Genomic DNA, 55773 nt, shown 5'->3' with positions numbered 1-55773 from the left:
GGCCGGCGCCTGGGCACCGGCACTGCGCTGACCTGCACCGCCGCAATCGAGGGCCTCGCCATTCTGGGGCTCGCCTCCGCCCCGAACCCGTACGTGGCCGGGCTCGCGCTCGCCGTCTGCGGGGCGGGCATGGGCGCCACGATGGTGCTCGGCCCCTCTCTCCGACAGGCCATCGTCCCGGCCCACCTGATGGGCCGCGTCGCCTCCACCTCCCGCATGCTCGCCATGTGCGCCGCCCCGTTCGGCGCCTTCCTCGGCGGCTGGCTGGCCACCACCTACGACCTGCGCACCCCGCTCTACGCCGCCGCCGGCCTCCTCCTCACCATGACCGCCGTCACCGCGACCATGACCAGCAATCGCCGCGTCGAGACCGCACTGCGCAGCGCGCGCCCGCAAGCCGACCCGGCCGACCAGGACCCCGCCAAGGAGATCGCTGTGCAAACCACATCCTTGTGACGGTCATCGCTTGCGGGTCACAACACCTCCACCCGCATCGGAACGGTGAAGGCCGTTGCCCCGCCGGGCAACGGCCTTCACGCACTCATCTCCCCTCCCCCGAGAGACAAGATCGAAAATCACGACGGAAAGCTTTCAAAGAATCACGCCGTCAAGAAATCCAAGTCACAGCCAGCGGCTGCTCCTCCGCGGCGCCGGCCAGCAGACCGAGCATGGCCAGGCCTACGAGGAACCGATTCAGCGCGTCGCCCTCCCGTAGTCCGAACGCGACGGACAAGCGCCCGACGTCCCGGCTGGCCGCGTTGTCCAGCACTCGTCAGCGACCCCGCCTCGCCGGCCATCCACGATTGCGCAGGACGGCGACGCCCCCGAGGCATCGCGGTCGCGTGGGCGGAGCGGGCGTACCCGAACCTGATCCACTACAACAAGCTCGACAAGGGCGGACACTTCCCCGCGTGGGAGCAGCCGGACCTCTTCGTACAGGAGGTTCGCGCGGGCCTCCGGTCGCTTCGCTAGATGGCTGCAAGGGCGCATGTGCGGAGCGGGGGCTCGGGTCCTGGCGAGGCCGGCTTACTTGCTCTGCAGCTTCCCCAGTGGGCTGGGGTCCTCTTCCAGTGCGGTGGCCGCCGTCTTCCAGCCGGCGTCTTCGGAGTAGAGGGCGCTGCGCAGGAAGGCGGAGGTGAGCCGCTGGATCAGCGCGACGCGTGCGGGGTCCTCGTCCGTGGTTTCGGCGGCCTCGTACCCGGGGATGCCGCCGAGCGAGTGCTCTGCCCCGAACAGCGTGAGCAGGCTCTTGCTCCCGGGACTGTAGACGTAGGGGTCCGTGAACCAGTCCGGCCCACGGGTCGACAGCGCGGACTGGTCGTGGTCCCCCGCGACGATGAGAGCCGGGGTGGTCATGTTGTCGAAGAACGGCTTCATGAAGGGGAAATGCCCGGCCGCGAAGGGGGTCAGATCGTCGCCCAGGCCGGTCAGGGCGAGCAGCACGCCCGCCTTGACGCGGGGGTCGGACATGTCCTCGCCGGGAACGCCGTCGGCGTCCAGGACGCGCGCGCCCAGCAGCGCGCTCGCGCTCTGGGCTCCCCAGGAGTGGCCGGCCACGGCGATGCGGCCGCGGTCGAGGCGCCCGCCGAGGCCCGGCGCGGAGGCTTCCAGAATGTCGAGCCTGTCCAGGACGCGCTTGAGGTCCTCGATGCGGATGCGCCAGATCTGCGGCGTACGAGGGTCCTCGGGCGGGAGGCCGAGCGTTCTGGAGTCGAGGTGGGTGGGCTGCAGGACCACGAAGCCTTGAGCGGCCCAGTGGTCCGCCAGCGGGGCGTAGCCGTTCATCGACGAGCCGAAGCCGTGCGAGAAGACGATGATGGGCAGGTCGCTGCCGGTCGCCGGGGCGGACACGCGGACCTGGAGATCGTCGCCGCGGCCCGGGGCGGGCAGGATGACCGGCTGCACCGAGACGACCGGAGTGGGCGCACTGACGGCCAGGTCCGTGATCGCCTTGTCTGTTTCGATCATGAATGGATTCTCCTTCAGCGATTTTCGGTGATGAGCTCGTCGGTGACCCACCGTGCGACGCCTGCGGGGTAGGGCGCCGACAGCCCGAGGACGATGTGCCGGAAGCCGGCGTCGATCGCTTCGCCGATCGCGTCCCGGGTGGTGCCGGGCTGGTCGTAGGAGACGGGCAGGTGGATCGAGCGGATGATCGAGGCGGGGTCCCGGCCGATCTCGGTGCAGTAGCGGTCCAGCAGCGCGCTGCGGCTGACGACGTCGTCGATGTCGCCGCCGGGAATGTTCCACAGGTCGGCGTGCTCGGCGACCACGCGCAGCGTCGCGGACGAGCATCCGCCGATGAGGATCGGCGGGTGGGGGCGCTGGACGGGCTTGGGGTTGCCGAAAATGGGCAGGAGGTGATCGAACAGCCACGCGTGTTCGATCTCCGGGATCATGTCTGCCTCGCGCCAGACCCGCAGGACGTCGTGGTAGTCGACCTGTGACGGGGCGGTCATGGTCCCGAAGCGGGGCCGGGTGGCGTGCGGCATTGGGGCGTTGGTCCTTTCGACACCGGCCGCGCCGACTGGGGCGCCGCCAAAGAGGTAAACGGAACGGGTTTCCGAATGTACGATTTCCGGCGCTCATCACGGCTGACCGCACGCCGGTGCGATGCGTGAACGTGGAGGCGACGTGCAGCTTGGCCGTCGACCGGCGCTCTGGCATCATGGGTAAACGGAATCTGGTTCCCATTACAATAGGGAACGTTGTTCCGTTTCGCAAGTCGGCATGGAAGGGAAGCGCGCAGTGAACGACGACGGAGGCGTGGGGCGTGCTGCCCCGCGTAAGCGGGCCGACGCCCGGCGCAACGAGAGGACGCTGCTCGACGCCGCCGCCGCCGTCTTCGTGACCTCGGGCGTCGAGGCGCCGGTGCGCGACATCGCGGCCAGGGCGGGAGTCGGGGTGGCCACGATCTACCGCCACTTCCCGACCCGAGCAGATCTGATCATCGCCGTCTACCGGCACCAGGTCGAGGCCTGCGCCGAGGCCGGTCCAGCCCTGCTGGCGAGCGTCGCGAGTCCTTACGCCGCACTGGGGCGATGGATCGACCTCTTCGTCGACTTCCTGGTCACCAAGCACGGACTCGCCGCCGTGCTGCAATCCGACAACGCCGGCTTCGACACCTTGCACGCCTACTTCATCGACCGCCTCCTGCCCGTGTGCACCCGACTCCTCGACGCTGCCGCCGCCTCCGGCGAGATCCGCTCGGACCTCAACGCGCTCGAACTCATGCGCGGCGTCGGGAACCTCTGCATCGGCGCGGACAACGATCCCCGCTACGACGCGCGGCGGCTGGTCGGCCTCCTCATCGCAGGACTACGCCAACCGCGCTGACCGCGGCACAGTGGACGACGGGGCCCAGTGTCCCCATCACGGGAGCCTGACCTCGGCGAACACCGGCCGATGATCGGTGTGCCGCAGGTCCAGCACGCGGAAGTCCCGCACGGCCATCCGCGAATCCGCCAGCACGTGGTCGATCGTCACGCCGGGCTCCCGCAACGTGCGGCCTAGCGCCTGCGGCCAGGTCGCCGTGAATCCGCGCCCCATGACGTCGGCCGCGTCCCGATAGCCGGACGCCAGCAGCTCACGCATCGGCAGGTGGTCGAGCGTGGCGTTGAAGTCCCCCGCCAGCAGGCGCAACTCCCCGCCGCCGCGCGGCAGCGCGTCGAGACCGCCCTGCCAGCACGGTTGCCGGCCGGTCCGGCTGGGCGCGCACGGGTGCACGGAGACGATCTCCACGCGGGCCCCGCCGGGATGCGCGAGCCACGCCCTGGCCTGCCCGAACGCGCCCACCTTGATCGTCTCGCCGGCCGTCAGCGGATGCCGCGCGTACACGGCGGACCCGCCGACCCCCGGCGACGGCCGCGTGACGGCATGCGGCAACGTTGCTCGCAGGCCCGCCTCCTCCAGCCGCCGCATCGAGTCCGGCGTGAGCTCCTGCAACGTCAGCACGTCCGGCCGCACCTCATCGACCAGGGCCATCAGCTGGGATGTGTCCGCCTGGCCCACCATCAGGTTGGCCGCCAGTACCCGCAACACCGGTCCTTCCGCGGCCGGATTGCCGTCGGCGAAGGCCCGGGGCACGACGGCGAGCCCCAGCGCCACCACGGCCGCGACCCCCACCATGCCCGCCGCCCGCCGTCTCAGCACCCACGCCAGCGCCCCGCTCACCACCGCCCCGGCCGCCGCGTAGGGCGTGTAGGCCACCACCGGTACCCATGGCCAGTCCGGCTCGAACCCGCTCAGCCGCACCAGCGCCCACCCGGCGAACGGTACGACGGCGATCCAGCTCATCCATGTACGCACGCTCCTGTATTGCCACAAAGCCCGATATGCGTTCATGAAGAGGTGCGCAGCATCTCGGGCCGGGAGGCGGCTTGTCGCTGTCGCCAGCGGCCGACGCTCTCGGCCCGCTTCGCAGTCATGCGGCCGGCGCAGGCCGCCGTGATCAGGGGAGCTCGGAGGGCAGGCCGAAGGCCGGGAAGTGGCCGGGGCCGAGGAACGAGGTGATCTCGGCGATGAGCTCCCCGCGCAGCCCGAACACCGTGATCGACCACGCCTCGTGCGGCCCTTCGGCGGATCCGCCCAGGTAGAAGGCCACGGCGGGCTGGCCGTTGGCGGTGGTGGACAAGTGACGCCAGCTGGGACACCGGGTCAGCGGAACCTCGACCGCGAACTCGGTGACCGCGGGCAGCCCGCCGTACCACTGCGCCAGAGGCGGCATCGACCAGGTCACGTCGGCGGTGAGCAGCGCCACCAGAGCGTCGGCGTCGCCGCGCTCGAGCGCGGTGGCGAAGCCCGTGACCAGCTCCCGGACGCGGGCGTCGCCGAGGGTCCGCAGGGTCCGCTGCTGGCTGGGGCCGGGGACCCGGTCGGCGACGCCCCTGCGAGCTCGGGCCAGGGCGGAGTTCACGGAGGTGGTGGAGGCGTCCATCATGGCGGCGATCTCGGCGGCCGAGAATCCCAGCACGTCGAACAGCAGCAGGGCGGCACGCTGGTTGCCCGGCAGGTGCTGCAGGGCCGCGACGAAGGCGAGCTCGACGGCCTCACGCTGCTCGTAGTCCAGCCCGACGTCGTGGTACGGGCCCAGCCAGGGCTGCTCGGTCACCGGAGCGGCGTCGAGCACCGCGTGGTCGCTCGACGGGCCGAGGTCGACGGGCAGGGCGCGCCTGTCGCGGGTCTTCACCAGGTCCAGGCACGTCCTGGTGGCCACCGTGTAGAGCCAGGAACGCAGGGTCGAGCGGCCCTCGAAGCGGGGCAGGCCGCGCCAGGCCCGGAGGAGCGCCTCCTGCAGGGCGTCGTCGGCGTCGTGTACGGAGCCGAGCATGCGGTAGCAGTGGGCGTGCAGCTCGCGCTGGAGCGGCTGGACGAGGCGGGTGAACGCCGCGTCGTTCCCGGCTCGGGCCTGCGCCAGATCGGTGTTTTCCGTCACAGGCGACGATTCTGCATCATGGCCGCAGTCCTACTGTCAACGACAGGAGGTGCTCTGACATGACAGATTCCGGGCTTTGGGCGCTGATCCACGCCGAGCGGGCGGCCCTGGCCGCCGATCTCGCGACGCTGACGGACGGGCAGTGGGCGACGCCGTCCCTCTGCCAGGGCCTGACCGTGCGCGAGGTGCTGGCCCACCTGACCGCGGCCGCCCGCCTCAACGCCGTGCGGTGGCTGGCGGGCGTGGTGCGCTGCCGGTTCGACTTCGACCGGCAGGTGGTGATGCGGCTGGCCGAGCAGCTGGGGGCGTCGCCGGCCGAGACGCTGGAGAGGTTCCGCGGGGCCGTGACGAGCAGGACCAAGCCGCCACTGCCCGTGGTGGCCATGCTGGGCGAGACGGTGGTCCACGGCGAGGACATCCGCCGTCCCCTGGGCATCCGCCGCGACTACCCGATCGCCACGCTCACCCGCCTGGCCGAGTACTACGTGGGCTCCGACCAGGTCGTCCTGGCCAAGGGGCGGGTGCGCGGCCTGCGGCTGGCCGCCGACGACGGGCCGTTCGCCCGCGGCTCCGGGCCTTCGGTGACCGGGTCGACGCTGGCACTGACCATGGCGATGACCGGGCGCGGCAGCTACCACGACGAGCTGTCGGGCGACGGCGTGGCGATCCTGCGCGGACGCTGAAGCAACGCCACGGAGCAATTCGAGGATGTAGGCACGGCGGCCGGTGGGCAGTGCTGCAAGCTCGGCCGACCACTCGTGGAGGTAGCGTCTCCGGGCCGACGCGGGCAGGATCAAGGACGCCGCGCGCACCGCGGTGAAGCCTGGTCCTGGGGCGAGCCGGGCGTGGGCGAGGGACTTCAGGCGCTGCTTGTCCGGTGCCAGGTGCTCGATCGTCCGCATGTTGTGCAGGCGGTGGAAGAGTTTGAGGAGCACGATCCGGTCGTCGGCCGGTACCGGACCTTCTTGGTCCAGAGCGGTGACGCCCGCCACGAGTCCCCTGATCTCGGGGCCGAACTCGGCGCCGAGAAGGCCGAGGTCGTAGCCCGGCCCGTCGTTGACGACGTCATGTAGTAGGGCTGCGCATATCGTCGCGGTGTCGTCGCTTGCCGCCGCGACCAGCGACGCGACTTCGACGGGATGGGTGATGTAGGGGTCGCCGCTGTACCGGCACCGCCCCTCATGCCGCTCCGCGGCGCGTTCGTAGGCGAGCTCGACGAGCCTCAGGTCGTCGCTGCTCAGGCGATCGGCGAGCTGATTCAGCAGGGGTGCGATCAGAGTGTCCACGATCACGCTCCCTGCGTTCCGGGGCTGGCGCGGATACCGTCCCTCCGGCGGGCACGGCCGGCCCGTTCGGCTTCCTCGCGGGCGCGCACGGCACCCTCCCTGGTGAGCCGGTAGTACCTGCGGGGCGGGCGTCCAGCCCGTTCGTCCGATTCGGCGTACTCCCACCGGCTTTCCAGCCACCCATATTGTTCGAGCTGCGCGAGTCGTGGATAGAGTGTCCCGTTCGCCAGTCCAGTCGCCGCCCGCAGCTCCAAGCCATAGAGCTCCCGCTCGGGTTCAGCGAGGAAGATCCTGATCACCTCCAGCGTGGGACGGGTCATACGTGGCTTATCCGACATATGTCGATCGTGCGACTCCTGACCACCGCCTACCAGTCCCGCGAGGGCAATACAGGCCTTACCTGTCGAGTTCAACCCGGTCGGCGGCGCGCAGGACATGCACAGCAGTTCATTCGGCGACATATCCAATGGATCACCTTGCCCGGAGGCTGGAGACTGAGGTCATGAAGCCGACTCAGACCGCTCTCATCGTTCCCGTACCCGAGGCCGAGGAGGCGGTCGCCCCTTTCGGGCGGCGCTCGACGCGGCGGCTGCTTGGGGAGTGCCGGCTCACGTAACGGTGCTCTACCCTTTCCTCCCACCTGAGCAGATCACCCCCCAGGTGCTCACCGCCCTCGCCGGCACGATCGCGGGCGTGCCCCGGTTCGACGTCACTTTCACCCACGTCGACTGGTTCGGTGAATCGGTCGCATGGCTTGCTCCGCGACCGAACCACGTATTTCGCAGCCTCACCGCCGCAGTGTGGCAACGCTTCCCAGAGACACCGCCCTACGAGGGTGCCTACGCCGACACCGTGCCGCATCTGACCATCGGACACGACGCCCCCAAGCACCTGCTTGATCAGGCCGCCGCCATCGTGTCCACTTACCTGCCGATCCAGGCGGCAGTCGAGGCGGTCCAGCTCATCAGCGGATCGCTGGAGCCCGGCTCCTGGCACACCGTCTCCGCCTTCCCGCTGGGGCAGCACATGGCCATGTGATCAATGGCAGCAGCGAGCCCGGTTCGAGTTGGACGTCTGACGTCTGTCTTGTACGGCCCGCGCCCTTGCCGGAAGCGCGGGCCGTACGTCACGCGAGCAGGGCCGGCGCCAGGCGTTCCAGGTGATCGACGACGTCGCCCAGCTCCTCCCCGACCGGATGAACGAGCACGTGATCGGCCCCCGCCTTGAGATGCGCGTTGACGTGAGTGGCGATGGCCGCCTCGTACGCCGAGTCCGACCACGAGCCGGTCCGGGTACGTCTCGGCGGCGGCGCGGGCGGTCACCGCCGGACGTGCCCAGACGTTCGCGATCCCGGTGCCGAAGACGAGTCGATCCGTGTCGGCCAGCAGGATGCCCAGCTACGCGAACACGTCCGTGCCGCCGGGCGTCTCGCCGATCCGGAGGGATCGATACCTGGCCGCCTCGATCCTCCGAACGAGCCGGGCGCGCTCCTCGATGGGGGCCGACCACAGAACTGCCACATGCAACCACACCCCGATCCGCCCGAGCCGCGACCGCACCGGTTCGACGAAACCCATGACATCCTCCGCGTAAAGACAAGTGGAGATCGTAAGATCGCCGCAGCACGGCCTGCCTCAGCCCGTCAAACCCCCCGATAGACTTCCGGGCTGGACCGTGCGATGGAAAAGGATCACTCTTCGGGGGCGCTCGCGGGACACCACAAGGCGGCCTTGCCGTGGCGCGTCCGGCCGGTCGGCGATGTCCTGGGGCTGCGGCGAACGCTGGGGCCGGGCCCGGCGATCAGTCTGTGACGGCCACCATGGCAATCGACACCAGAATCCCCGGCCGATCGACACCCAGCCTGCTCACGCAGCGCGGCGGCCGCACGTTCGGGAAGAACTCGTCGAAGACCTCGTTGACGCCGTCGGCGTCAGCGGGCCGCAGGAGCAAGGTATGGACCATGACGGCGTCGCTCAGCTCCGCGCCGCCGGCGCGCAGGATTGCCTGGCAGTTGAGCAACGACTGGCGGGTCTGCTCCTGGATGGTGGGCCCTGCCAGCTCACCGGTCGCCACATCGACTCCGACCGTTCCGGCGACGTAGATCGTGTCGCCCGCCTTCACCGCCTGGCTGTAGCTGGGGTACTCCGGCGCCTCGGGCGTGGAGATGACCTCTCGGGGCATCGAATTGCTCCTGTCTGGAAGTGCTCACGCTCCCTTTCACCAGCGAGTCTGCGTCCGGCGGACAGGTGCGGACGTCGGTAGCGGATGCCTAGATGCACTGCGGAGGCTGCCCATCTCTTCCCATGGGCGGCGTCCCGCCTGGTCCGGACGCCGAGCTTGGCCAGGACCGCTGACACGTGTGGCCCGCGCAGCCACGCCACGTCAGCTCGATCACTGGAGGATCCCCAGGTCGCGGGCCCGTGCCACTGCCTCCTTGCGGGTACGGGCGCCCAGCTTCTCCAGCGCCGCCGCGACGTGACTGTCCACGGTGCGCACCGAGAGGACGAGCTGACCGGCGATCTCGGCGTTGGTCATGCCCAGGGCGAGGAGCTGGACGACCTCGCTCTGGCGTTCGGTCAGCCCGGCCGGGTTGACCCGGGTCGCGGGTGCCGGACCGCGCGGGATCCGGGCCACACCGAGGCTCCTCAGGCGCGCCCGGACCAACCGGGCCAGCGGCTCGGCCCCGAGCCCGTCGAGCAGGGCGAGAGCGGCTAGTTGGTCGTCTGTCTCGGGGCTCTCGGCCAGGGCCGCCGCGTACTCGTACCGGCAGCCGGCCGCGCGCCACGCCTCGGCCGCCTCCCGCCACCGGCCGTCGGCGAGCAGCGCGTACGGATGGTCCAGTCGGTTCCCGCCGACGGGCCGGCCCGCCCGGCCCAGCCAGTACGCCAGCTCCGCCCGGTCGGCGACCGTGCCGAACCGGCGGGCCAGCTCGTACGCCTCGGTCAGCTCGGCGACGGCGGCACCGGCGTCGCCGCCGAGCATGGCCGCCTCGGCCAGCGCCGCGGCGGCCGGAGCGATCCACTGGCACTCGCGCATGGGCACCGCGATCCGCCACGCCTCACGCAGCGTCTCCACCGCGCCGGGCTCGCCGCGGCGCAGGCGGGTACGGCCGATCAGGGTCACCGCGGCGCATCGCACCGGCGGGGAGCTGTCGAGCGCGTACGCCGCGGCCGGCTCGACCTGGTCCCAGTCCGCGGTCGCGAAATGCAGCGCCCCCAAGGCCACCTGCAGGTACCGGGAGAACATCACGAAATCAGAGCGTTCGGCGAACTCGATGCCCTCGGTGAGGAGCCTCCTGGCGTCGCCGAGACGCAGCAGCTCCAGGTCGTACAGGACGAGATTCACATAGGCCCGGCAGGCGTGCTCCGGCTCGTCGGCGGCGAGCGCGATCCGCAGGCTCTCCTCCATGGTGGAGCGTGCGCGCGCGTCGCCGATCTGCCAGAGCGCCATGGCGAGATTGTTGAGCGCGTGTGACAGGGTCGCGGGCGTGTCCCTGCCGAGCGCGATGGCCCGCTCGGCCACGACGATGGCCTCGGCGTCGTGCCCCGCCAGCGCGTGCAGCTGCGCCTTGCCGCTGAGCGCCATCGCCAGCAGGTCGTCGTCGCCCGCGGCGGTGAGGACGGCGATCGCCTCGTCGGCTGCCGCGTTCGCCCCGTCCGGATCCCCGGCCCACCAGCAGATGCGCGAGAGCCAGCGCAAGGAAGCCCCGCAGGCACGCGGGTCGTCACCGCGCCGCAGCTCGACCGCCCGCCGCTGGGCCGCCAGCGCGTCGGCGGCCGGAGCGTCGATGGTGTAGCTCTCGATGGCGAAGCCCTCCCACAGCTCCGCCTCGGCTCGCGGCTCGAGGATCGGGTGCTGGTCGAGCACCAGACGCAGATGGGCCGCCGCTTCCCGGTGCGCCCCGGCCGCAGACGCCTCCCGGGCGGCAATCGGCCCGTATTGGAGGATGATGCCGGTGTCGCCCGCCTGCGCCGCGTGATGCACCACCCGGGACACGTCGGTCCCCGGCCTGGACAGGAGCGCGGCGAGCACGCTGCGGTTCGCCGCCATCCGGCGCGCCGCCGGCATCGAGTCCACCACCGCGCGGCGGGTGAGTTCGTGGCGGAAGGTCACCCGGCTCGGCGTGACAGCGAGCAGGCCGCGCTGCTCGGCCGGGGCGAGTGCGGCCGGGCCCGCCGGTACGAGCGCCTCGACGAGCCAGCGCCGCACGGCCGACGGTACGACGGCGAGCCGTTCGAGGATCTCCAGCGTGGCCGGGTCGAGATGCGCCACCCGGGCCTGGACGGCGTCCGCGATCGTCAACGGCACCGCCGTCGCGTCGCCGGCGGCCAGCACCTCGGTGACGAAGTACGGGTTGCCGGAGGTTATCGCGAAGACCTCGTCCGCATCGACGTCCCCGTCGACGTCCGCGGCGGCGCTCAGCCGACGTACCGCGGCCGCGGTGAGCCGGGCCAGGCGCAGCCGGCGCACCCGCCCCACCCGAGAGGCCAGTCCGAGCAGCTGCCGCAGCGGATGGCCGGTGCCCAGCTCGTCGTCGCGGTAGGTCAGCACCAGGACCAGCGGCAGTTGCGCCGCCCGGCGGACCAGGTACCGCAGCACGTCGAAGGTCGCCTCGTCGGCCCAGTGCACATCCTCGATGGCGAGCACCGTCGGGTGGTTAGCCCGGCCGAGCTCGTCGCGCAGGGCCTCCAGCACCTCGCCCCGGTCGCCGCTTTCCAGTGCCCGGGTCAGCGCCGTACCGACGCTGCCGATCAGATCCCGTAACGGTCCGAGTACGCGCGGCGTCGCCAGGTCGTCGCAGTAGCCGACGAGGAGCCGGCCCTCTGCCGGCAGCACCCGCCGGATGGCCTCGACCAGGCTCGACTTCCCGATCCCGGCTTCGCCGGAGATGAGGACCCCGGTGCCGGTTCCGTCGCCGGCATCGCGGGCGGCGCTGCCCAGCGCGGCCAGCTCATCTTCGCGCTCCAGGATCATCCTGCCCACTTCTCCCAGTCTGGCATGCGGTTCCGGCACGGGCGCGTGCTCGGGGGCGACGATGGCGGCCGGCAACATCGTGATCGGGGACCGCCTCGGGCTGTATCGGGCCCTCGCCGACGGACCGCTGCGACCACACGAGCTCGCCGAACGGACCGGCACGGCACCGCGGTACGTCGATGAGTGGCTGCGCGGCCAGGCGGCCGGGGGCTACGTGGAGTACGCGCCGGAGACGGGAAACTACTGGCTCACCGAGGAACAGGCCTTCGCACTGACCGATCCGGACGGGCCGGTCTTCGCCCCGGGAGCGTTCCAGCTCGCGGTGGGCGCGCTGCGCGCCGAGCCGGAGATCGCCGAGGCGTTCCGCTCAAGGCGCGCGTTTAGGCCGTTCTCGGCTGCCGGTCAAGAGCAGGGGCCGCGTTCGCGTGCTCGACAAGGCAGCTCAGAGACTGACGATCTCGTCGATCTTCAGCTCCCCTCGCGCGCCGACCACGCGGGCGCCGTCGGCGTCCCGGACGAGGGTCCCCCATCCCGTCGGGAGGAGCAGCGGCCATCGACCGTGCTCGCGAGGCGCCAGGGTGAGCCGCATGCCGGCGGCGTCATAGGAGGCTCCCGCCAGGGCGTCGAGCACCGACCAGCCGGCCATGGCGCGCACGTAGTGGTCGCCGCACTCGATCTGGTTGTAGGGGTTACGCCGCGTCCCGTCGTAGCGGCGCCACAGCCCGTCGAGGATCGCCCGCGCCTCGTCCTCCAGCCCCTCCCAGAGGCAGTGCGCCGCGACCTGGTACTCACTGCCGGTCCACACCTCGTCGCAGTAGCGGGTGGGCACGGCGGGCCGCCCGCCGAGCGGCCAGGTGCACATGAGCAGCCCGGTGTCGTCCTCGTCGGCGAAGACCCGGTAGGGGTGGTCGAAGTCGCGAAAGCCCTTGCGCAGGTTGTGCCCGACGATCGCGCGGAGAGCCGAGACGACGTGCTCGCGAGGCAACAGGTAACCGAGGCCGAGCTGGTGCGCCCACCATTGGCCGATGAGCTGGTCGGCCAGGCAGCCTTCGAGCCACTGGAACTCGGCCGAGTCGCCTTCCTCCAGAATCTGCACATAGTACGAACCGTTGAAGAGCGCCTGGTCGTAGCGGGCGCTGCCCCGGACGAACAGCTCGCGCAGCTCCGCGGCCAGACCCGGCTCCCCGGCCAGGATCGCCATCTCCTCGGCGGCCCGCAGCACCGCCAGCCAGAGCGTGCCCATGAACGGATTGAGCCCGCACAGGTCGATGTCGTGCGTGGAAGGCTGCACGCCGTGCAGCAGCCCGTCGCCCTCGGGGTCCCATGTCACCCGGATGTGCGCCAGCAGGCGCTTCACGCCGGGCCAGTACGGCTCCAGCGCGGCGCCGTGCCGTACCTCGCGGTAGGTCTTCAGCACCGCGCCGAGCATGCCGTCGAGCGCGGGCTCGGCCGGGCCTCCGATGGGCAGGTCCCAGAGCTGGCGCAGGTAGGTGGGCGCGATCACCCGGTGCGGCAGGTATCCCTCCGGCGCCTGCATGACCTCGAACTCGGTGGCGCGCATGCTCCGCTCCAGCGACGGGAAGAGCTTGGCCACCGCCTGCGCGTAGTTCCAGACGTGGGTGCAGTTGAGCGGGCAGGAGCCGCCGACGTCGCCCGACCACATCACGGTCGAGGCGCCGAGCACTCCTTCGAAGCCGAAGAACGCCCCGTCGGCCGCGCGGAAGCAGGAGGGGCTGCGCAGGATCGCCGCCTGCGCGGCCAGATGCTCGACCGCCGTCCGCGGCAGGCTGCTGTCGGCGAGGGTGTCCACCCAGCGCAGGGAGGTGTCACGGAGCTCGGTCCATCTGTCGCACACGTGGGCCGTCACGTCGAGGGCGTCGGCGAAGCGGGTGGCGTACGCGTTGCCGAGCCAGAACCTGGTCGGCCCCCACTGCGGATTCGGCGGGCCGAACGGCACGAAGTCCGCGTAGCGGTTCGGGAAGTACCACGCCAGGCAGAGCCGGATGTCGCGGGTTTCGCCGGGCTGCAGGACCATCGGAGCGACCACGCCGCCGTTCCACGTCTGGCCCGCCGGGCTCGGCCCGAACCCCCGCTGCGGCCCGCTGGCCTGGTAGTCCGCCTGCCAGGACGCGTGCCGTACCCGCTCCGCGTCCCCGTAGACCGCGCGCCCGGCCAGGAAGGCGAGGAACTCGTCGGGATGCGTCCACTGCGGCAGCACCGCCGCGTCGGCCGCGTCCACGGTCAGCACCGCCTGCCCGGCGCCGGGGGCCGCCGGGTCGATCACCGGGTTCTCCATGACCAGCGAGGTCCACCCGCTCGCGCGGCGCACCCGGTTGCTGTTGCCGCCGTAGCCGAGCGCGCGCACGCCGTCGATCGGGGTGGTCCCGTCGTGCCCGACCGGGTTCTGTACGGCTGCCGCCAGCCACACCTGCGCGGGCAGCGGTCCGGAGTTGGTGATCGTGAAGGTGAAGAGCGCGGCCGGGAGCGAGCTGTCGTCCACGTCGAGCGGGATCAGCGGGTTGAACGCCTCCAGCCCGACCTCGACGGGCAGCCCGTGATATTCCAGGTGGGCGAAGGGATAGATGCCGCGGAAGGTCGTGCCGCTCACTCCCTGATGCGCGCGCAGCAGTTCGAGCTGCCAGGCGGGCACGTGGTCGTCGTTCACCAGCGGCGTGGCCGGGGCCTCCGGAGCCCGCGCCTGCAGGACGAACAGCTCGTTCGCGGGCGGCTCCCATGTGCTGACGCGCAGCGCGAAGAAGGTGTGCGGCAGGACGCCGCGATGGTTGCCGGAGTTCTGCAGCTGCCACTGGCGCAACCCGCCGTCGGCGCAGATCGCGAGATTGCCGGTGCCGATCCCGCCCAGGGGCATGGCCACGTGCCTGCCCTCCTCGTGCGGGATGGGCCGGGCGTTGCTGAAGCCGGCGTTCACTTGAGCCCCGAAAGGCGCACGCCGCGGATGATGTGCCGCTGGAAGATCAGGAACAGGACGATGACGGGCAGGGCGGCCAGCGTGGAACCGGCCATGAGCAGACCGTGCTCGCTGGTCCGCTCGGAGCGGAAGGTCGCCAGGTACTGCTGGATCGGGTACAGCTCCGGGTCGGTGATGGTCAGCACCGGCCAGATGTAGGAGTTCCAGAACAGCAGGAACGAGGTGGCCCCGACCACCACGAACGCGCCCTTCGAGAGCGGGATGAAGATGTGGCGGAAGATCCGCCACGGCCCCGCCCCGTCGAGCTGGGCGGCCTCTTCCAGCGCCGTCGGGACGGACAGGAAGAACTGGCGCAGGAAGAAGACCTGCACGGCCGCGGCCGCGCCGGGGACCACCAGCACCGCCATGCTGTCCAGCATGCCCAGCTCGGTCACCACGATGAAGGAGGTCAACATGATCGCGATGCCCGGGATGAACATCGTGGTGAGCACGATGACCCAGATCGTGCGCTTGAAGGCGAACTCCAGCCGGGCGAAGGCGTAGGCGCCCAGCGCGTTGACCACCAGGCTCAGCGCCGCGAACAGGGTGGCGCCGACGAGCGTCACTCCCAGCGAGTGCAGGAACGCCTCGTCGGCCAGCAACTGGGCGTAGTTGTCCCAGCGCCACATCTCGGGGAAGAACTGGAACGGGGTGGCAACGACCTCGGTTTTGGCCTTGAATCCGGCCATCGCGAGCCAGGTCAGCGGGAACAGCGCGGCGACGATGAAGACCGCGGCCGTGCCGTACCGGAGGATCCAGCCGAGAGCGCGTCTCATGCGTCCATCGCCTTCTCTGATCTGACCAGCCGGAAGATGACCGCCGACACCGCGCCGAGCACGCCGAACAGCAGCAACGCGGCGGCGATCGAGTAGCCGACGTACAGGTCGGTGTTGAAGTGCTGCAGGATGAACAGGTTCGGCAGGTTGGTGGAGTTCACCGGGCCACCCTGGGTCATCAGCAACGGCAGGATGAGGAACTGCAGCGACGCCGCGAAGCCGGTGACCAGCAGGAACAGGATGACGTTCTTCATGAGCGGCAGCGTGATCCTGAACATCTTGGTCCACGGGCCGGCTCCGTCGAGCGAGGCGCACTCGTAGTAGGTCTCGGGGATGTCGAGCAGGCCGGCCAGCATGATCAGGGAGGCCACGCCCATGCCGATCCAGATCGCCGGAACCGCGATCGCCGGCAGCGCGGTGGCCGTGTCGCCGAGCCAGGGGATCGCCTCGATGCCGAAGAAGTCGAGGAACCAGTTGAGCAGCCCGCCGCGGTGGGTGTAGATGAGCGAGAAGACGATGGCCGCGATCACCTCGGAGATGACGGCCGGGACGTAGATCGTCACCTTCATGACGGAGGCCATCCGGCGACTGACCGTCTTGACCAGGTTGGCGAAGACGAACGCGACCGTGACCTGGACGGGCACGACGATGGCGGAGAAGAGCAGGCCGCGCGTCACCGAGTTGACGAACTCCTCGTCGGTGAGCACGTTGAGGTAGTTCTGGAGCCCGATGAAGAGGGCCGCGTCGTAGAAACTCCAGGTGAAGAAGCTGATGTAGACCGCGTGGAACAGCGGCCAGACCACGAAGACGCCGAGCAGGCCCAGCAGGGGAGCCAGCATGATGAGGGCCGCCCGGTTCTCCCGCCTCGGCCGGCGGCGGGCACCGGCGCGGGCCCCGACGCGCGTGGCCCGCAGTGACGTGACAGCCACGGGCACTCCTTTCTCCGCCGCCGGTCCGGCGCGGACCGGCGGCGGGCTGCGAGGGTCAGGAACCCTGTCCGGCCAGGTCGTTCTTGGCGATCAGAGTCTTGATCTCGGCGTCGGCCGCCTGCAGGGCCTGGTCGATGTCCTTGCCCTGCAGCGCCTTCTCGATGGCCTTGCCGAAGGCCAGGCTGACGGCCCAGTCATAGGCCGGTTCCGCCTTGGCGTACTTCACGACCTGATCTTCGATCGTCTTGGCCCACGGGTTCTCGGCCGCGGCCGGGTCCTTGGCGATCGCCTCGGCGACGGCCGCGCGCGGCGAGTACTTGGAGAACTTGGTGTTCCTGAAGAACTCGCCCAGCAGCGTGGTGTCCCCGGCCAGCAGCCAGGAGGCGAAGTCCGCGGCGGCCTGGGCGTTCTTGGACTTGGCGTCGACGACCAGCGTCCAGCCGCCGAGCGTGGCGGTGGGCTTGGTGGTGTCGCCGTCGAAGGAGGGCAGGGCCGCCACGCCGATGTTGCCGACCACCTTCGGGTAGTCCTGCAGCAGCACGCTCGCCGCCCAGGAGCCGCAGACCATCATCGCGGCCTTGCCCTGGCCCAGCGGATTGGCGTCGGCGTACGGCGCCAGCGGCTGCTTGGGCATGATCCCCTCCTGGTAGAGGGTCTGGTAGACCTGCAGCAGCTGCTTGTACTTGGGGTCGGTGGCCTGCGGCGCGGACCAGTCGTCGGTGATCGGCAGGTGTCCGGCCGCGTTCCACTGCAGGCCCCACGTCGACCACGCCATGTCGATCTGGTTCGCCGCGGTGACGACGCCCGCGACGTCCTTGGTGGTCAGCTTCTTGCCGTGGTCGATGAGCTCCTGCCAGGTGGCCGGCGGTCTGTTGGGGTCGAGCCCGGCCTGGGTGAACAGGTCCTTGCGGTAGAACAGCACGGCCGACGGCTCCACCAGCATCGGGTACGCGTACTTCTGGCCCTTGTACCGCACCGATTCGAGCACCGACTCCTGCAGGCCGGTCCACTTCTCGGCCGGGATGAGCGGGTCGAGCGCCTGGATCACGCCGGTGCGGGCGAAACCGGGCACCTTGCTGTAGTTCACCGTGTAGACGTCCGGCGCCTTGCCTGCCGCCTGGGCGGCCTTCATCTTCTGGTCCCAGGTGTCCGCCGGGACGATCACATGCTTGAGTACGACCTTGTCCTGGGCCTTGTTGAAGGCCGTGACCGCCTTCTTGTACCAGGCGTCCTCCTGGTCGGTGAACTTCTGCTGCCAGAGCGTGATCTCGGCCTTGCCGCCCTGTGCCGGTGTCTTCGCGCCCGACCCGCAGCCGGCGGCCAGCACCGTCGCGCCGGCCACGGCCGCGATCAGCCGGATGAGTTGTGTGCGCACGTCGTCTCCTTAGATGACACGTCGCCTGGGGAGTTGGAGGCTTAAGAGGAAAATCACAAGATGGGCAGCCGGGCGCCGACTGGCGGGAGGGTGAACGGCTGGTGCGGGAGCTCCTGGTACCAGTAGGCGACCGAGGACAGGTCGTCCTGGCGGCGGTTGGCGTGACCGTGCTCGATGGTCACCTTGATCGAGGTGGTGAAGGGCACCGGGTCCTCGACGTGGAAGCGGTACATCGAGATCTGCCCCGACCAGTTCTCCCCGCCCGGCAGCGTGAGGCCGTGGTAGGGGGCGTGGTACGACTGGCTCGGGCACCAGGCGGTGTTGAAGTAGTCCTCGGTCCCGGTGCCGTGCAGGCTCGGCGGGAAGGCCTCGCCGTCGATGAAGATCATGTCATCGCCCTCGCCGTACCAGTTCCAGTCGGAGGTGCGGCGCAGGTTGGTGACGTTCAGGACGCAGCCCACGTAGTGGCCGCGGCCCTCGGCCTCGAGGATGACATAGTTGCCCGCCCCGTCCAGGTTGCTCCCGCCGAACAGGTACTCGGCGTTCGACATCGCCCCCTGGTCCACCCCGTCGGCGGGAGTCTCGCGCCGCCACTGGGCGTGGAAGCGGCCCAGCCCCTCCCCCAGCTCGTCGAACTCGTCGTAGTCGATGTAGTAGTAGAACCAGAGCACCTCCTCCTCGCACTCGCTGGTCAGCTCGAACCTGGCACCGCTGCCGAAGGGCATGTGGAACCAGCAGTTGAAGGCCTTGCCGTCCTGCGGGCTCATCTGCAACGGCGCCGAGACGAAGTTGGCGGTGCGGGCGTGGCCCATGCCGAAGAAGTCCCCCAGCGGCACGAGCACGCTGGGGTGCTCGTTGTCGTCCCAGAAGACGCGCAGGACGAGCTTGCGGAGGAAGTCGCGGTCGCCGGACTCCGGCGTGCCGGGATCGCGGGGCGCCACGGTCATCCAGATGTGGTTGACCGAACCGGCGCCCCGGATGTCGGCGAGGGTGACGGTCTCCCCCGGCGCCACCGTGACGCGGTCGTCGTTGCCGCCCGAACGGTCCCAGCTCGACACCCTCCTGCGGCGGTGCGAGCGCAGACGCGGCAGGTCGCGCAGGCTGCTGCCGTACTGGCCGTACGTCACGGTTCCTCCTGATGTGCTGAGAAATCGATTGCTGCTTCCTATCGCCCCTCGGGTGACAGGTCAATGCGTGTTACTCAATCGATGTACGGACCCGTACATCGATCAGGACTTCACCAGGGCGAAGTCGTCGAGCTGGAGCCACATGTCGCCGTTGTCCGTCCAGATCCCGGCGAAGACCTCGACCGAGCCGCGGTTTCCGCTGTTGAAGGTGACGGTGTGCCTGGTCCAGTTGCCGAGCGCGCGGAAGTTTCGCTCGGCCAACGGCGCGCCGCCCGGGCTGCGGACGCCGAAGAAGCCGTTGTCGTTGTTGGGCGAGGTGCGCAGCCAGCCGGTCATGGTGTAGTTCGTGTGGGGCGTCACCGGGACGACCTGGTAGATGTCATGCCAGCCGCGGTTGTAGCGGACGAAGGCGTTGCGGTCGGCGGTGAAGGACCAGGTGCCCTGGTCGATGCCGCCGTTGCCGCGCAGCGACCAGGGCGCGGCGACCTCTCCCGTGGCCTGGCGTTCGAAGCTCGGGTCGCGGACGAGGTTCGGGTTCGTGATGGTCGCGTCCGGGTTCAGCCGCACGCGGATCAGGTAGACGTTGTAGGGAGTCCACTCCGACAGCGCCATATAGAGGTCGGGCCCCGACGACCAGGGGTGCATGAAGCCGCCGTAGAGGCCGGGGAAGTCGGCGAAACTGGCCACCACCGCAGGGCCGCTCCACGGGCCGGTGGGCGCGCTCGCGCTCCTCAGCACGACGTCGCCGCCCTTGAGGTAGGTCATCAGCCACTTGCCGGTGTAGGCGTTGAACTGCACCGACAGCTCCGACACCGGCGCCGCGACGATCGGGGCGGCCAGGGTGTCGGCGCCGGACTGCCAGGCGCTACCCGTCCAGTACCGGTAGGCGGACTTGGTGAGGATCGCCCCCTCGGGCACCCGGGCCACATAGGCGGCGCCGTTGCGGCCGTTGGGCGTGCCGAACATGTAGACGTAGCCGTCACGACGGACGAAGGCCGCCATCTGGAAGTGGTTGGCGCCGCCGGGGTTGTCCCAGCGAGGGCCGCCGGTCACCCAGTTCTGGCCGTTGTCGTCGGAGTAGGCGATGGCGGCGTGGTTGGTGTCCCAGTGCCCCGGCTCTCCCCAGTGCCGCACCGACATGTAGGCGAGGTACTGCCGGGTCCCGACCGACACCCCGGCCGTGGGGATGACGGTGATCTCGTCGCCGTCGACCTTCCTGCTCGGGATGAGCTCCTTGGCGTGGCCGGGCGCATCGGTGGCCGCGCTGCCGAAGGACATGCCGTCGGCCAGGTTCCGGTCGGTGCTGCGCAGGAGCACCTGGCTGCGCCAGTCGTCGCCGTTGGCGCCCGGCGGCTGCCAGGAGTCGCCGAACGTGTCGCCGAACGCGGCCAGGATCTCCCCGCTCCCGTTGTCCCACATGATGCCAAGGTCGGTCGCCTTGACCTTCCAGGCGGCGTCGGTGGCGCTGAGCGAGCCGGGACCGGTCATCTTGCTCACCACGACGGCCGGGGAGTGCACCGTCGAGGCTTGGGCGGGCCCGGTGAGCGCCAGGCCCAGGAGCGGGATCAGTGCGATGCGTAAGGGCTTCACGGGCCCCTCCTTCTAGGAGATTCCGCACAGGTGCACGTGCACGCCGAGTTCGGCGAAGGCCGCGGCCTTGGCGGCGAGCGCGCGGTCGGCGCCCTCCGCGTCGTCGGCGTAGGCGACGTTGAGGTGGTTGGCCCGGTGGCGGGCCATGAACTGGTTGCGGGTGACGCCGTGCAGCACGGCGTGCATGATCGGCCACTGCGGGGTGGTGGCGTCGAGCCGGCGCCTGGTCTCCTCCTCGGGCAGCTCGACGACGGTCGCGCGGCCGAGGTCGGCGTGGAGCTCGCCGTCCATGATGAACACGCGCGACCAGACGATCTCGCCGGGCCTGGAGACGCCGCTGAGCGTGCCGCCGCCGAGGGGGAAGTACATCGGAGGTTGCCGCATGCTCCACGAGTTGCGGTATCCGCCGTTGTGCGAGGCGGGAACGGATCCCGAGATCTCGAAGACCCAGACGAACCGCCCGTCGTACTCCTCGCCCCAGCGGATGTCGTGCAGCGTGGTCGCCGGATCGAGGCCCATCGCGGTCCAGATGCGGTTGGTGATCAGCGAGTCGACGGCGACGCCCTCGTCGACCTCGTTGAAGTGTGGCAGCGGCCGTCCCGCGTAGAGCTCGCGGGAACCGTCGCGGCTGGACACCGGCGGGCGGGAGACGTTGTTGAGCAGGCCCTCCACCAGGTCGCTGGCCGGAACGACGTCCTTCAGGCCCTGCTGGTACTGGATGCCCACCGCGTCGAGGCCGAAGTCGTCGGCGATGCGCAGCGCGGCGACGTACATCTTGAACTGGCTGGTCAGCTGCGCCTCGGTCAGCTCGGTGGCCTCGTCCGCGCCGAGGTGGAAGGTCAGACCCATGTCGTCGAGCCAGGCGCGGACCTGCCCGGCCTCCTCGTCGCCGACCCTGAGCATCTCGGCGACGAGCGCGCTCTGCGAGAGGCGTTCCTTGTAGATGCCCAGGGGGTTGAGCAGCTCGTCGTCGATGATGGCGTTGTACATGCCCATGCAGCCCTCGTCGAAGACCCCGATGATCGCCTTCTCGGTGGCGAGCTGCTGGGCGACGGCCTTGCCGAGAGCGACCTCCAGACTGTCCCCTTTCTGCTCATATTTCGTCACATGGCTGGTGTCGTGACTGAGCTCCCCGCTCTCCAGCCAGGTCTTCAGGCCGTGCCGGGACCACTCGTCGGTGAAGGTCTCGCTCCACAGCACCGAGTACGGCCGGCCCGCCTTGGTCAGGCTCCCGGCCAGGTTCAGCAGGCCGACCAGGCCGGGCCACTGGCCGCTCCAGTTCGCCACGATCAGGATCGGGCCGCGATGGCCGCGCAGCCCGGCCAGCACGTGGTGGCTGTATTGCCAGACCGCCTCGACCACGATGAGCGGCGCGTCGGGCGGCAGGGTCTTGAAGACTTCGATGCCGGCGCGCTGGCTGTCGATGAAGCCGTGGCCCTTGGCGGGGTCGACCTCGTGGCCCCGCCGTACCGACCAGCCGAGATCGCGAAGCGCCTTGGCGAGATCGGCTTCCAGTTTCTCCTGGACCGGCCAGCAGGTCTGGTTCGCGCTCTGGCGCAGGTCGCCGCTCGCGACGGTGTAGACGACGCCGGGCTCCGCCGCGGGCGGCTCGATGAGCTGGGGGAACTGGTACATGTCTGCCCTTCAACGATGCTGACGGTCGGCGAGCCCGTGGGCGAGGCTCGCAGTGCTGGGGTAGAGCTGCAGGTAGAGGCGGTAGAGCTCGGTGTACGCGGCCACTGCTTCCGGCCGTGGGGAGACCACGTGGCGCACGGGGTTCCAGGCGTCGACGTCGGTCTGGCCGATGAGCCCGCCGGCGAGCAGGGCGCCGCCGTACGATGCGCCGATGGAGGTGACACGGACCTCCTGGGGCAGGCCGGTGACGTCGGAGACGATCTGGGTCCACGAGCCGCCCTGGGTGCCGCCGCCGACGGCGACGATGCGACGGATGTCGCCTCCGGCTGCCCGCATGGTCTCGATGTTGTGGCGGACGGCGAAGCCGGTCGCCTCCAGCGCGGCCCGGTAGAGGTCGCCACGGGTGTGTGAGACGGTGAGGCCGGCGATCACGCCTCTGGCTCGCGGGTCCATGATGGGCGTGCGCTCACCGGCGAAGTAGGGCAGCATGAGCAGGCCGTTGGCCCCGACCCCGGACTCCTCGGCCTCCCGCAGGAGATCGCGGTAGCCGACGCCGAACAGGTCGCGCAGCCACGCGGTGATCGCGCCGGAGGTGGCCATGCCGCCGGCCAGGTTGTAGGTGCCGGGCGCCGCGCCGACCGTCCCCCAGAGGCCGGGCCAGGTCCGGTGCTCGGCGGTGGTGTGGATGAGGAACATGGTCGTGCCGTACATGAGCATGAGGTCGCCGGCGTTGTGGGCGCCGACGCTGAGCGCCTCGGCCCAGGCGTCGATCGTCCCGGTGATCACCGGGATGCCCTGCGGGAGATCGGTTTCCCGGGCGGCCTGCCGGGTGATCGTGCCCGCCTGCTCGCCCGGCCAGCGCAGCGGTGGCAGCTCGATGCCCGGTGCGACGGCATCGGCCCACGGGCGGTGCCAGCCGAGGCGGCCGACATCGTAGAGCGGGGTGCACTGGCTGGCCGAGTGATGGTCGAGCAGGTAGGCGCCGGTGAGCTTGCGCACCAGCCAGGAGCTCGGCATGTACAGCCGGCGTGCCTTCGCGTAGCGCTCGGGCTCCTCCTCGGCGACCCAGGCGATCTTCGCGCCGGCGGCCTGGCTCGACAGGTCGGAGCCGCCCCGCCGGCGGATCTCGGCCGCGCCGAGCTCGCGTTCGAGCCTTTCGATCTGCCTGGTGGAGCGGGTGTCGACGCCGTAGAGGATCGCGGGACGCACCGGCTCGTCATCGGCGTCGGCCAGCAGCACGCACGGGCCCATGCCGCTCACCCCGACCGCCCCGACCTCCACGTCGCGCCCCAGCTCGCGGGCCAGCTCGGCGAACTCCTGCCACCAGATCCGGCCGTCCATCTCGACCTGCCCGGGGCCCGGCCGGTCCACCGTGTGCTCGCGTACCGCCGACCGCTGCACCGTGCCGTCCGGGCTCACCAGCACGCCCTTGCTGCTGGAGGTCCCGATGTCGACGCCGAGCACGTACATGAGCAACCCCTGAGAAATCGATTGCTGACTTCCGCAGACGCTAGTGAACCGCGCCATCGGAGTCAACAACTCAGCGGCGCGAGCTCTCCCGGACGTGCAGCTGGGTGTGCAGGGTGACGCTGGTCGCCGGGCGGGTGGGCTCGGTGATCCGCTCGGCGAGCAGCAGGGCGGCGGTGCGGCCCAGTTCGTAGGTGGGCTGGTCCACGGTGGTCAGGCTGGGCCGGACCAGGTGTGCCCACGGGATGTTGTCGAAGCCGGCCACGCCGACCTCCTCGGGGATGCGCACGCCCTGGTCGACCAGGCATTCCACGGCGCCCACCGTCATCAGGTTGTTGGCGGCGAAGACGGCGTCGGGACGCGGGTCCTGCCGCAGCAGATCCGCCATCGCGGCGTAGCCGCCCTCCTCGCGGAAGTCGGCGAACCTGATCAGTTCCGTCCTGACCGGGCGGCCTCTGGCGCGCAGGGCCCGCTGGTAGCCGCGCAGGCGCTGGGCGGCGGTCGACAACCGGCGCGGGCCCGTGATGCAGGCGATGCGCTCGTAACCCGCCTCGACCAGGTGGTCCGTGGCCAGCTCCGCGCCGTGCTCGTTGTCCACCAGCACGATGTCGACAGCGACTCCGGGCGGCTGCCGGTCGATGACGACCACCGGGACCCCGGCCTCCACCAGCCGGTTGACGTGCGTGGCCCGGCCCGACGGCGAGATGATCACCCCGGCCATCTGGTCGTCCAGCGCGGCGGTGACGTACCTGCCCTCCTTGGCGGGGTCCTCGTCGCTGTTGCACAGGACGACCGAGAAGCCGGCCTTCTGCGCGACGTCCTCCACGCCGCGGACCATCGCGGTGAAGAACGGGTTGCCGATGTCGGAGATGATGACGGCCCACAGTGTGGTCTGGCTCTTGCGCAGGCTCCGTGCCACGGCGTTGGGCCGGTATTTGAGCTCGCCCATGGCCTGCCGTACCCGCTCGGCCAGTACCGGATCGACGCTCGACCGGCCGTTGACCACCCGCGAAACCGTCGCCGCGGACACACCCGCGTGGCGCGCCACGTCGTAGATCGTCGTCATCCCCGTCCTCGTTTCGGATCGTCTGGGGGAAGACTAACTGCAATCGATTCCTCGATAAGGGGCGGCTGCGGCTGCGGGTACCTGTTCGTCGTCGGGTCTCCCCCTCCGGGCGGGCGCTGGCGGGACGGCGAGCTGGTCCTCGCCAAGCCGTCCCTGGCCGCGACGATCCGCGCTGGGGGCCAGCGGGTGTTCGGCTGACCGACTGGAGCCGCAACGGCTCGCTGGCCGAGTACGTCGCGGCGGAGGCTCGCAACCTCGCGCCCCTGCCGGCCGGCGTCGACCACACCGTGGCCGCCGCGCTGCCGATCTCAGGGCTGACCGCATCGCAGGGCCTGTTCGACCACGGCCGCCTCGCCGCCGGCCAGACCGTCCTGATCCACGGCTTCGCGGGCGGTGTCGGTTCCATCGCGGTGCAGCTCGCGCGCGAGGCGGGAGCCCGGGTGATCGGCACCGGCCGGCCGCCGCCAGGGACATGGCACTCGAGCTCGGCGTGGACGTCTTCCTGGACCTGCAGGCCGACTCCCTGGAAGATGCCGGTCAGGTCGACGTGGTGTTCGACGTGATCGGCGGCGACATCATGGACCGCTCCGCCGCGCTGGTGCGCCCCGGCGGCACGCTCGTCGCCATCGCCTCGCCCCCGACGGTCCGCCCCCGGAAGGGCAGGCGATCTTCTTCATCGTCGAACCCGATCGCGTCCAGCTCGCGGACCTGGCCCGGCGGCTCCGGGACGGACGGCTCCGCCCGATGGTCGGGGCCGTGCGAACGCTCGCCGAGGCGCCCTCCGCGTTCGCCCAGCACGCCCCCGGCAAGACGATCATCCGGGTCACGGAAGGCGAATAGCCGGCTCAGTCGCCGGCGACCGTGTATCGGCTCGTGATCGCCACGCGGTTGAAGGCGTTCATCACGGTCGACAGCCAGGCGACCGCCGAGACCCCTGACGCCGATATTTATGTGGCGGGCATCGCAGGGCATCTTGTCAGCCTTGCCGAGATTTGACCACGCCGTCACCACCGGTCTGTCGGCGCGGGGTACGGCACTGGCATGACCGAGCGCACGCCGATGCCCGCGGCCCCCCGTGGCGCGTGAAGGACGGGAGTTGTCGTGACCCCGGGCATGCGCGAGCAGCTGCCCGAGGCGATGACCCGCATCTCTGAGACGAATCGCGGAGGAGGCCCGGTGATGGCCCGTGTGTTGCTTCCACTGAAGAGCGCTGTGAAGACACCCGTGGAACGGGGGAAGGCCCGCCCCAAGCCGGCGAGGCGACCGGCCAGGCCCCGCGTCGTGGTCGTGGGCGCGGGCTTCGCCGGCCTGAACGCGGCCCGTGAGCTCGCCCGCGGCGGCGCGCTCGTCGCCGTTGTCGACCCTCGCCCGTACACCACCTTCCAGCCTCTGCTCTACCAGGTCGCCTCGGCAGGCATCAACGCCGGGGACGTCGCCTACCCACTGCGCACCTTCGCCGGCAAGTACCCCAACGTCCGCGTCCGCATATCCAGGCTGAGCAGCCTGAACCTCGACGACAAATGGGTGGAGCTCGCCGACGGTACCGTCATCGACTACGACTACCTCGTGCTCGCCACCGGCGTCACCACCAACTGGCTCGGCATCGAAGGCGCCCAGGAGCATGCCATGCCGACGTACTCCGTCCGCGACGCCGTCACCCTGCGGGAGCGGATGCAGCGCTGCCTGGAGGAGACCGCCGAGGGCAAGCGCCCCAGCACCCACATCGTCATCATCGGCGGCGGCGCCACCGGCGTCGAGACGGCCGGGGTCATGGCGGAACTGCGCCGCCGTACCATCCCGCTCACCCACCCGGAGATCAAGCCTGAGCAGACCAGCGTCACCCTGGTCGAGCGGTTCGACTATGTGCTCGCACCGTACAAGCCGCGCCTGCGCGACGCCGCCGCCGACGCGCTGCGCAAGCGCGGCGTCAACCTCAGGCTCGGCAGCACCGTCGCCGCGGTCGAACCGGACGCGGTCGTCCTCGACGACGGCACCCGGCTGCCCAGCGACATCACCATCTGGGCGCCCGGCGTCATCGCGCCCAAGGAGGTCGCCGACTGCGGCCTGCCGCAGGGCAAGGGCGGCAGGGTCATCGTCACCGAGGCGCTCAACCTGGAGGCCCATCCGGAGGTGTTCGTCGCCGGTGACCTCGCGCTGCCCCCCGAGCCGCTGCCGCAGCTCGCCCAGCCGGCGATCCAGATGGGCAGGCATGTGGGCCGGCAGATCCTCGCCACCGCCCGGGGCCGCCCAGCCCAGCGGTTCTCCTACCGCGACCCCGGCATCATGGCGATCGTCGGCCGCGCTGAGGCCGTGATACAGCTGCGCAACGGCGCGACCATGCATGGCCTGTTGCCCTGGCTGGCGTGGATCTTCGTGCACATCGGGTACCTGCTGGGCGGGCGGAACCGGATCACCGTGCTCAACGACTTCTTCTGGCGTTACCTGGGCCCACGCCACAGCGCGGCCTCGGTCACCGAGTGACCCCGGAGGATGAACCAGGAGATCTCGCCGGGGGGCCGCGATCTCACGACGGGTCTCGGGGCCGGCCCCTGGTCAGCGCGACAAGGCGGGTGGCTCGCCGAGGAGGACGTGAGTCGGCGGCGCGGCGTCAGCGGTGCGGGAGGGGTCGTACCGCGCCCAGCCTTCCCGCAGTTCCTGGGTCACTTCCTCGCCGGTGCACACGTGGACGGCCTCGAGGTGGACCGGGCAGACGGCCGCGGCGTAGGCCAGTGCCCGCAGGGCGGGACTGCTCAGCCGGGACACCAGCACCATGGCATGACTGCGCGCCGGCCGGACCGGAGCCGCGGCGGGCGTGGTCGCGCTCAAGGAAGTCACCACCCACGGTCCGGGCCGGTGAGCCCGGAACCGGGGTGGTGGCCAGGCGGCTGTCCCGCAGAAGGAGTACCGAGATGCAAGTGACCTATGACTCCGTGGCCGATCTGGCCGAAGCCCTGCGCCGAGCGGAGACCGCGCATGGCCGGCACGAGCAGGAGACCGGGCAGCCCGACCCCGACTGGCCGACCTGGTACGCGCAGTACATGATGGACGAGCAGGCCGGGGACGCCGGTCCTGCGAGCCCGAGCGGATGAGTACCGCCCACGTCCCGTCGGGTCCGACCGGCCCCTGAGCGCCGTCGAACCTCCGGCCACCCTTCCTGCTCACGTTCTCGGAGCCGCCGCGGGTGCGCCGCGTGCGCACAGAAGGCGACCCGGCGACACCTCTGACGTCCGGCGCCGGATCAGAGGTAGCGCGGGAACAGGTCCGTCGTCGGCCAGGCCGTCACCTTGCTGATCTGGGCGTTCATGCGCGGGCTGAGCACGTCGAAGTCCAGCGACCCGCTCTCCTCGTTCCGGTTGAACAGGGCGGCGTAGGTGAAGCCGTTCTGCAGCCGGGCGGTGTAGGTGTAGGTCCCCGGCAACCCTCCGTTGTGCCAGGTGTTGAGATGCCCCGTCACCTGGCGGACCCACAGACCGGCCCCGTACCACGAGCCGCCCTCCGTGACGCCGATCTCCGGCTTGGCCACCACCCTGCCGATGGAGGTCGCGTTCAGCACCGTACCGGGGGCGTCGAGGATGCGCGCGAAGCGCACCAGGTCCACCGCCGAGGCCAGCCAGCCGCCGCCCGGCCCGCGGTTCTCCATGCTGAAGGCACCGTACGGCGCCGGCACGATCGTGCCGGACGTGTCCGTGACGGTCCGGCTCGTCTGCGCCGACTCGTAGACGATCTCGCCGGGCGCGGCCTGCGCCTTGAGGGTACGGCCGAGCCGCATGCGGCTGATGCCGACGGGCGCCAGGATCTTCTGCTTGACATACGACTCGTAGGCCATGCCCGACGCCTTCTCGACGATCATGCCGAGCAGCATGTAGCCGTAGTTGCTGTAGGCGTACCTGCTGCCGGGGGCGAAATCGAGCGGGCGGCCGCAGGCGTACTGGATGATGTGGTCGCGCGTGATCGGCAGGGAGGCGCCGAGCGATCTGGAGATGGTGTGGTCCATGTACAGGTAATCGCCCGAGATGTCGCGGTCCCACCCGCCCGTGTGCTGCAGGAGACGCCACACCGTCACGTTCGCCAGCCGGGCGTCGGCCGTGGTCGGCAGCCCGAGCAGCGTGGCGACGGACGCTCCCAAACTCAGTTTGCCGTCCTGCGCCAGCCTCATGATCGCGACGGCGGTGATGTGCTTGCTGAGGCTCGCGATGCGAAACAACGAGGTGGGCGTGAACTTCGGCACTGAGGGGTCGTCACTGTAGCGGTAGGCCCTGGCCAGCACGAGTTTGCCGTTCTTGGTGATGGCGAGCTGCGCGCAGGAGATCCCGCGCTCCACAAGGTAGGTCTTCAGCATGTTGTCGAACCCGAGGAGCGCGGCCGGCGCCACTCCCGCGGTCTGGACCGTCGCGGCGAAGGCCGGTCGTGGAGTTCCCAGCGCGAGGGCGGGCAAGGTGGCGGCGCCCGCCGCCAGGAATCGCCGCCTGCTCAGGCCGTTCGATACGGACAGGTTCGAATCGTTTATCGTCATGAACAGATATTTAGTGGATCACTGGCCTCGACGGACCGGTTTTACCGGTATTGCCCCTCCTGTCCGCGGTGACCGCCATCTCTGCCCCACGCCGAAACGCTCCTTCGACCGCTTGGCTGGGTCCACCTGGTGGCCGGAGTGTGGCCACGGCCGACCGCCGCGGCGTCGGCGAGCCGTTCGTCGGCCTCGGGTCTGCCGACACCGCCCACCCACAGAAGCCGACAAGGCCGCCGCCACGGACGCGCTCATCACAGACAGCCGATTTCTGCGCGCCCCCGTCACGGCAGGACGACAATGCGTCCCCTGACACGGTGGGGGCCGCGGCTCTCCTGAAGGCGATGCGCCTCGGCGGCATCGGACAGGGGCAGCGTCGCCCCGATGCGGGTGCGGAGCCCGTCCGCCGCCAGCAACCCGTTGATCGTCGTCGCGGCGGACCGGAGATCGCTGATCGACGCGTTGCTGATGGCGAATCCGCGAATGCTCATGTCCCGCAGGTAGAGTTCGCCCGCCGGCAGGGTCGGTCGCGAGCGGAGCCCCGCCACGACGATGACGCGCCCTCCCTGGGCCAGCAGCGGCAGCGTGGCCTCGATGTCGTTCTCGCCTGAGTTGTCCCAGAAGATGTCCACGCCGCCCGGGGTCGCGTCCTGGATGTGCTTCGTCGCGTGTGGATCGTGGTAGTCGACGACGGTGTGCGCGCCGAGAGCGAGGCACCAGTCGGCGTCCTGTTCGGACGCGGTGGCGACGGCTCTCGCGCCCGCGGCGACGGCGAGCTGGATGACCGCGCTGCCGACCCCACCGGCAGCGCCGTTGACGAGGACGGTTTCGCCGACGCGGATCCGTCCCTCGCGGAACAGCCCGATGTGGGCCGTCGCCGCGGTGTGCAGGACGCTCACGGCCGTGTCCGGGGAGACACCCGCCGGCAGTCGGTACAGCCGCTCGACAGGAACGATCGCGTACTGGGCGAACGAACCCTGACGGCCGCCGTGGCCGAGGCTGTTGCACCACACGCGATCTCCAGGCTGGAATCCCGGGACCCCGGCGCCGCATGCGGCCACGGTCCCGACCAGGTCACGGCCGATGACGAACGGGAAGGGGGTGTGGGTGCTATAGGCGCCGGAGCGGACGAACGTGTCGACGTGATTCACCGCCAGCGCTTCGGTGCGAACGAGCACGTCCGTGGGGCCGGGCACCGGGACCGGCAGGTCACCGACCCGGATGCGGTCCGCGGGGCCGTGGCCGGTGATGTACGCGGCCGTCATGACCGCCGGTGCGTCGTCCATCCGAACTCCTCCTGTCCGAGGGGCGACGGGGAGCCGCCCGCATCATGCGAGACCACGACCTGGTGACCAGCGCTGTGACCCGCACATCGGAGAGAGATTCGAATGGCATGGCCCAGGACGGTAGGCCTACCCATCAGGGCAGACACCTCCCGTCATCAACCGGCCACGTCCCGACCTACGACGAGCTCACCTTCGTCCAGCAACGCCACTGGGCCGCCCAGCGAATGCTCTGTCCTGGTCGAGGGGGGAATCTCATCGGTTGTAGAGCCTCCGTGCCCACAGGTATCCGGCCAGGGCGATGGCCGCGCTCCAGCCGGCCGCCTCCACGAAGCTGGAGCCGGCGGGACGGCCCGCCAGCAGCGCGCGCAGGGTCTCGATGACGGGGGTGAACGGCTGGTGCTCGGCGAACCAGCGCAATCCGGTCGGCATCGACTCGGTCGGGACGAAGCCGCTGCCGAGGAAGGGCAGCATCATCAGCGGCATCGGCAGGTTGCTGGCCGTGGCGACGCTTTTGGAGACCATGGCGAGCGCGACCGACAGCCAGGTGATGGCGAGGGTGAACATGGCCAGCACGCCGACCACGCCGAGCCAGTCCAGCGCCGAGGCGGACGGGCGGAAGCCGATCAGCAAAGCCACTCCGGTCGCCACCGCGATCGCGAGGAACGTCTGCACCATCGCCCCGAGCACGTGCCCGGTGAGCACCGAGACGCGGGCGATGGCCATGGTCTTGAACCTGGCGATGATGCCCTCGGCCATATCGGTGGCCACCGAGATCGCGGTCCCCTGCGCGGCTCCGGCGATCGTCGTGATCATGATGCCGGGGGCGAGGTAGCCGACGTAGGCGGCGCGGTCGCCGCCGATGCCCGCGCCCATGGTGCCGCCGAAGACGTAGACGAACAGCAGCAGGAACACCACGGGCACGGCGGCGAACGTGAGGATCAGCGACGGGTAGCGCCAGATGTGCTTGACCTGGCGGCGCAGCATCGTCGCCGAGTCGGTGATCGCTCTCATCGGGCGGGCTCCTTGGTCAGGGTGAGGAAGACGTCGTCCAGGTCGGGAGTGTGGACCGTCAGCTCGGCGACGTCGACGGCCTGGGCGTCCAGCCACTCCAGGAGCTTCTTCAACGTCTTGACGCTGCCGGAGTTGGGGATCTGGACGGTGAGCGCCGCGTCGTTGCGCGAGGTGGCGCCGACGTGCGGAGCCGCCCTGCGGTAGCCGTCGGCGTCGGCGAAGCGCACGACGATGTGGCCGCCGGGGACCAGCTGCTTGAGCTCCTCCGCGGTGCCCTCGGCCACCAGCCCGCCCTGGCTGAGCAGGGCGATGCGGTCGGCGAGCTCGTCGGCCTCCTCCAGGTACTGCGTCGTCAGGAAGATGGTCACGCCGTCCTGCTCGACCAGTTCCCTGACGATCTGCCACATGGTCCGGCGGCTGCGCGGGTCCAGGCCGGTGGTCGGCTCGTCGAGGAAGATGAGCTTGGGCGTGCCGACCATGGTCATGGCGAGGTCGAGCCGGCGGCGCATGCCGCCCGAGTAGGTGACCGCAGGCTTGCCTGCGGCGTCGGTGAGGTCGAAGCGCTCCAGCAACTCGCGGGTGCGCCTGCTGCCGCGGGAGCGGCCGAGGTGGAGCAGGTCGGCCATGAGCCGCAGGTTCTCCTCGCCGGTGAGCAGGCCGTCCACGGCGGAGAACTGGCCGGTGACGCCGATCGCGGCGCGCACCTTGTCGGGTTCTCTGGCCAGGTCGTGCCCGGCCACCCAGATCTCGCCGGCGTCGGCCTTGATCAGGGTGGACAGGATCTGCACCGTGGTGGTCTTGCCCGCTCCGTTGGGGCCGAGCAGGGAGAAGATCGTGCCCTGCGGGATGGTGAGGTCGATGCCGTCCAGGACGCGGTGCGAGCCGTATGACTTGCGCAGTCCCGTCACCGAGATGGCGGGGGCGCCGTGGATGGTGCGCATCGCGCTCACCCCCGGTCCCAGGTGACGGGCAGGCCGCGCACGCCGTAGATCTGCGAGGGGTCGGTGCGCAGCGGCACCTCTTCTGCCGGAACGGCGAGCCTTAGCGCGGGGAATCGGGTGAGCAGCGCGGGGAAGGCGACGCGCATCTCGATGCGCGCGAGCTGCTGGCCGAGGCACTGGTGGACGCCGTGACCGAAGGCCAGGTGCCCGGTGGCCGGGCGGCGCAGTTCGAGCATGTCGGAGTCGGGGAACTTGGCTGGGTCCCTGTTGGCGGCGTTGAGCGCGATGATGACCGTGTCGCCTGCCTTGAGCTGCCTGCCGCCGAGCTCGACGTCCTCCAGCACGCCGCGCATGCCGGTGGCCGCGATGGACAGGTAGCGCAGCAGCTCCTCCACGGCGCCGGCGGCCAGGCCGGGGTCGTCGCGCAGGGCGGCGAGCTGGGCCGGGTTGCGCAGCAGGGCGAAGGTGCCGAGCGCGAGCATGTTGGCGGTGGTGTCCAGGCCGGCGCCGAGCAGGAAGGCGGCCACGCCGCCGAGCTCCTCGTCGGTCAGGTCGCTGCCGGTGGCCAGGTCGCTGAGCAGGTCGTCAGTCGGCTTGGCACGCTTGGCGAGGGCAAGGTCCCGCAGGTATTCGCCGAGTTCGATGAAGGCGGCGTACTGGGCCTCGGGGCTCCCGGTGTCCGAGACGGCCCGCGTCTGGTCCTGGAACTGCTCGCGGTCCTCGTACGGCACGCCGAGCAGCTCGCAGATCATCATGGCGGGGACGGGCTGGGCGAAGACCTCGACGAGGTCGGCGGGCGGCCCCTGCCGCTCCATCGCGTCGAGCCGCTCACGGGTGATCTCGGTGACTCGCTCGGTGAGCAGGTTCATCCTGCGGACGGTGAACTTGCCCGCCAGCATCTTGCGGAAGCGGGTGTGCTGGGGCGCGTCCATGCCGGTCAGGTCGCCGACGGGGGCGGGCGGCAGGTGCCCGCCCACCACTGGGTGGTACTGGGTCTCGTAGCGGGAGCTGAAGCGCGGGTCGGCGAGGAGCTGGCGGACCTGGTCGTAGCCGGAGACCAGCCAGACGCCGGGGGCGCCTTCGGGCGCGGCCAGGGGCACGATCGGCTGCTCGGCGCGCAGGGCGGTGACCTCGGGGGCGGGGTCGAAGGGGCAGGCGGGTGCGCGGTCGAAGGACGGGGCGACCGGTTCTTCACGATAGTACGTGTTCGACATAGCTTGAAAGCTACGTTGCGTTCAGAACAATTGTCAATTCATCGTCTGTATATTCGCAGGTCAAAGCAGGAAAACTGATGCAATGACGCTGGACCCGAATGCAATGCCGCGTTGCACTGGGTGGCGGCGAACGCAATAATGGCGTCATGCAAAGAGGAAGGTTGACCCAGCGGGACCGTCAGCGCATCGCGACCGGCCTCGCCGACGGGCTCTCCTATGCCGAGATCGCCAGGCGGCTCGACCGGCCGACCTCGACGATCAGCCGGGAGGTCGGCCGCAACGGCGGCCCCGGCGGTTACCGGCCCGAGCAGGCGCACCGGGCGACGGAGCGGCGGGCGCGGCGCGGCACCCCGGCTCCCCCGCCCGTGGCCGGGCCGCCGGACTGCAAGGCGGGCGAGGTGGAAGACGGGGCCGTCGAGATGACGGTCGGGATGGGGCTGCCGAAGATGATGGCGCGCGTGCTCATCGGCCTGTGGCTGAGTGAGGACGGCAGGCTCACCGCGGCCGAGCTGACGCGCAGGCTGAAGGTCAGCCCGGCCTCGGTCTCCATGGCCGTGGGCTACCTGATCCAGCAGGGCCTGATCAGGCGCGAGCGCGACCCGCAGCGGCCTCGCGACATCTACGTGGTCGACGACGACGCCTGGTACCACTCGATGGTGACCAGCTCGCGGCAGACGCTCGAGGCGGCGGAGGTCGCCAAGGGGGCGGCGGAGACGTTCGGGCTCGACACGCCCGTGGGGCGCCGGTTGGCCCGGGGCGGGGCGTTCCTGGAGCAGATCAGCCTGGACACGCTGGAGTCGGCCGAGCGCTGGCGACACCTCCTGTCGTGATCAGCCCAGCGCCATGCCGTCTCGCTGAAGAAGTCCATCGCGGGCCTGCCGGCCGCCGACGCCACCGGCGCCATCGTCCGGGTGGGCGGCCTGGCGGGCTCCTGGAAGGGCGTCAGCGGCGTGGCCGACGTCGCCTCCGAGCACAAGGCCTCCGAGCACATGCGCTTCCGCGTCGGCAGCGTGACCAAGATGTTCACCACGGCCGTCGTGCTCAAGCTGGTGGCCGAGGGCAAGCTCGCACTGGACGACGCCGTCCAGGACCGCCTGCCCGGCCTGCTGCCCGCCACCTACACCTCCGGAATGAGCAGGATGGTGCTGCCGGGCGGCATCGTCGCCTACGGCACGTCGGCCATCAAGGTGTCCATGTCCGCGATGTGCCAGCCGGCGCCGAGCAGCGCGGGCACAAGGGGATGCGTTCCCGGGACCGCGATCCGGGCGGTGCGCGCCTCGGTGGTGGCGAGGGCGCCGAGCACCGCGTCCGCGCAGTGCTGCGGGGTGGCCCCGCCGGCTGGGCCGATCATGACATTGTGGCCGGTCTGGCGGACAGCGGCGTAGCCTCGGTCCGTTGCGTACATGGTGACGCCCGGCAGGTCGGCGTACCAGGCAAGGGTGGCGCGCCGGTCGCCTCCGGAGGCGAGGGCGTCCAGGGCCGCGACATCCTCCGCCCGCGTGCGCCGCACCGGCGGCGTGGGGAGTCCCGCGGTCGGCCCAGTCAGGTAGAGCAGCGGGGTCCAGGGACGCAGGCCGTACCGGACGTAGAGGGCGATGGCGCGTGGGTCGGACGAGGCAAACGTCACTGTCGGCCCGTTTCCGCAGAGCAACTCCGCGGGCAGGGTCCGGCCCACCCCTGAGGACTGATGCTCGGGCAGCACGAACAGGTCACCCAGGTGGGTGACGGGACCACGTCGTAGCGTGCCACCGAAGCCGAGGGCTTCACCGGCGTCGTCCGGGGCGAAGAGGAGCGTGCCGAAAGAACGCTCGGCGTCGAGGAAGTCGGGTGTCCCGGACCATCCGGCCAGCAGGCCGAACCCTTTGGCGACTTTCCGCACGGCGGGCATGTCATCGGCTGTCGCGGCTCGGACCACTCGTCCTCCATCGGGCTTTTGCCTGACTCACTTCACTTCAGAGGGGTGGAAAACGCCATCCGCATTCGAGGTCACCCTGATGACGGCCGACCGAGCTCGTGTCGGTACGCGTCCAGGACGAGGCCGTGGAAATGATGGACCGCGTGCTCCGACAATCCGGACCCGTCGGGGGCATAAACGATCTTTCCCTGGGTGAACGCAGGGGTGCGCATCCCGCGCTGGACGCTCTCCACCAAGGCGATGTCCTCCACCTGGAGGACCTCGTCGATGTACCGGATGCTGTCCTGCTCGGTCCCGTTGGGCTCCTCGGTCTCCAGGTAGAAGTCCCAGATCTCGCGAGTCCGTTCCGGGCCGTCAGGGATGATCTGCAACACCATGAAGTTCCCGCGGCCGGGATAGCGCAGCAGGCAGGTGTTGGGCCACAGCCACCACACCGCATGCTCGGTGACCGTCGCACCTGACACGTCGTAGGCGGAGTTCTCCGTTCTCCCCGCCTGAGCCATGTGGCTGGAGTAGATCCCGTACGTGGTGACCTTGTAGGTGCTCATGTCGACCAGGGACACGAAGTCCTTGTGGGCCACGTGGCAGTGGTAGCACTCCAGGAAATTGTCGACGACGTTCTTCCAGTTGGAGGCGATGTCGTAGGTGAGCCGGCGGGCGAGGGTCAGCTTGGCCACGTCCGGCGCCCGCGCCTCGATGTCCGTCTCCAGTCCCCCGGCCTGCAAAGGCAGAGGGGCCGCCTCGGGGTCGAGGTTGACGTAGACCATGCCGCCGAACTCGGTGACCTGGATCTGGTCCAGGCACACCGTGGAGGTGTCGAAGCCCGGCATGCCGCCGGTGTTGCGCGCCCGCCTCAACTGGCCGGTCAGGTCGAAGTTCCAGGCATGGTAGGGGCACACGATGCTGCGCCGGACGCCGGAACCGGACAACAGTTCGTGCGCCCGGTGCTTGCACACGTTGTAGAACGCCCGCAGCGTGCCGGCTTCGTCCCGGACGGCGACGATCGGCATGCCGGCCACCGTGCCGGTCACATAGCTTCCGGCCTCCCGCAGCTTCTCCACATGGCAGAGCCACTGCCACGTACGAGCGAAGATCGCCCGCTGGTCGACGTCGAACCACTTCGGATCCGTGTAGGCATCGGCGTGCAATGACATCGACAGCACCGGATCCGGGTCGTATCCGGCCGAAATGTGATCGATGGCGGGGATCGATTCGGGTGTCACCGTACCTCCCATGCAGGCACCGGGACGTAGCGAGTGAGACGCACAGAGGTTTCCGGTCCAAATTGAGACTAATTTTCGCGGTCTGATTACTCAACGGCCATCGGCTCTCCTCACGCGGCCGAGCACCACCGACGTAGGCACCCGCCTCCGACGAGTCGAACAGTCCGGCCGGCAGCCATCGCTCGCTGCGACACCCCGCCTTGGGGCGCTCGTGCCGCCTGGTTCCCCGACCAGCACGGCGTGTCCTCACCGACCACGACCGTGTTCCAGGTGCGGGCTGGGTCCTTCATGGCGTCGCACCCCCTCGTGAACCGCGGTCAGAATGTGGCGATCGGGTTGACCGGGCTGCCGGACGTACCGGCGAAGCGGACCGGCGCGACTGCGAGGTGGAAGTCCCACTGGCCGAGCTCGGCAGCCGTCGTCGCGCACACCTCCAGATCGCAGTTGTCGAGCATCCACAGACCCATCGCAACGAGGCTCACGGCGTGAACCGGCATCAATATGTCTTCGTACCCCGACGGCTGAACGTCCTGGGGGGTGTCAGCGCCGATCAGCGCGACTTCCCGTTCATGCAGCCACGGCAGGCAGGACGCGTGCCAGCCGGCCTGCGTGAGACCGCTGGCCTCACCGGCCTCGTGCCGGACGCGGCCATAGCCGGTCCGCAGGAGTACCGCATCGCCGGATCGCACCCGCACACCCTGGCGACGCTCGGCCTCCTCTAGATCGTCGGGAAACACACCCTGCCCCGGCTCCAACCACGGCACATCGCGGACCCTTGCGATGTCCAGCAGGACACCACGCGTGATGATCCCGTTCGCCGCCGCCGTGACGGCCGCCCACGCCGATCCCGTTGCGGCGTCGACCAATGAGTGCGACCGCCCGTTGTACATCGTGCCGTCCCAGAAGATGTGGCACGGCGAGTCGACGTGGGTGAGGGTGTTGCCGTGGAACGTGATGCCGAGCCGCTCGGCCGAAAAGCCCCAGCGCCGGTCGTGGCGGAATGCGGGCACCGGCATGTTCTCGGCACCCGGCATGTCGGCGGCGCACGGGCACGTCGTCGTCGACCGCTCCATGTCTTCGGGTACGGCGACCTCCCATGCGCACGACACGCTCCTGCCATGGCGCACGGCCCGCGCCGCCGCCAGCCGGACGTCGTCGGTGATGTGGTTCAGAGTGCCGAGCTCGTCGTCGTCGCCCCACCGTCCCCAGTTCGACAGCGTGTTGAAGTACCCCAGCACGTCGTCCTGTGTGGGCATCGGTCGCCCTGCCGTCATCCCAGCATCGACTCCTCCGGTCACGTGGTTCGAGGCACCGCAGGCAGGATATTCCGCCTTCTCCCTTGACATGACCTCGCCGGGGCCGGAGCGACACCGCCGTGCTCGACGTCCGCCGCCATGAGCAGTTACAGGGAAAGGTCCAATGACGGTTCAAGCCGTCGGGAGCCCGCTGTCCACTCCCTCCCCCGGGACTCACCAACTGAGCAGGGCCCCAACTGATCACCTACGCGAGCACGCACGGTCACAAGCATCACTCAGCGTTACGTCGCAGCAACCCGGACGGAGGGCGGGCGTGTCGGTCGAGCTGCACCAGTGGCCCGGCACCTTTCACGGGTCACAGGCGGTCACAGCGGCAGGTCGCCGAGCTCGGCGCCACCCTGCGCCGCGCCCTGGCCGAGTGAGCTCGTCGCGGGCGACCAGGCCGGCCACGCCACAACCCGCCAGACCGGCATTCCGCTCAGGTGTCGCCGACCGGCGGGGGCCTGACGAAGGCACCGGCGGATGCGGCGAGGACGGCAGTCCTGGCCGCATGGTCGGGAAGGTCCGGGTCGGGTGGCGTGCGGAGAAGTACCAGCTGGTGGTACACCGGCGCGGTGGCGGCGACGAGCAGTCGCCGCGCGTCGGTGTGCGGCGGGAGTTCGCCGCGCTGAACGGCGCGGCTGACGATGACCTCGCAGCGGGTGTACCGGTCCTCCCAGAGCCGCCGCACGCCGCGGGCGGCTTCTTCGGAGCGGAACGAGGCGGCGATCAGGGCTGCGACGATGGGCGGCTGCGCAGTCAGGGACGCCTGGCTCTCGTGGTTCAGTGCCGCCAGGTCGCCCTGCAAGGAGCCCGTGTCCTGGGGCTGCCAGTCATCGTCACCCGCCGCTTCGAAGACGTCGGCGAGCAGGCCACCGACATCCCGCCAGCGCCGGTACACCGTTGCGCGATGCACGCCCGCCCGGGCCGCGACAGCCTCCATGGTGAGCTCGTCGTAACCGCGCTCCCCCAGCTCAGCACGGACCGCGTCGAGAACCTGCGTCCGGATGCGGCTGGTGCGGCCACCCGGGCGACGTCGGGTCGGCGGCGCCGACGGGCTGCCCTCTGACGGTGGAACCGCGGAAGTCATCGCTCGGAATCCGTTTGCTCAGCAGACAGCGTCATGACAGCATCTTAAAGTAGCAACTGTCGCGTTAGTGGAGGTATCGATGCTCTTCCGAAGCGTTCACCCCAGGGCGTGAGCGGCCCGACCAGGGAGAGATCGTCATCCAGGCCGACGGCCGCGTGGGCTGCCTCGCCCAGGACGGGCGGACGTCCGCCGCCAGGTCCCGACGTCACGCGAGGCCCGCGAGCACCTGCCATCAGCAGAAGTCCGAGAGGAAACGATTCATGAGACCCCATGTGCCCGCCGACCCGACCGTGGTGCATCCCATGCCCGGACAGCCGCGGGTGGTGCTGCTCCGGCCGCTGGTCAAGTCCCCGTTGATCGAGGTCGGGGAGTATTCCTACTACGACGACCCGGACGATCCGACCGCGTTCGAGACACGCAACGTGCTCTACCACTACGGGCCGGAGAAGCTGGTCATCGGCAGGTTCTGCGCGCTGGGCACGGGGGTGCGCTTCATCATGAACGGCGCCAACCACCGCATGGACGGCCCCTCCACCTTCCCCTTCCCCACCATGGGCGGCTCGTGGTCCGAACATTTCGACCTGCTCGCCGGCCTGCCGAACCGCGGGGACACCGTCGTCGGCAACGACGTCTGGTTCGGCTACGGCGTCACGGTGATGCCAGGCGTACGGATCGGACACGGCGCGATCATCGGTGCCGGCGCCGTGGTCACCTCGGACGTGCCCGACTACGGGATCGTCGGCGGCAATCCGGCCCGTCTCATCCGCACCCGCTACAGCGACAAGGACGTCGCCCGGCTGCTGGCAGTGGCCTGGTGGGACTGGCCGGCGGAGCACATCACCGGCCACGTGCGGACGATCATGTCGGGCAGCATCACCGACCTGGAAGCCGCCGCCCCGGACACCCGCCGCACGTGACGCGACGTCCCGTGCGCACGACTACAGCGAAACGAGTGATCTTCCATGTCCCGTCGCCGCGCCCACATCGCCATGGTCGGCATCCCCGTCGTCAGCCACATCCTGCCCAGCCTGGAGGTCATCCGCGAGCTGGTGGCACGCGGCCATCGGGTGACCTACGCCAACGACCCGGCGGTCAGCGAGCTGATCGCCGGCACCGGCGCCGAACCGGTCCCCTGTACCTCCGTGCTGCCGGTCGCCGACAACAACTGGCCCGACGACCCCGTCGCCGCGATGAGCCTCTTCCTCGCCGACGCCGTTCAGGCCCTCCCGCAGCTGCACGCCGCCTACGACCACGACCGTGCGGACCTCTATCTGTACGACATCGGCGCCTACGCCGAGCGCGCCCTCGCCGAAGCGCAGGACCGCCCCGTCCTGCAGTTGTCCCCGACCTTCGTGGCCTGGAAGAGCTACGACCAGGACGTGGCGGCACACCTTCGGCGGCTGCCCGGCGCCGACGCCTACCGGGCGAGGTTCGCACAGTGGCTCACCGGCTCCGGGGCGTCCACCACCGACGTGGACACCTTCTCCGGCCTGCCCGCACGGGCCCTCGCCCTGATCCCCCGAGCGATGCAACCGCACGCCGACCAGGTCGACACCGACAGGGTGACCTTCGTCGGCCCCTGTTACGGCCGGCGCGGGGAGGAGGACGGGTGGACACGTCCGGTCGATGCCGAGAACGTCCTTCTGATCTCCCTGGGCTCGGCGTACACCCGCCGGCCGGAGTTCTACCGTCAGTGCCTGGCGGCCTTCGGCGACCTGCCGGGCTGGCAGGTCGTCCTGCAGATAGGCAGGCACACCGACGCGCGGGAACTGGGTGACATCCCGCCCAACGTCGAAGTGCATTCCTGGGTCCCCCAGCGGGCGATCCTGGAACAGGCGGACGCCTTCGTCACCCATGCCGGTATGGGCGGTTGCGGCGAAGGGCTGCTGGCCGGTGTTCCGATGATCGCCGTTCCGCAGGCCGCCGAACAGTTCCTCAACGCCGACCGTCTCGTCGAGCTGGGCGTCGCCCGCCGCATCGACACCCCGGACGCCACGGCCGAGACCTTGCGGACCGCCCTGAGTGAACTTGTCGCCGACCCGGAGGTCGGCCGCCGCTCGACGCGGCTCCGGGCCGAGGCACGAGCCGAAGGCGGCACCAAGCGGGCCGCCGACCTGATCGAGCACATGCTGAGCTGATCTCCACCCGCCGCTGCCTCGTTCCCATCGCCTACAGCTCGTGCCGCGAGCGAGGAGACGGCGACGATCACGACAGGTCCTCGATGGGGAGTTCGGCGCGGACGGTGAAGCCGCCCTGTTGACGAGGATGGGCGTGCAGCCTGCCGCCGAGCGCGGTGACGCGTTCGCGCATGCCCGTCAGGCCGTTGCCTGGCGTGGGAGGCAGCTGCGGGGTGGCCGATCCGTCGTCGTCGACGTGGAGCGCGAGTTCGGCCGGGCCGTACGCGACATGCACCGAGGCCGACGCTGGACCGGCGTGACGGGCGACATTGGTCAGCGCCTCCTGGACGATGCGATAGGCGGCCCGGTCCACGGCGTCGGGCAGGGCCCGTCGATCCCCTGTGACCGTCAGCGTGGTGGGCAGACCCGCCGAGCGGACCCGATCGACCAGGCCGTCCAGCTGGTCCAGTCCGCTGCCCGGTGGCTCGCCCGCGGTGTCACGCAGCACCTCCAAGGTGGCGCGCAGCTCGCGCATGGCATCAGCACTGGCCTCCTGGATGGCCAGCAGCGCGGCCGGTACCTCCTCGCCGCGCTTGCGCGCGAGATGCACGGCCACCGCGGCCTGGACCTTGATGATCGAGATGCTGTGAGTGAGCGAATCGTGCAACTCCCTGGCGATCCGCAACCGCTCCTGTCCCGCCCGCCGCAGCGCGACCTCCTCCTGGGTGCGTTCGGCCTCCAGCACCCGCTGCTCGGCCTGCTCCCGGTAGGCCTGGCGGTGCTTGCTGACCGTCCCCGCGACCGCGGCGGCGAGGAACCAGCCCAGCAGCAACATCGTGCGATCGGCCAGATCCTGGACAGGTTGCTCGGCGGCGCCGGTCAGGCCGGCGGCCAGGGTGCCGATCAGGAACGCGACGCCGGCGGCCACCATGGGCAACCGGTGGCCTGCCCTGACCGTGGCATAGATCGTGATCAGTACGGGGAAGGCCGCCGGTGGCCCTGGATTCGTGCGCACCGAGTAGAACAACATGCAGACAGTGGCGATGATCATGGCCGTCACCGGAGCCCTGCGCCAGGCGACGAGCCCGAAGGAGCCGACCAGGACAGCCGCGTAGTCCAGAAGCTGCGTGTCAGGCGCAGACAGAGCGCCGGCTGTCAGAAAGACGGCGACCGCCACCGCGAGCGCCACATCCGTCGCGATCGGGTTCCACCGGGGCTCGTACCTCATCCCTGCACAGTAGGGCCCGTCCGGATTGCCCTTACACACGTCAGGGAGGAACCCTTCCTACTCCCAGCGTGGTAGTTCCACCCGATTCTGAGCCCCGCGCGGTAGCCGTAGGAGCCTCTTCAGGGTCCGCCGGACGCCGACAACCGCTACCCCGACGAGCTGGCCGAGCGCCTGGCCGCCGCCGGGCGGCCTCGCGCCGTACTGAACCAGGGCATCGGCGGAAACCGGGTGACGATCGACTCGGTGTGGCTCGGCGACAGGGCCACCTCCCGCTTCCGGCGCGACGCCCTCGGCCAACCCGGCGTGGGTACGGTGATCATCCTGGAGGGCATCAACGACATCGGCATGAGCCAGGCCCCCTCCCCTCTCGGCGCGCCACCCACCGACGTCTCGGCCCAGCAGATCAGGCAGGCCCGCGGCAAGAAGCTGCGGGTCATCGGCGCCACCCTGCCGCCGATGAAGGGATCGCGCCGGAACCTGCATCCGTACTGAGGCGGTTCTTACTCCGCCCCCTGCCGACCGCACCGCGGCCGCATCTGCGGCGTCAGCGCTGTTCGAGCACGCCGCAGGCGATGCGGCCGCCTGAGTCGCCTGTCTTGAGAGTGTCGGCGTCGGGACCGGCCTTCCCATCCGCCTGGCGATAACGGTCGGGGATATGGGCCTGGTTGTCCGGCCCGGCATGGATGACGACAGCGCTGCCATCGCTGTCGAAGAGCTGCTTCACGCGGAATCGGTCGGTGACAGCGGATGCGACGCCCTTACCGTCCTCGCTCACCAGGAGGGCGGGTAGGTCGCCGGCGTGTTGAGGGTGGGATCCGGACCCCAGGTTGAAGTGGCCGCCCGCGCTGAAGAACGGGCTCCCGGTGGATGGATCGGTGGATCTGGCATCACAGACACCCTTGGTGTGAATGTGAATGCCGTGATAGCCGGCCGGGATGTTGCTCACGTTGACGGTGACTCTGGACGTGGTGGAATTCAGTGGCTCAACGCGGAGTAGGCCGACGTTCTCTCCTTCGGCACTCTTGATGACGGCCTCGACCGCCGGTTGCTCCTGCATCCTGTCGGCCGCCCCGGTGACGGCTAGACCCGCCGTTCCCACGCCCAACGTGGCGGCTAGGGCCAGATGTACTTTCCCAGGCATGACAACCCCCCGTACCTGGTCGCCCGCTCCATGTTCCAGCGGAGGTCCAGTCGGTGTTACCCCTTGGCGCGGACCCCATTCACGATGCCCCCTAAAAGTAGTGCCATGTCGCTGAGGCGGCATTGGGAAATGGACGCGATCCAGGAGATCAACGGGCCCGGAGGCAGCGCCGTTCTCTACGACACCCACCCGCCCAGGGGCATCGTCAGGTTCGCCGGGTTCCTCACCTTTGCCGGCGGCAAGAATCCAGCGGCTTCGCCTCCGCTACGACCCCGCCGCGCTGGCTCGCTATCTGCAGCGGCAGTCACGGCCGGTGTTCGACGACCTGGCCGCCGACGGCCGTGGGCTGCCGGCCATCGCCGGCTTCTTCGAACGGCTGGTGGCGGCGCGCTGCGCGGGTGAGCACGCCACGGGCGGCCGGGACCGTCCCGAGGTCCGGCAGGTCCTGGAGGCGCACCACGACGAGCTGCGTGCGGCGATGCGCACCGCGCTGCGCACCGCGCTGCAGGCGGCGCGCGCACACGACCAGCTGCGGCCCGACGTGAATGTGGAGGCGGGCGCGCAAACGCTCGCGCTGTTGGCCTACGGCGTCAACCTGCGCTCGCGGGCCGGAGCCGAGCCGGCCGACCTACTGGCGGGCGTGCACGCCGTACTGGATGGTTTCACCCGCACCGAGGAGAGATGATGATCGATTTCCGCGTGTACGACGAGAGCGACGCCCCCGAGGCGGCGCGCCCGATGCTGGAGGCCGCCAAGAAGCGCATGGGGTTCGTGACCACGCTGAACGGGGTGATGGCCGAATCGCCCGAGCTGCTCGCCGGATACAACGCGCTGGCCGAGCAGTTCGGCAAGTCCTCGCTGCCCGGGCCGGCCAAGCACGTGGTGTGGATCACCGCCAGCGTGGAGAACGGCTGCGAGTACTGCGTGGCCGCGCACTCCACCCTCGCGCTGCGCTCGCGCGTCCCGGCATCTCTCGGGACCAGGACTGCATCATCAGCATGTCCTGATGGTGCTTCGAAGCTGCTTCACATCTCTGTCACGTCCGTTGGAACTCGCTCACCAACACCATCGGCAAGTCCTCGGGGTTATGAGGGCCGCCCGCCGAACTGCCAGTTGTGCACCTCTATGTCCGCGTACCGGTCCGTGGTGAGCATGGTGCGTGCCGTGTCCGGGTCCGGCGCCCGGACCAGCGCCGCCGTGCCCAGCCAGGTGGCGCCGTTGTCGGACAACAGCGGCCCGTAGGCGATCAGCGCGTCCCTGTCGGGCGGCACGGCGAGGTCGGCAGCCTCCCCCTCGCCGAGGCCGAGCACCAGGTACCGATTGCCACCGCTCCGGCCGCCGGGGAAATCCCACATGGTGCGCCCCAGCGTGTTGCGCCATCGTCGCAGCAGCACGTCCCGGTATGCGCCGGCCTGGTAGTTCGGCTCGTCGAAGGCGAACGCTCGGGCGGCGACGAGATCGGGGAGGTCGAGGATGTGCACGCTGCCTGTGGGGGTGTCGCCGTCGTCGGCGAGGGTCGGGCCCCGGGCGATCATCTCCTTGGCGTACTGGTCCATATAGGACCAATGCTCTTCCAGTAGCTCGTCGCGCAGCGCTACGGAGCCGGGCCGGTCACGGTGGTAACAGAAGAACTCCATGCCCATAGTATTCACCCACCCGCCGTCACCGCAGGCGCTGGGAACGCCGCACTGCGGTGTCTTCCTGCCGTGTTCCGGCCGTACCCCGTAGTGGGTCCACGCGCTCGAGCTTGGTCCAGCCGGTCCAGCCTCGCTTCTTCAGCAGGTCGATCAGTCGACGGGCCGGCGGCGCGGTGTCGAACGCCAGTGTGTCCATCAGCTTGACGAACGGCGGCTCGATGTCGGCATCGTCGACGTAGTCCTCGCCCTGCTCGTCGGCCATCTGCGTGATGTAGGCGGCCAGCTTGTCGGCCAGGTCGACCAGCCGTGGGTCGTCGTCGGTCCGGTCGAGAGCCTGGCCCAGGGTGAGATAGAAGTCGACGAGCCGCGGGTCGGCGAGCTGCTCCCGCTTGCGTGCCATCCACTCCGGGACTCGCTCGGGTGAGTGCGCGGCCAGCGGGATCCAGCCGTCGCGTTCGACCTGGACGATCCGCTCGTCGACTCCGAGCGCCCGCAGTCGGTCGAGAAACTCGACCACTTCCGGGGGCAGCACCAGGTTGTCCCCGGCGGCGAGGCGGGCGATCCGCTCGCGGTGCCGCTGCCGCTCCCGGATCTGCGCCCGCAGCCGTTTGTCGATGTCCGCGACCGCCGCGGCGAACTCCTCCTCGTCGGCCTGTAGCAGCTCTCGCACCCGCGCCAGCGGGACCCCGGCCTCGGCGAGGGTCCGGATCCTGATCAGCTCGACCACGGCGCCGGCACCGTACCTCCGGTAGCCGGAGTGGTCCCGCTCCGGCTCCGGCAGCAGCCCCTTGGCGTGATAGTGCCTCACCGCGCGCACCGTGACTCCGGCGTACGACGCCAGCTCGCCGATGGTCAGCATCGGACCAGTCTCCTAGTTCGCGGCGCGGAGCCGGTAGAGGCGCCGCGACCAGAGGTAGCCGACCAGTCCGATCACCACACACCAGCCGGCGGCCCAGATCGCGTCCGAACCATCCGGCGATCCGGCCAGCAGCCCTCGGAAGGCGTCCATGATCGGCGTGAACGGCTGGTGCTCGGCGAACCCCCGCAGCCCGGCCGGCATCGACTCGACCGGCACGAATCCGCTGCCCACGAACGGCAGCAGTATGAAGATCATCGGCCAGTTGCTCGCGGTCTCCGGGTTCGGGCTGGCCAGCCCCAGCCCCACGGTGAACCAGGTCATCGCGAACGACAGCAGCGCGAGCAGACCGACCAGGCCCAACCACTGCATCGCCGAGGCGGCGGTCTCCAGACCGAGCAGGAACGCCACCCCGAAGACCACCGCGAGCGCGAGCGCGGTCTGGATCATCGCGCCGAGCACGTGGCCGGTGAGCACCGAGACCTTGGCGATGGCCATGGTCCGGAACCGGTCGATGATCCCGTTGGTCATGTCGGTGGCGACGGAGACCGCGGTGCCGATGGATACGCTCGCCACCGTCATCATCAGGATCCCGGGAGTGATGAACGTCAGGTAGTCGCCGCGGTCCCCCGCCGGGGCTCCCGGCAGACCGGCGCCCATGGTGCCGCCGAAGACGTAGACGAACAGCAGCAGGAACAGCAGCGGCAGGCCGATCAGCATCAGCGTCTGCGATGGATACCGGGCCAGGTGCTTCAGGTTGCGACGCAGCATGGTCGCCGAGTCGCGGACGGCGTACGCAGCGGTGCTCATACCGCCACCTCCTCGGGAGACTCGTCGGTGGTGGGCTGGCCGGTGAGGGCCAGGAACACGTCATCCAGATCCGGAGTGCGCACGGCGAGCCCGGTGACCGCGTCGTCGTCGATCCCGTCGAGCAGCCGTCGCAGCGTGGTGAGGCTGCCGTCGTGCGGCAGGGTCACGGTGAGTGCCCGGGGGTTCGGGCTCGCTTCGGGCAACCGGCGCGCCAGCTCGGCCACCCGCTCGCTGTCGGCGACCTGGAACTCGATGTGACCGCCGGGGACCAGCCGCTTCAGCTCGGCCGCGGTGCCCTCGGCGACCAGCCGGCCCCCGTCGAGCACACCGATCCGGTCGGCGAGCTGGTCGGCCTCCTCGAGGTACTGGGTGGTGAGGAAGACGGTGACCCCGTCGGCCACCAGCTCCCGCACGATCCCCCACAGGTCACGGCGGCTGCGCGGGTCGAGGCCGGTGGTCGGCTCGTCGAGAAAGATCAGCCGCGGCCCGGCCACCAGGGTCATCGCCAGGTCCAGCCGCCGCTTCATGCCTCCGGAGTACGTCGCCGCGCGCCGGTCGGCGGCATCGACCAGGTCGAACCGCTCCAGCAGTCGCTCGCCCACGGTCTCCGCGCGGCACCGGTCGAGGTGGCCGAGGTCGGCCATCAGCCGCAGATTCTCCCGCCCGGTCAGCAACTCGTCCACGGCGGAGAACTGTCCGGTCACTCCGATCGACGCGCGCACCCGGTCGGCCTCGCGGCGTACGTCGTGCCCGGCGACCCGCGCCTCACCGGCGTCCGCGGGGAGCAACGTGGACAGGATCCGGACCGTGGTGGTCTTGCCGGCCCCGTTGGGCCCGAGCAGGGCGTAGACAGTGCCTTCGGGGACGGTCAGGTCGACTCCGGCGACTACCTCATGATCGCCGTACGACTTGCGCAGTCCGGCGACCTCGATCGCAGTGGTTCTCGTGGTCATGCCACCATGCTGAGAGGTTGCCCCTGCGTCAGGGTCAACCGTCGCGGCGCCGCGACTTGGCTACCTCACCCAGCAGGTCCTGACCTGGGGGTTGATATCGTCTATATTGCCCTCCCACGCACGAAGCGGTCAGGAAAGCGTCCAAGAAACTGTCGCCGGAGACGAAATGGGGCGGGGCCATGAAGGCTCTACTGAACTCGTTGACCGAGGCCGAGATGGGCCTGGTGCGAGAGACCGACAAGGAAAAGCTGGCAACGCTCGACGAGGATGGGCTGGTCGAGTTGCACACGCGGGTCCGCCGGGCCCGCAACAAGTACGTCAAGCTCTACCGCCGCGAGGCCGGCGCCAGAGTCGAGGAGTTCGGTGGGCGCGGCCACGCACGGCCGAAGAACCGCCGCAACGCCCAGAAGGCCGAGGTGTTCGAAGACACCCTGGCCCGGGTCAGCCGCCACCTTGCGGCGGCCGCACGGCGTAGCGCCAAGGAACTCAAGGCTGGACGGCTGGCCGCCGCACGCCAGGAATCCCCCATCCCGCCACCCAGGTCGGCCGGCGATGCGGCGGCCCGCCCCCTGACGAGCCAACGGACCGATCGCCGCCCGGATTCTGCGGCCCTGCGGCGCCGCCAGGCCAAGACACTGGCCAGTGGGGCGCGCCGGCAAGCCAAACGCGACAGTTCCTGACCACGTCGAAGCGGAGCCTCGCCGCCAGATCGCGTTCTGGCGGCCGGGCCACGAGTTTCCCCTGGTCAGGTACGACGCCGGTCAAGCTTTCCGCTTGCCGGACAGCGAGGTCAGCCCCCAGAGGATCAGGCCCATCGCCAGCAGAACTCCCGCGATCTGGTACTGGCCGACCGGACGCCCCGAGGACCACGGCAGGACCAGGTAGAGGCAGGTGATCGTGCCCGCCACGGGGAGGACGCGGCCCGCGTTGAAGTGCGCCACCCCCGTCTCGTCCTTGCGCAGGACGAGCACGGCCACATTGACGATCGCGAAGACCGCGAGCAGGAGCAGCGACGTCGTCCCGCCCAGCAACGCGACGACCGGGCTGTCGGGGATCAGCGAGATGACCGTGATGAGTGCGACGGCGATTGCGGTGGTGAACAGGATCGCCGCCTCCGGCGTGCGCCGGGAGGGGTGCACCTTCGACAGGAACGGCGGCAGCACACCCCGCTTGCCCATCCCGTAGAGGAGCCGGCTGGCCATCAGCATGTTGATCAGTGCGGAGTTCGCGACGGCGAACATCGAGATGAACGGCAACAGGTCGGCGATCGGAACGCCGGGGGTCGCGGTCTGCACCACCGTCACCAGGGGCGTCTCGCTGTCGGCGAGCCGCCCGACGGGGACCACGGCAACGGCGCAGATGGACACGAGCACGTAGATCAGCCCGGTGATCCCGAGTCCGGTGAACAACATCCGAGGGAAGATCCGTGACGGATCCTTGGTCTCCTCTGCCATGTTGACCGAATCCTCGAACCCGACCATGGCGAAGAAGGCCAGCGACGTCGCAGCGCTGATCGCCAGGAACACGCTCTTGTCTGCGGAGGTCTCGAAGGCGACGACGCGGGAGAAGTCCGCCTGTCCACCGAGGATGAAGGTCAGGCTGAGCACGATGACAAGGAGCAGCCCCGACAGCTCGATCGCGGTGAGCACGACGTTGGCCTTGACACTCTCGCCGACGCCGCGGAGGTTGACGGCCAGCACCAGGAGCATGAAGCCCACGGCGATCATGAGGATGACGCCGTTCCCGACGTCCAGGCCGAGTCCGGTGGCCAGGTTCGCGGCGAAGGCCCGCGACGCCGCCGACGCCGAGGTGATGCCCGAGCACATCACGGCGAAGCACACCAGGAAGGTCAGGACATGCTTGCCGAAGGCCTTGTGCACGTACAGGGCGGCTCCTGCGGCTTCCGGATATTTCGTGACCAGTTCCAGGTAGGAGCAGGCCGTGATCAGCGCGACCACGAACGCGATGGTGAAGGGGAGCCAGGCGGCGCCGCCCACCTCGCCGGCGACCTCGCCTGTCAGCGCGTAGATGCCGGTTCCGAGGATGTCGCCGATGATGAACAGCAGCAACAGGCCTGGGCCCATCACCCGCTTCAGACTGGGCTGGTCGCCGCCGGCTTCGGTAGGGCCGGGAGGACTGGTCTGAGTCATGGGCCTCGTCCTTGTCGTGCATGAGCCATGAGGCTGCATGGGAAGGCGTCACGGGCCGGCTCGGGAACCGGTGGAGATCGATCGCGGCGCAGAGACATGATCGCGGGCCGGTCTCAGTGGGCTTCCCAACGTGTCTGTCCAATAAACCGTACAGTCCCGGAGGCATCGATCACAGGGATCGAGGTCGGGCGGCACCACACTTCCGCGGAGCGGACCACGACCGGCCAGAGGAGGCCGTCGATCTCCGACACCGCGCTCGACATGGCCACCGTGAACGCGTCCCATGGGTTGCGATCGCACCACTGCCATGAGCTTCTGGGCCGGTAGTGGCCCTGTCGCTGGCCGCCTCCGCGCGTTTCCCTCAGAAGGAACAGTCCAAGCGACTCTCCTGGGGCGAAGAATGGAACTTTCCCGACTGCTGACCCGCCTCCTGCTGGTCATGGGCACGGCAGCCGCCATGACCATGACCACAGGGTCGGCGGCGCGCGCCGACACCCGCACGTCCGTCATCCCGTACATCCGCGTGGATTGCGAGAGCTGGACCCGGTTGAAGATCAGGTGCAAGGCGACCGTCATCGCCGGCTATTTGCCGTTCACCTACCGCTGGTCCATCGACGACACCCACTACCCCATCTACGACAATCTCACCAGCGTGAACTTCGCCTGCTCGCCCAGCAACCCGAAGACCTACTGGGCCGCCGTCACCGACGGGCTCGGCAACGTCGAGGAGCGCTCCGACACCGCCAGATGCCTCACCACCACCCCGTGAGCCCGCTCGTCACCGGACACTCCGCCTTCGCCGGGCAGGGAGGAGACAACCGGTACGCGGAAACGGCGGTGGCGAGCCGGGACGGCATCGCGGTAAGGGGTCCTGGATGGTTCGCCCGATGAGGGGCCCCGAGAGCAGTCGTCGTGTGCAGGACGTCGCGCCCGGATCGCTCGTGCAACCAGTCCGCTCTCGCGCAGGACGCCGAGGTGCTGTGACACCGCGCTGGGCGTGACGCCGAGCGCACGAGCCAGGTCCGTCGTCGTTGCGGGAGACCGCAGCGCCTCGAGCAGTTCGGCTCGTGCCCGGCCGAGCAGCCGGACCGCGCTGCCGCCGAAGCTGAGAGTGGCGCGGTACGTGCGTTCAGTCGACGACGGCGCCTCCGGTGATGTTGACCTCGGTGGCGGTCATCGTCGCGGCACGGTCGGAGGCGACGAAGGCGGCGACGTTGGCGACGTCTTCGAGTCGCGGCCGGCGGTGGAGCAGGGTTACGTTCGCCTCCGGGTCATCGTCGGGCGGGTTGGACGGATCGGGCGAGCCGGGAGAGAGCAGCCAGCAGACCCGGATGCCGTGCGGGCCGAGTTCGCTGGCGAGCTGGCGGCACAGGCCGGCGAGGGCGGACCAGGCCGTGTGGGAGCCGCCGAGGCGGGGGATGGCTTCCCGGCCGCCGCCCATGGCCAGGATCACGCCGGTGCGGCGGCCGATCATGTGGCGGGCGACGGCGGTGGCCAGGGTCAGGTGGGTGGTGACTGCCTTGGTGACGGGGCGCAGCACGTCGTCGTCGGCCATGTCGACCAGCGGTGTGCCGTGCAGGTCGTCGTTGGACGTGGCGTTGAAGGCGATGTCGATGCCCGCAGAGCGCTGGGCGACGGTATCGGCGTGCTGCTCGACCGCGGCTCGGTCGGTCGCATCGAGTGGGGCGACCTCGACGCGCCCCCCGGTTCGGGAGATGGCGTTGGCCAGTTCCTCCAGAGGTTCGCGAGTGCGTCCGGTCAGGTGGACCGTGGCGCCTTCGCCGGCAAAGACGCGGGCGACCGCGGAGCCGATCGCTCCGGCGCCGCCGTAGACGATGGCGGTCTTGTTCTCTAGCAGCATGACGGTCCCTTCGGCACGTATGGGCTGTGATCGATGCGGGAAGGTGGCTGATGGTCGCACAGGTGCTGGTCGCATGGTTCCGGTCAAACCCGATGCCTTCGCGTACCCGGTGCGACCGCGAGCGAACCCGAAGCTCATCGGTTCGGCCCCGCCTCTGTTGTGACGCACATTCGGATGTCCCCGAGTACCCGATGGGGATCGTCTGAACACGTCCGCGGCTTCGCCGCGATGATGACCGGCCGCAACGGTCACCTACTCGACGACTGGATCGCCACGATCGCAGCAGGAAGCTCACCCCGCCCCGGCAGGTACACCATCCTCGAGCACCTCGACCAGACCGAGTCTGAACTTGCCGGCCACGTGAAGGCCTACGTCAAGGCAGTCGCGGGCTGAAAGGTCATCCTTCGTCACCGAACAGAGCGACCTCCGTCGGATCAGAAGTCGATCGGCTTTCGAAAGCGGACGTACTCGTTCCGCCGCCGGAACCCTACGCTCTCGTAGAGGTTGTAGGACCCGGATTCGCCGCACCGGTGGACAGCCGGGCGGTCTCCGCTTCGAGCAGATCCTGGCCGACGACATGGGCAGCGACTCGCGGTGGGGCCGCAGGCTGCCCGCGGCGCTGGCCGGGGCCGGGCTCACCGGCGTGCGCATGATCTCCACTCAGGTGATGGCCGGGGACGGCGGGCCCGGCGACGACTTCTGGCGGGTGACCCTGGCTCAGACGGCGCCGCAGTTCCTCCGGCGTGGCCTGGCCACCGCCGCCGAGCTCGAGGAACTGGTGCGGCTGTTCGACGACCCCGCCTTCCTGGACATCTCCTTCGCCGTGACCTCGGCCTGGGGCCGGCGTGCCCCGGCGTAAGGAACCGGCACCGACGAAAGAGGCGACCCTTTGGCGTCCATCTCATCCCCGACCTCACCGCCGTCCCCAACCTTGGCCACGGCCGCGCCTGGGCCAGGTGCTGTCCGGCTGCTCCTCGACGGCCATCACCTGACCCTTGAGCAGGCGCGCCAGGCCGCGACCGAGCCCCGCGCCCGCACGTACGGGCTGACCGACGAGGCTCGCGCCGCGATGGCACGCTCCTGCAAGGTCAAGGACCATCTGCTGGCCAGCGGCGCGGCCGTGTACGGCGTGACCACCGGCTTCGGCGACAGCAGCGGACGCCAGATCGCCTCGCGCAAAGCCGCAGACCTGCAACGCAACCTGCTGCGCTTCCTAAGGGTCGGAACCGGGCCGCAGGCGCCCGATGACGTCGTACGGGCCACCCTGCTGATTCGCGCCAACAGCCTGGCCCGCGGCGTGTCCGGGATCGGTGAGGAACCGGTCCGCCTGCTGCTCGCCCTGCTGGAGAGCGACCTGTTGCCGGTGATCCCGGAGCGGGGCTCGGTCGGCGCCAGCGGCGATCTGGCGCCTCTGGCCTACATCGCCGCGACGCTGCTCGGCGAGGGCCATCTCAGGGCCGGCGGCCAGGTGTCGCCCGCGGCACGCGCGCTGCTCGAACACGGTCTGCGGCCCGTCGAACTGCAGGCCAAAGAGGCCCTCGCGCTGGTGAACGGGACCTCGTTCATGACCGCCTACGCCGCCCTGGCCTTCGCTGAAGCCGCCGAACTGGCCTGGGCGGCCGAGCTGTGCACCGCCCTGACCGCCCAGGTCCGCCACAGCCCGGCCGGGCCGTTCGCACCGTTCCCGCACCGGCACAAGCCCCATCCGGGGCAGATCGACAGCGCGGCGGGCATCGCCCGGCTGCTGCACGGCTCCCCCTCCGTCGGGGCTGACCAGGTGGGGACGCCCGAGGCCGCCCACGGCTACGCCGAACTCGGCCTGCGCGTGCAGGACCCCTACTCCGTACGCTGCGCGCCCCACGTCATCGGGGTGCTGCGCGACACCCTCGCCTGGACCCGGCAGTGGCTCACCATCGAGATCAACTCCGCCAACGACAACCCGCTGTTCGACCCCGACTCCTGCCACGAGTCCGGTCACGGCGTGGTGCACTACAGCGGCAACTTCTACGGCGGCCACGTCGCGCACGCCGTCCAGGCGATCACCAGCGCGGCCGCCAGCGTCGCAGATCTGATCGACCGCCAGCTCCAGCTCGTCGTCGACGAGAAGTACAACTGTGGCCTGCCCGCCAACCTCATGCCCCCGGTCGCCGCCGACCATCCGGCCGCGGGACTGCACCACGGCTTCAAAGGAGCCCAGATCGCCGCCTCCGCACTTACCGCGGAAGCACTCCACCTGACCATGCCCGCCGGGTCGTTCTCCCGATCCACCGAAGCCCACAACCAGGACAAGGTCAGCATGGCCACGATCGCGGCCCGGCACGCCCGCACCGCCGTGCAACTGGCGACCGACGTCGCCGCCATCCACCTGCTCGCCCTGGCACAGGCCGCCGACCTGCGCGGTCCCGAACATCTCAGCTCCGCCACCCGAGCCTGCCACGCCCTGCTGCGCGACAGCAGCCCGCCGCTGAACGGCGACCGCCCCCTGGACACCGACATCAGCGCCGTCGCCTGCCTGATCCGCACCGGCACACTCCGCCGCGCCACCGCCCCCACCAGCCCGCCAGTGCCCTGAGTCGTCGCGCCGGGTCCTGGTCACATGCGTTCCTCGCCGGTTGTCTCCGATGACGGCCTCAGGATTTGCCACACGTCGCGGGGCAGAACGTGACCTCGGGGTAGCGTGATGACGGCTTGTCCAGGAGGGGCTGCCGCTGCGACTTCAGGTGCTGGTCGAGGAAGGCCGCCACGTACGTGCGGGTGAGCTCGGCGGAGCGCGCCGCGGGCAGAACGCCGGAGGGGGGCGTGATACCGAGGGCGCCGGCCATCAGCGGGCCGTCGGTGAAGGACTGGTGTTCCGCGCCCGACAGCACGAGCCATCGCTTCCACCCGGTCAGCAGCTTCCAGTCGCGGTCCCACGAATTGTCGCGGCCGCCGGGGACATGCTCTTGCGAACCCAGGAACATGAACGGCCGGGAGAACCCACTCTTGGGGATCCGGGCGTAGGTGGTGCCGTCCATGTCGACTCCGGCGCGTACCCGGGAGTCCTTCAGCATGGCTGCCACGGCGCCGGCCCCGCCGATCGACTGGCCCACCATCGCGATCCGGGTGCGGTCGATCAGGCTGGACCGGTCCCAGGTGGAGGTCAGCTGGTCGAGGACGAAGGAGACGTCGGCCGCCCGGCCCTGGGCCACCCCCGTGCCGAAGCCCGGGTCGGTGTCGCTGTCACAGGCGAGGCATTCGGCGACCCGCCCGTCGGGGAAGGTCGTGGCGTAGCTCTCGTAGGTGTGGTCGATCCCGGCCACGACGTACCCTCGGCTGGCCAGGTCCTCGGCCAGGGACGTGAGCGTGCTCATCGGCTTGGTGAAGCCGGGAGAGACCACCACAAGCGGAAGCTTCCGCCCCGCCGGGTCGGCGTCCTTGACGGCGTTGGTTCGCGTCTTGCTCAGCGTGTCGAACGGCACGCTCGCGATCCTCAGGCCCTTCAGGGTGAGCTCCGACTCCTTCGGCGTCATGTATGGTGCCCGCTGCCCGTCTCGCTGCTTGGTCGGATACCACAGGGTGACCTTGAGCTCCCTGGCGTCGACGTCGAGGTCCCAGGGATCGGGGCGGGAGGCGTCCTTCAGGTACAGGGCGGTGGTGCCGACCGGATGGGCACCGGTGGGAGCGGGCAGGGTGGCGGGGCCGGTCGGCGTGGCTGACGGGTTGGCAGCGGACCGGGGCGGCGCGGGCGCGGAGCAGGCGGACGCGGCGAGGACGACCAGTCCCGCGGCGACTGCCAGGATCTGTCTCATCGAAAGGTCCCTTCACTTGTGCAGCAAGGTCAGGGCCTTGGCCAGGGCGGGATCGCGCCCTGCGGCCGCGTCCTTCGGCGTCAGGGGCGCGTGGTGGTCGGGTGGCACGCCGATCCGGTCGAT

At 70.0% G+C, this 55773-nt stretch carries 54 protein-coding genes and 6 pseudogenes (1 of these 60 only partly in view); 22 read left to right on the top strand and 38 right to left on the bottom strand.

From position 1 onward, the window contains the following. Window positions 1-456: the 3' portion of an MFS transporter gene (locus V5E28_RS44520; RefSeq protein ID WP_336216223.1), read on the top strand. The gene continues 849 nt to the left of window position 1, outside the view; only the last 456 of its 1305 coding nucleotides appear in the window; its start codon lies off the left edge, out of view; it ends in the stop codon at window positions 454-456. A 570-nt stretch (window positions 457-1026) separates the two neighbouring features. On the opposite strand, the gene V5E28_RS44515 is transcribed toward V5E28_RS44520, so the two are convergent. Together V5E28_RS44515 and V5E28_RS44510 are read right to left on the bottom strand one after the other, a co-directional pair. Further along, window positions 1027-1968: an alpha/beta hydrolase family protein gene (locus tag V5E28_RS44515; protein WP_336216222.1), complete on the bottom strand. Its 942-nt coding sequence runs from the start codon at window positions 1966-1968 to the stop codon at window positions 1027-1029. A gap of 14 nt (window positions 1969-1982) precedes the next feature. Continuing rightward, a complete protein-coding gene (locus V5E28_RS44510; RefSeq protein WP_336216220.1) occupies window positions 1983-2492 on the bottom strand; it encodes an LLM class flavin-dependent oxidoreductase in 510 nt (169 codons plus the stop codon). A 256-nt stretch (window positions 2493-2748) separates the two neighbouring features. On the opposite strand from V5E28_RS44510, the gene V5E28_RS44505 reads away from it, so the two are divergent. Beyond that, window positions 2749-3336 (top strand): TetR/AcrR family transcriptional regulator, encoded by a 588-nt coding sequence (locus V5E28_RS44505; RefSeq protein WP_336216218.1) that lies wholly within the window; start codon window positions 2749-2751, stop codon window positions 3334-3336. 36 nt (window positions 3337-3372) lie between these two features. Here V5E28_RS44505 and V5E28_RS44500 read toward each other — a convergent pair whose 3' ends face one another. Further along, window positions 3373-4296, bottom strand: coding sequence for an endonuclease/exonuclease/phosphatase family protein (locus tag V5E28_RS44500; protein WP_336216217.1), 924 nt, complete (start codon window positions 4294-4296; stop codon window positions 3373-3375). A 154-nt stretch (window positions 4297-4450) separates the two neighbouring features. Further along, window positions 4451-5434, bottom strand: a complete 984-nt coding sequence (locus V5E28_RS44495) for a sigma-70 family RNA polymerase sigma factor (protein WP_336216215.1) — start codon at window positions 5432-5434, stop codon at window positions 4451-4453. Between the two features lie 59 nt (window positions 5435-5493). On the opposite strand from V5E28_RS44495, the gene V5E28_RS44490 reads away from it, so the two are divergent. After that, on the top strand, window positions 5494-6117 hold the full coding sequence (locus tag V5E28_RS44490; RefSeq protein WP_336216214.1) for a maleylpyruvate isomerase family mycothiol-dependent enzyme: 624 nt from the start codon (window positions 5494-5496) through the stop codon (window positions 6115-6117). A 162-nt stretch (window positions 6118-6279) separates the two neighbouring features. Beyond that, entirely contained in the window at window positions 6280-6507 is a 228-nt protein-coding gene (locus V5E28_RS44485) for a hypothetical protein (protein WP_336216213.1), read from the top strand. On the opposite strand, the pseudogene V5E28_RS49870 reads toward V5E28_RS44485, so the two are convergent. Next, a pseudogene (locus V5E28_RS49870) lies at window positions 6394-6720 on the bottom strand (HD domain-containing protein); the annotation flags it as partial. The gene V5E28_RS44485 and the pseudogene V5E28_RS49870 overlap by 114 nt on opposite strands. A gap of 2 nt (window positions 6721-6722) precedes the next feature. Beyond that, window positions 6723-7040: a PadR family transcriptional regulator gene (locus V5E28_RS44480; protein ID WP_336216212.1), complete on the bottom strand. Its 318-nt coding sequence runs from the start codon at window positions 7038-7040 to the stop codon at window positions 6723-6725. 268 nt (window positions 7041-7308) lie between these two features. Between V5E28_RS44480 and V5E28_RS44475 the strand changes: the two are divergent. Then, window positions 7309-7758 (top strand): annotated as a pseudogene (locus V5E28_RS44475) (2'-5' RNA ligase family protein); the annotation flags it as partial. A 359-nt stretch (window positions 7759-8117) separates the two neighbouring features. On the opposite strand, the gene V5E28_RS44470 reads toward V5E28_RS44475, so the two are convergent. The 3 genes from V5E28_RS44470 to V5E28_RS44460 all read right to left on the bottom strand — a co-directional run bounded on the left by V5E28_RS44470 (window position 8118) and on the right by V5E28_RS44460 (window position 11694). Beyond that, window positions 8118-8297, bottom strand: a complete 180-nt coding sequence (locus tag V5E28_RS44470) for a hypothetical protein (protein ID WP_336216211.1) — start codon at window positions 8295-8297, stop codon at window positions 8118-8120. A 223-nt stretch (window positions 8298-8520) separates the two neighbouring features. Beyond that, complete coding sequence (locus V5E28_RS44465; RefSeq protein WP_336216210.1) at window positions 8521-8901, bottom strand: RidA family protein; 381 nt, start codon at window positions 8899-8901, stop codon at window positions 8521-8523. 210 nt (window positions 8902-9111) lie between these two features. Continuing rightward, window positions 9112-11694 carry an AAA family ATPase gene (locus V5E28_RS44460; protein ID WP_336216229.1) on the bottom strand — a complete coding sequence of 861 codons (2583 nt, stop codon included), beginning with the start codon at window positions 11692-11694 and terminating at the stop codon, window positions 9112-9114. Here V5E28_RS44460 and V5E28_RS44455 point away from each other — a divergent pair. Then, window positions 11609-11959, top strand: a pseudogene (locus V5E28_RS44455) (hypothetical protein); the annotation flags it as partial. The gene V5E28_RS44460 and the pseudogene V5E28_RS44455 overlap by 86 nt on opposite strands. Window positions 11960-12136: 177 nt before the next feature. Here the strand turns inward: V5E28_RS44455 and V5E28_RS44450 are convergent. The 9 genes from V5E28_RS44450 to V5E28_RS44410 form a co-directional block, all read right to left on the bottom strand. Further along, window positions 12137-14623: a GH116 family glycosyl-hydrolase gene (locus V5E28_RS44450; protein WP_336216209.1), complete on the bottom strand. Its 2487-nt coding sequence runs from the start codon at window positions 14621-14623 to the stop codon at window positions 12137-12139. After that, a complete protein-coding gene (locus tag V5E28_RS44445) occupies window positions 14620-15438 on the bottom strand; it encodes a carbohydrate ABC transporter permease (RefSeq protein ID WP_336216208.1) in 819 nt (272 codons plus the stop codon). Before V5E28_RS44445 ends, V5E28_RS44450 begins: the two co-directional genes overlap by 4 nt. Further along, on the bottom strand, window positions 15435-16367 hold the full coding sequence (locus tag V5E28_RS44440; RefSeq protein WP_336216207.1) for a carbohydrate ABC transporter permease: 933 nt from the start codon (window positions 16365-16367) through the stop codon (window positions 15435-15437). The genes V5E28_RS44445 and V5E28_RS44440 overlap by 4 nt, the downstream gene beginning before the upstream one ends. 55 nt (window positions 16368-16422) lie before the next feature. Continuing rightward, complete coding sequence (locus V5E28_RS44435; protein WP_336216206.1) at window positions 16423-17742, bottom strand: ABC transporter substrate-binding protein; 1320 nt, start codon at window positions 17740-17742, stop codon at window positions 16423-16425. 53 nt (window positions 17743-17795) lie between these two features. Continuing rightward, window positions 17796-18869: a glycoside hydrolase family 172 protein gene (locus tag V5E28_RS44430; RefSeq protein ID WP_336216205.1), complete on the bottom strand. Its 1074-nt coding sequence runs from the start codon at window positions 18867-18869 to the stop codon at window positions 17796-17798. A gap of 102 nt (window positions 18870-18971) precedes the next feature. After that, a complete protein-coding gene (locus V5E28_RS44425) occupies window positions 18972-20459 on the bottom strand; it encodes a DUF4185 domain-containing protein (protein ID WP_336216204.1) in 1488 nt (495 codons plus the stop codon). Window positions 20460-20471: 12 nt separating this feature from the next. After that, a complete protein-coding gene (locus tag V5E28_RS44420) occupies window positions 20472-22094 on the bottom strand; it encodes a hypothetical protein (RefSeq protein ID WP_336216203.1) in 1623 nt (540 codons plus the stop codon). A 9-nt stretch (window positions 22095-22103) separates the two neighbouring features. Further along, entirely contained in the window at window positions 22104-23564 is a 1461-nt protein-coding gene (locus V5E28_RS44415) for an FGGY-family carbohydrate kinase (protein WP_336216202.1), read from the bottom strand. A 70-nt stretch (window positions 23565-23634) separates the two neighbouring features. After that, a complete protein-coding gene (locus tag V5E28_RS44410) occupies window positions 23635-24627 on the bottom strand; it encodes a LacI family DNA-binding transcriptional regulator (RefSeq protein WP_336216200.1) in 993 nt (330 codons plus the stop codon). A 472-nt stretch (window positions 24628-25099) separates the two neighbouring features. On the opposite strand from V5E28_RS44410, the gene V5E28_RS49865 reads away from it, so the two are divergent. From V5E28_RS49865 to V5E28_RS44395, 3 genes are all read left to right on the top strand, one after another. Further along, a complete protein-coding gene (locus tag V5E28_RS49865) occupies window positions 25100-25504 on the top strand; it encodes a zinc-binding dehydrogenase (protein ID WP_442945975.1) in 405 nt (134 codons plus the stop codon). Continuing rightward, a complete protein-coding gene (locus V5E28_RS44400; RefSeq protein WP_336216198.1) occupies window positions 25501-25623 on the top strand; it encodes a hypothetical protein in 123 nt (40 codons plus the stop codon). Before V5E28_RS49865 ends, V5E28_RS44400 begins: the two co-directional genes overlap by 4 nt. Window positions 25624-25851: 228 nt before the next feature. Then, window positions 25852-27108 carry an NAD(P)/FAD-dependent oxidoreductase gene (locus tag V5E28_RS44395; protein WP_336216197.1) on the top strand — a complete coding sequence of 419 codons (1257 nt, stop codon included), beginning with the start codon at window positions 25852-25854 and terminating at the stop codon, window positions 27106-27108. A 72-nt stretch (window positions 27109-27180) separates the two neighbouring features. Here the strand turns inward: V5E28_RS44395 and V5E28_RS44390 are convergent, their stop codons facing one another. Then, window positions 27181-27453: a hypothetical protein gene (locus tag V5E28_RS44390; RefSeq protein ID WP_336216196.1), complete on the bottom strand. Its 273-nt coding sequence runs from the start codon at window positions 27451-27453 to the stop codon at window positions 27181-27183. Between the two features lie 83 nt (window positions 27454-27536). Here V5E28_RS44390 and V5E28_RS44385 point away from each other — a divergent pair, with 83 nt between their 5' ends. Next, window positions 27537-27716 carry a hypothetical protein gene (locus V5E28_RS44385; protein ID WP_336216195.1) on the top strand — a complete coding sequence of 60 codons (180 nt, stop codon included), beginning with the start codon at window positions 27537-27539 and terminating at the stop codon, window positions 27714-27716. A gap of 149 nt (window positions 27717-27865) precedes the next feature. Here V5E28_RS44385 and V5E28_RS44380 read toward each other — a convergent pair whose 3' ends face one another. The 5 genes from V5E28_RS44380 to V5E28_RS44360 form a co-directional block, all read right to left on the bottom strand. Beyond that, a complete protein-coding gene (locus tag V5E28_RS44380) occupies window positions 27866-29140 on the bottom strand; it encodes a serine hydrolase domain-containing protein (RefSeq protein ID WP_336216194.1) in 1275 nt (424 codons plus the stop codon). A gap of 278 nt (window positions 29141-29418) precedes the next feature. Continuing rightward, window positions 29419-30420 (bottom strand): NADPH:quinone reductase, encoded by a 1002-nt coding sequence (locus V5E28_RS44375; RefSeq protein WP_336216193.1) that lies wholly within the window; start codon window positions 30418-30420, stop codon window positions 29419-29421. A gap of 252 nt (window positions 30421-30672) precedes the next feature. Then, on the bottom strand, window positions 30673-31431 hold the full coding sequence (locus V5E28_RS44370) for an ABC transporter permease (RefSeq protein ID WP_336216192.1): 759 nt from the start codon (window positions 31429-31431) through the stop codon (window positions 30673-30675). Then, on the bottom strand, window positions 31428-32372 hold the full coding sequence (locus V5E28_RS44365; protein WP_336216190.1) for an ATP-binding cassette domain-containing protein: 945 nt from the start codon (window positions 32370-32372) through the stop codon (window positions 31428-31430). Before V5E28_RS44365 ends, V5E28_RS44370 begins: the two co-directional genes overlap by 4 nt. A 5-nt stretch (window positions 32373-32377) precedes the next feature. After that, on the bottom strand, window positions 32378-33586 hold the full coding sequence (locus V5E28_RS44360; protein WP_336216189.1) for a cytochrome P450: 1209 nt from the start codon (window positions 33584-33586) through the stop codon (window positions 32378-32380). Between the two features lie 161 nt (window positions 33587-33747). On the opposite strand from V5E28_RS44360, the gene V5E28_RS44355 reads away from it, so the two are divergent. Both V5E28_RS44355 and V5E28_RS44350 read left to right on the top strand, forming a co-directional pair. Continuing rightward, window positions 33748-34416, top strand: coding sequence for a GbsR/MarR family transcriptional regulator (locus tag V5E28_RS44355; RefSeq protein WP_336216188.1), 669 nt, complete (start codon window positions 33748-33750; stop codon window positions 34414-34416). Window positions 34417-34497: 81 nt separating this feature from the next. Beyond that, window positions 34498-34683 (top strand): annotated as a pseudogene (locus V5E28_RS44350) (serine hydrolase); the annotation flags it as partial. A gap of 68 nt (window positions 34684-34751) precedes the next feature. Here V5E28_RS44350 and V5E28_RS44345 read toward each other — a convergent pair. From V5E28_RS44345 to V5E28_RS44330, 4 genes are all read right to left on the bottom strand, one after another. Then, window positions 34752-35465, bottom strand: a complete 714-nt coding sequence (locus V5E28_RS44345; RefSeq protein ID WP_336216187.1) for a GNAT family N-acetyltransferase — start codon at window positions 35463-35465, stop codon at window positions 34752-34754. Between the two features lie 107 nt (window positions 35466-35572). Further along, window positions 35573-36724: an aromatic ring-hydroxylating oxygenase subunit alpha gene (locus tag V5E28_RS44340; RefSeq protein ID WP_336216185.1), complete on the bottom strand. Its 1152-nt coding sequence runs from the start codon at window positions 36722-36724 to the stop codon at window positions 35573-35575. Window positions 36725-37041: 317 nt separating this feature from the next. Further along, a complete protein-coding gene (locus V5E28_RS44335) occupies window positions 37042-37980 on the bottom strand; it encodes a cyclase family protein (protein WP_336216184.1) in 939 nt (312 codons plus the stop codon). Window positions 37981-38458: 478 nt separating this feature from the next. Then, the gene (locus V5E28_RS44330; RefSeq protein WP_336216183.1) at window positions 38459-39109 is read right to left on the bottom strand and encodes a TetR/AcrR family transcriptional regulator; all 651 of its coding nucleotides are present in this window, start codon (window positions 39107-39109) and stop codon (window positions 38459-38461) included. 260 nt (window positions 39110-39369) lie between these two features. On the opposite strand from V5E28_RS44330, the gene V5E28_RS44325 reads away from it, so the two are divergent. Continuing rightward, window positions 39370-40026 carry a CatB-related O-acetyltransferase gene (locus tag V5E28_RS44325; RefSeq protein ID WP_336216182.1) on the top strand — a complete coding sequence of 219 codons (657 nt, stop codon included), beginning with the start codon at window positions 39370-39372 and terminating at the stop codon, window positions 40024-40026. Between the two features lie 45 nt (window positions 40027-40071). Further along, window positions 40072-41247, top strand: a complete 1176-nt coding sequence (locus V5E28_RS44320; protein ID WP_336216180.1) for a macrolide family glycosyltransferase — start codon at window positions 40072-40074, stop codon at window positions 41245-41247. 67 nt (window positions 41248-41314) lie between these two features. Here the strand turns inward: V5E28_RS44320 and V5E28_RS44315 are convergent, their stop codons facing one another. Further along, on the bottom strand, window positions 41315-42454 hold the full coding sequence (locus V5E28_RS44315; RefSeq protein ID WP_336216179.1) for a sensor histidine kinase: 1140 nt from the start codon (window positions 42452-42454) through the stop codon (window positions 41315-41317). Window positions 42455-42592: 138 nt separating this feature from the next. Between V5E28_RS44315 and V5E28_RS44310 the strand changes: the two are divergent. Further along, window positions 42593-42946, top strand: a pseudogene (locus tag V5E28_RS44310) (GDSL-type esterase/lipase family protein); the annotation flags it as partial. Between the two features lie 52 nt (window positions 42947-42998). On the opposite strand, the gene V5E28_RS44305 reads toward V5E28_RS44310, so the two are convergent. Then, complete coding sequence (locus V5E28_RS44305; RefSeq protein ID WP_336216178.1) at window positions 42999-43511, bottom strand: superoxide dismutase family protein; 513 nt, start codon at window positions 43509-43511, stop codon at window positions 42999-43001. Window positions 43512-43824: 313 nt separating this feature from the next. On the opposite strand from V5E28_RS44305, the gene V5E28_RS44300 reads away from it, so the two are divergent. Continuing rightward, complete coding sequence (locus V5E28_RS44300; RefSeq protein WP_336216176.1) at window positions 43825-44280, top strand: hypothetical protein; 456 nt, start codon at window positions 43825-43827, stop codon at window positions 44278-44280. Next, window positions 44277-44546, top strand: a pseudogene (locus tag V5E28_RS49860) (carboxymuconolactone decarboxylase family protein); the annotation flags it as partial. The gene V5E28_RS44300 and the pseudogene V5E28_RS49860, both read left to right, overlap by 4 nt. 134 nt (window positions 44547-44680) lie before the next feature. Here the strand turns inward: V5E28_RS49860 and V5E28_RS44295 are convergent. Genes V5E28_RS44295 through V5E28_RS44280 form a run of 4 tightly spaced genes read right to left on the bottom strand, consistent with a single transcriptional unit; the run spans window position 44681 to window position 47851 of the window. Beyond that, window positions 44681-45232, bottom strand: a complete 552-nt coding sequence (locus V5E28_RS44295) for a YciI family protein (protein WP_336216175.1) — start codon at window positions 45230-45232, stop codon at window positions 44681-44683. A 25-nt stretch (window positions 45233-45257) separates the two neighbouring features. Then, a complete protein-coding gene (locus tag V5E28_RS44290; RefSeq protein WP_336216173.1) occupies window positions 45258-46091 on the bottom strand; it encodes a MerR family transcriptional regulator in 834 nt (277 codons plus the stop codon). Between the two features lie 12 nt (window positions 46092-46103). Further along, window positions 46104-46898 (bottom strand): ABC transporter permease, encoded by a 795-nt coding sequence (locus V5E28_RS44285; protein ID WP_336216171.1) that lies wholly within the window; start codon window positions 46896-46898, stop codon window positions 46104-46106. After that, window positions 46895-47851 (bottom strand): ATP-binding cassette domain-containing protein, encoded by a 957-nt coding sequence (locus V5E28_RS44280; protein WP_336216169.1) that lies wholly within the window; start codon window positions 47849-47851, stop codon window positions 46895-46897. Before V5E28_RS44280 ends, V5E28_RS44285 begins: the two co-directional genes overlap by 4 nt. 179 nt (window positions 47852-48030) lie before the next feature. Here V5E28_RS44280 and V5E28_RS44275 point away from each other — a divergent pair, with 179 nt between their 5' ends. After that, complete coding sequence (locus V5E28_RS44275) at window positions 48031-48531, top strand: hypothetical protein (RefSeq protein ID WP_336216167.1); 501 nt, start codon at window positions 48031-48033, stop codon at window positions 48529-48531. An 81-nt stretch (window positions 48532-48612) separates the two neighbouring features. Here the strand turns inward: V5E28_RS44275 and V5E28_RS44270 are convergent, their stop codons facing one another. Further along, window positions 48613-50001, bottom strand: a complete 1389-nt coding sequence (locus V5E28_RS44270) for an APC family permease (RefSeq protein WP_336216166.1) — start codon at window positions 49999-50001, stop codon at window positions 48613-48615. Between the two features lie 400 nt (window positions 50002-50401). Between V5E28_RS44270 and V5E28_RS44265 the strand changes: the two genes are divergently transcribed. Further along, entirely contained in the window at window positions 50402-50770 is a 369-nt protein-coding gene (locus V5E28_RS44265; protein ID WP_336216164.1) for a hypothetical protein, read from the top strand. Here V5E28_RS44265 and V5E28_RS44260 read toward each other — a convergent pair. Together V5E28_RS44260 and V5E28_RS44255 are read right to left on the bottom strand one after the other, a co-directional pair. Then, window positions 50689-51021 (bottom strand): ArsR/SmtB family transcription factor, encoded by a 333-nt coding sequence (locus V5E28_RS44260; protein ID WP_336216227.1) that lies wholly within the window; start codon window positions 51019-51021, stop codon window positions 50689-50691. The genes V5E28_RS44265 and V5E28_RS44260 overlap by 82 nt on opposite strands. A gap of 109 nt (window positions 51022-51130) precedes the next feature. After that, window positions 51131-51862, bottom strand: a complete 732-nt coding sequence (locus tag V5E28_RS44255) for an SDR family NAD(P)-dependent oxidoreductase (protein ID WP_336216163.1) — start codon at window positions 51860-51862, stop codon at window positions 51131-51133. Between the two features lie 174 nt (window positions 51863-52036). On the opposite strand from V5E28_RS44255, the gene V5E28_RS44250 reads away from it, so the two are divergent. The 3 genes from V5E28_RS44250 (at window position 52037) to V5E28_RS44240 (ending at window position 54434) form a co-directional block, all read left to right on the top strand. Next, window positions 52037-52255, top strand: coding sequence for a hypothetical protein (locus V5E28_RS44250; RefSeq protein WP_336216162.1), 219 nt, complete (start codon window positions 52037-52039; stop codon window positions 52253-52255). A gap of 184 nt (window positions 52256-52439) precedes the next feature. After that, entirely contained in the window at window positions 52440-52721 is a 282-nt protein-coding gene (locus V5E28_RS44245; protein WP_336216161.1) for a hypothetical protein, read from the top strand. Window positions 52722-52793: 72 nt separating this feature from the next. Continuing rightward, entirely contained in the window at window positions 52794-54434 is a 1641-nt protein-coding gene (locus V5E28_RS44240) for an HAL/PAL/TAL family ammonia-lyase (RefSeq protein ID WP_336216160.1), read from the top strand. A 58-nt stretch (window positions 54435-54492) separates the two neighbouring features. Here the strand turns inward: V5E28_RS44240 and V5E28_RS44235 are convergent, their stop codons facing one another. Next, entirely contained in the window at window positions 54493-55650 is a 1158-nt protein-coding gene (locus V5E28_RS44235) for an alpha/beta hydrolase family protein (RefSeq protein ID WP_336216158.1), read from the bottom strand. Window positions 55651-55773: the final 123 nt, after the last annotated feature.

It is taken from the genome of Nonomuraea sp. LPB2021202275-12-8 (genome assembly GCF_037044575.1).
Taxonomy (GTDB): Bacteria; Actinomycetota; Actinomycetes; order Streptosporangiales; family Streptosporangiaceae; genus Nonomuraea.
The sequence above is the reverse complement of the archived record's forward strand: the minus strand, read 5'-3'. Positions and strand labels throughout refer to the sequence as shown.

Coding starts and splice junctions, on each gene's coding strand:
- V5E28_RS49865 (WP_442945975.1), top strand. CDS start 25,100: ATGGCACTCGAGCTCGGCGTGGACGTCTTCCTGGACCTGCAGGCCGAC.
- V5E28_RS44325 (WP_336216182.1), top strand. CDS start 39,370: ATGAGACCCCATGTGCCCGCCGACCCGACCGTGGTGCATCCCATGCCC.
- V5E28_RS44315 (WP_336216179.1), bottom strand. CDS start 42,454: ATGAGGTACGAGCCCCGGTGGAACCCGATCGCGACGGATGTGGCGCTC.
- V5E28_RS44375 (WP_336216193.1), bottom strand. CDS start 30,420: ATGGACGACGCACCGGCGGTCATGACGGCCGCGTACATCACCGGCCAC.
- V5E28_RS44380 (WP_336216194.1), bottom strand. CDS start 29,140: ATGACGATAAACGATTCGAACCTGTCCGTATCGAACGGCCTGAGCAGG.
- V5E28_RS44360 (WP_336216189.1), bottom strand. CDS start 33,586: ATGTCGAACACGTACTATCGTGAAGAACCGGTCGCCCCGTCCTTCGAC.
- V5E28_RS44415 (WP_336216202.1), bottom strand. CDS start 23,564: ATGTACGTGCTCGGCGTCGACATCGGGACCTCCAGCAGCAAGGGCGTG.
- V5E28_RS44290 (WP_336216173.1), bottom strand. CDS start 46,091: ATGCTGACCATCGGCGAGCTGGCGTCGTACGCCGGAGTCACGGTGCGC.
- V5E28_RS44250 (WP_336216162.1), top strand. CDS start 52,037: ATGTCCCCGAGTACCCGATGGGGATCGTCTGAACACGTCCGCGGCTTC.
- V5E28_RS44365 (WP_336216190.1), bottom strand. CDS start 32,372: ATGCGCACCATCCACGGCGCCCCCGCCATCTCGGTGACGGGACTGCGC.
- V5E28_RS44275 (WP_336216167.1), top strand. CDS start 48,031: ATGAAGGCTCTACTGAACTCGTTGACCGAGGCCGAGATGGGCCTGGTG.
- V5E28_RS44295 (WP_336216175.1), bottom strand. CDS start 45,232: ATGGAGTTCTTCTGTTACCACCGTGACCGGCCCGGCTCCGTAGCGCTG.
- V5E28_RS44280 (WP_336216169.1), bottom strand. CDS start 47,851: ATGACCACGAGAACCACTGCGATCGAGGTCGCCGGACTGCGCAAGTCG.
- V5E28_RS44420 (WP_336216203.1), bottom strand. CDS start 22,094: ATGTACCAGTTCCCCCAGCTCATCGAGCCGCCCGCGGCGGAGCCCGGC.
- V5E28_RS44235 (WP_336216158.1), bottom strand. CDS start 55,650: ATGAGACAGATCCTGGCAGTCGCCGCGGGACTGGTCGTCCTCGCCGCG.
- V5E28_RS44335 (WP_336216184.1), bottom strand. CDS start 37,980: ATGCCCACACAGGACGACGTGCTGGGGTACTTCAACACGCTGTCGAAC.
- V5E28_RS44490 (WP_336216214.1), top strand. CDS start 5,494: ATGACAGATTCCGGGCTTTGGGCGCTGATCCACGCCGAGCGGGCGGCC.
- V5E28_RS44480 (WP_336216212.1), bottom strand. CDS start 7,040: ATGACCCGTCCCACGCTGGAGGTGATCAGGATCTTCCTCGCTGAACCC.
- V5E28_RS44500 (WP_336216217.1), bottom strand. CDS start 4,296: ATGAGCTGGATCGCCGTCGTACCGTTCGCCGGGTGGGCGCTGGTGCGG.
- V5E28_RS44270 (WP_336216166.1), bottom strand. CDS start 50,001: ATGACTCAGACCAGTCCTCCCGGCCCTACCGAAGCCGGCGGCGACCAG.
- V5E28_RS44305 (WP_336216178.1), bottom strand. CDS start 43,511: ATGCAGGAGCAACCGGCGGTCGAGGCCGTCATCAAGAGTGCCGAAGGA.
- V5E28_RS44285 (WP_336216171.1), bottom strand. CDS start 46,898: ATGAGCACCGCTGCGTACGCCGTCCGCGACTCGGCGACCATGCTGCGT.
- V5E28_RS44465 (WP_336216210.1), bottom strand. CDS start 8,901: ATGCCCCGAGAGGTCATCTCCACGCCCGAGGCGCCGGAGTACCCCAGC.
- V5E28_RS44445 (WP_336216208.1), bottom strand. CDS start 15,438: ATGAGACGCGCTCTCGGCTGGATCCTCCGGTACGGCACGGCCGCGGTC.
- V5E28_RS44460 (WP_336216229.1), bottom strand. CDS start 11,694: ATGATCCTGGAGCGCGAAGATGAGCTGGCCGCGCTGGGCAGCGCCGCC.
- V5E28_RS44410 (WP_336216200.1), bottom strand. CDS start 24,627: ATGACGACGATCTACGACGTGGCGCGCCACGCGGGTGTGTCCGCGGCG.
- V5E28_RS44515 (WP_336216222.1), bottom strand. CDS start 1,968: ATGATCGAAACAGACAAGGCGATCACGGACCTGGCCGTCAGTGCGCCC.
- V5E28_RS44320 (WP_336216180.1), top strand. CDS start 40,072: ATGTCCCGTCGCCGCGCCCACATCGCCATGGTCGGCATCCCCGTCGTC.
- V5E28_RS44470 (WP_336216211.1), bottom strand. CDS start 8,297: ATGGGTTTCGTCGAACCGGTGCGGTCGCGGCTCGGGCGGATCGGGGTG.
- V5E28_RS44510 (WP_336216220.1), bottom strand. CDS start 2,492: ATGCCGCACGCCACCCGGCCCCGCTTCGGGACCATGACCGCCCCGTCA.
- V5E28_RS44265 (WP_336216164.1), top strand. CDS start 50,402: ATGGAACTTTCCCGACTGCTGACCCGCCTCCTGCTGGTCATGGGCACG.
- V5E28_RS44330 (WP_336216183.1), bottom strand. CDS start 39,109: ATGACTTCCGCGGTTCCACCGTCAGAGGGCAGCCCGTCGGCGCCGCCG.
- V5E28_RS44385 (WP_336216195.1), top strand. CDS start 27,537: ATGCAAGTGACCTATGACTCCGTGGCCGATCTGGCCGAAGCCCTGCGC.
- V5E28_RS44255 (WP_336216163.1), bottom strand. CDS start 51,862: ATGCTGCTAGAGAACAAGACCGCCATCGTCTACGGCGGCGCCGGAGCG.
- V5E28_RS44370 (WP_336216192.1), bottom strand. CDS start 31,431: ATGAGAGCGATCACCGACTCGGCGACGATGCTGCGCCGCCAGGTCAAG.
- V5E28_RS44245 (WP_336216161.1), top strand. CDS start 52,440: ATGGGCAGCGACTCGCGGTGGGGCCGCAGGCTGCCCGCGGCGCTGGCC.